General features: G+C 37.5%; 53 protein-coding genes (1 of these 53 cut by a window edge). 6 read left to right on the forward strand and 47 right to left on the reverse strand.

Features of this window, described 5'->3' with window-relative positions; all coding sequences use genetic code 11:
- Positions 1-665 precede the first annotated feature (665 nt).
- The gene (locus tag ACLRYO_RS02990) at positions 666-1,268 is read left to right on the forward strand and encodes an HD-GYP domain-containing protein (protein ID WP_004693025.1); all 603 of its coding nucleotides are present in this window, start codon (positions 666-668) and stop codon (positions 1,266-1,268) included.
- Positions 1,269-1,421: 153 nt separating this feature from the next.
- On the opposite strand, the gene ACLRYO_RS02995 is transcribed toward ACLRYO_RS02990, so the two are convergent.
- The 16 genes from ACLRYO_RS02995 to polA all read right to left on the reverse strand — a co-directional run bounded on the left by ACLRYO_RS02995 (position 1,422) and on the right by polA (position 17,787).
- Positions 1,422-2,117, reverse strand: a complete 696-nt coding sequence (locus ACLRYO_RS02995; RefSeq protein ID WP_012864266.1) for a ComF family protein — start codon at positions 2,115-2,117, stop codon at positions 1,422-1,424.
- Positions 2,117-4,270: an ATP-dependent RecD-like DNA helicase gene (locus ACLRYO_RS03000; protein WP_278618061.1), complete on the reverse strand. Its 2,154-nt coding sequence runs from the start codon at positions 4,268-4,270 to the stop codon at positions 2,117-2,119. Before ACLRYO_RS03000 ends, ACLRYO_RS02995 begins: the two co-directional genes overlap by 1 nt.
- Positions 4,270-5,034 (reverse strand): shikimate kinase, encoded by a 765-nt coding sequence (locus ACLRYO_RS03005; RefSeq protein WP_278618059.1) that lies wholly within the window; start codon positions 5,032-5,034, stop codon positions 4,270-4,272. Before ACLRYO_RS03005 ends, ACLRYO_RS03000 begins: the two co-directional genes overlap by 1 nt.
- Before the next feature lie 12 nt (positions 5,035-5,046).
- Positions 5,047-5,979 carry a bifunctional riboflavin kinase/FAD synthetase gene (locus ACLRYO_RS03010; protein ID WP_278618057.1) on the reverse strand — a complete coding sequence of 311 codons (933 nt, stop codon included), beginning with the start codon at positions 5,977-5,979 and terminating at the stop codon, positions 5,047-5,049.
- 2 nt (positions 5,980-5,981) lie between these two features.
- Positions 5,982-6,923 carry a tRNA pseudouridine(55) synthase TruB gene (gene truB / locus ACLRYO_RS03015; RefSeq protein WP_278618055.1) on the reverse strand — a complete coding sequence of 314 codons (942 nt, stop codon included), beginning with the start codon at positions 6,921-6,923 and terminating at the stop codon, positions 5,982-5,984.
- A 2-nt stretch (positions 6,924-6,925) separates the two neighbouring features.
- Positions 6,926-7,867 carry a DHH family phosphoesterase gene (locus ACLRYO_RS03020; protein ID WP_278457495.1) on the reverse strand — a complete coding sequence of 314 codons (942 nt, stop codon included), beginning with the start codon at positions 7,865-7,867 and terminating at the stop codon, positions 6,926-6,928.
- 17 nt (positions 7,868-7,884) lie between these two features.
- Entirely contained in the window at positions 7,885-8,241 is a 357-nt protein-coding gene (gene rbfA / locus ACLRYO_RS03025; RefSeq protein ID WP_012864260.1) for a 30S ribosome-binding factor RbfA, read from the reverse strand.
- Positions 8,242-8,250: 9 nt separating this feature from the next.
- Positions 8,251-10,719: a translation initiation factor IF-2 gene (gene infB / locus ACLRYO_RS03030; protein ID WP_077708369.1), complete on the reverse strand. Its 2,469-nt coding sequence runs from the start codon at positions 10,717-10,719 to the stop codon at positions 8,251-8,253.
- Between the two features lie 15 nt (positions 10,720-10,734).
- Entirely contained in the window at positions 10,735-11,040 is a 306-nt protein-coding gene (locus ACLRYO_RS03035) for a L7Ae/L30e/S12e/Gadd45 family ribosomal protein (protein ID WP_278457494.1), read from the reverse strand.
- Between the two features lie 12 nt (positions 11,041-11,052).
- On the reverse strand, positions 11,053-11,322 hold the full coding sequence (gene rnpM, locus ACLRYO_RS03040; RefSeq protein WP_021148062.1) for an RNase P modulator RnpM: 270 nt from the start codon (positions 11,320-11,322) through the stop codon (positions 11,053-11,055).
- A gap of 2 nt (positions 11,323-11,324) precedes the next feature.
- Positions 11,325-12,401, reverse strand: coding sequence for a transcription termination factor NusA (nusA, locus tag ACLRYO_RS03045; RefSeq protein ID WP_012864256.1), 1,077 nt, complete (start codon positions 12,399-12,401; stop codon positions 11,325-11,327).
- Positions 12,402-12,418: 17 nt separating this feature from the next.
- Positions 12,419-12,877 carry a ribosome maturation factor RimP gene (gene rimP, locus ACLRYO_RS03050; protein ID WP_012864255.1) on the reverse strand — a complete coding sequence of 153 codons (459 nt, stop codon included), beginning with the start codon at positions 12,875-12,877 and terminating at the stop codon, positions 12,419-12,421.
- Between the two features lie 262 nt (positions 12,878-13,139).
- The gene (locus tag ACLRYO_RS03055; RefSeq protein ID WP_278457493.1) at positions 13,140-13,835 is read right to left on the reverse strand and encodes a hypothetical protein; all 696 of its coding nucleotides are present in this window, start codon (positions 13,833-13,835) and stop codon (positions 13,140-13,142) included.
- A complete protein-coding gene (locus ACLRYO_RS03060) occupies positions 13,819-14,373 on the reverse strand; it encodes a lytic transglycosylase domain-containing protein (protein WP_012864253.1) in 555 nt (184 codons plus the stop codon). The genes ACLRYO_RS03055 and ACLRYO_RS03060 overlap by 17 nt, the downstream gene beginning before the upstream one ends.
- Before the next feature lie 160 nt (positions 14,374-14,533).
- A complete protein-coding gene (gene coaE, locus ACLRYO_RS03065) occupies positions 14,534-15,136 on the reverse strand; it encodes a dephospho-CoA kinase (RefSeq protein ID WP_021148058.1) in 603 nt (200 codons plus the stop codon).
- A gap of 29 nt (positions 15,137-15,165) precedes the next feature.
- A complete protein-coding gene (gene polA / locus ACLRYO_RS03070) occupies positions 15,166-17,787 on the reverse strand; it encodes a DNA polymerase I (RefSeq protein ID WP_278457492.1) in 2,622 nt (873 codons plus the stop codon).
- A gap of 267 nt (positions 17,788-18,054) precedes the next feature.
- Here polA and rpsT point away from each other — a divergent pair, with 267 nt between their 5' ends.
- From rpsT to ACLRYO_RS03085, 3 genes are all read left to right on the forward strand, one after another.
- Positions 18,055-18,315, forward strand: coding sequence for a 30S ribosomal protein S20 (rpsT, locus tag ACLRYO_RS03075; RefSeq protein ID WP_004692998.1), 261 nt, complete (start codon positions 18,055-18,057; stop codon positions 18,313-18,315).
- A 143-nt stretch (positions 18,316-18,458) separates the two neighbouring features.
- Positions 18,459-20,387, forward strand: a complete 1,929-nt coding sequence (locus tag ACLRYO_RS03080; protein ID WP_413084661.1) for an RNA ligase — start codon at positions 18,459-18,461, stop codon at positions 20,385-20,387.
- A complete protein-coding gene (locus tag ACLRYO_RS03085) occupies positions 20,362-20,664 on the forward strand; it encodes a hypothetical protein (RefSeq protein ID WP_278457490.1) in 303 nt (100 codons plus the stop codon). Before ACLRYO_RS03080 ends, ACLRYO_RS03085 begins: the two co-directional genes overlap by 26 nt.
- Positions 20,665-20,779: 115 nt before the next feature.
- On the opposite strand, the gene ade is transcribed toward ACLRYO_RS03085, so the two are convergent.
- From ade to ACLRYO_RS03230, 29 genes are all read right to left on the reverse strand, one after another.
- Complete coding sequence (gene ade / locus ACLRYO_RS03090) at positions 20,780-22,453, reverse strand: adenine deaminase (RefSeq protein WP_278457489.1); 1,674 nt, start codon at positions 22,451-22,453, stop codon at positions 20,780-20,782.
- A 13-nt stretch (positions 22,454-22,466) separates the two neighbouring features.
- The gene (locus ACLRYO_RS03095; RefSeq protein WP_278457488.1) at positions 22,467-23,780 is read right to left on the reverse strand and encodes an NCS2 family permease; all 1,314 of its coding nucleotides are present in this window, start codon (positions 23,778-23,780) and stop codon (positions 22,467-22,469) included.
- A 233-nt stretch (positions 23,781-24,013) separates the two neighbouring features.
- Positions 24,014-25,186 (reverse strand): phosphopentomutase, encoded by a 1,173-nt coding sequence (locus tag ACLRYO_RS03100; RefSeq protein WP_278457487.1) that lies wholly within the window; start codon positions 25,184-25,186, stop codon positions 24,014-24,016.
- Between the two features lie 130 nt (positions 25,187-25,316).
- On the reverse strand, positions 25,317-25,850 hold the full coding sequence (locus ACLRYO_RS03105) for an NUDIX hydrolase (protein WP_278457486.1): 534 nt from the start codon (positions 25,848-25,850) through the stop codon (positions 25,317-25,319).
- 8 nt (positions 25,851-25,858) lie between these two features.
- On the reverse strand, positions 25,859-27,484 hold the full coding sequence (locus ACLRYO_RS03110; protein ID WP_278457485.1) for a class I SAM-dependent methyltransferase: 1,626 nt from the start codon (positions 27,482-27,484) through the stop codon (positions 25,859-25,861).
- Between the two features lie 145 nt (positions 27,485-27,629).
- On the reverse strand, positions 27,630-28,079 hold the full coding sequence (dut, locus tag ACLRYO_RS03115) for a dUTP diphosphatase (RefSeq protein ID WP_012864244.1): 450 nt from the start codon (positions 28,077-28,079) through the stop codon (positions 27,630-27,632).
- Positions 28,080-28,089: 10 nt separating this feature from the next.
- Positions 28,090-30,159 (reverse strand): polyribonucleotide nucleotidyltransferase, encoded by a 2,070-nt coding sequence (locus ACLRYO_RS03120; protein ID WP_278457480.1) that lies wholly within the window; start codon positions 30,157-30,159, stop codon positions 28,090-28,092.
- Positions 30,160-30,270: 111 nt separating this feature from the next.
- Complete coding sequence (gene rpsO / locus ACLRYO_RS03125) at positions 30,271-30,537, reverse strand: 30S ribosomal protein S15 (protein WP_004692991.1); 267 nt, start codon at positions 30,535-30,537, stop codon at positions 30,271-30,273.
- Positions 30,538-30,708: 171 nt separating this feature from the next.
- Complete coding sequence (locus ACLRYO_RS03130; protein WP_004692990.1) at positions 30,709-31,506, reverse strand: ABC transporter ATP-binding protein; 798 nt, start codon at positions 31,504-31,506, stop codon at positions 30,709-30,711.
- A 10-nt stretch (positions 31,507-31,516) separates the two neighbouring features.
- Positions 31,517-32,389 carry an ABC transporter permease gene (locus ACLRYO_RS03135; protein WP_004692989.1) on the reverse strand — a complete coding sequence of 291 codons (873 nt, stop codon included), beginning with the start codon at positions 32,387-32,389 and terminating at the stop codon, positions 31,517-31,519.
- A gap of 11 nt (positions 32,390-32,400) precedes the next feature.
- Positions 32,401-33,381 (reverse strand): ABC transporter substrate-binding protein, encoded by a 981-nt coding sequence (locus tag ACLRYO_RS03140; RefSeq protein WP_004692988.1) that lies wholly within the window; start codon positions 33,379-33,381, stop codon positions 32,401-32,403.
- A 24-nt stretch (positions 33,382-33,405) separates the two neighbouring features.
- A complete protein-coding gene (locus ACLRYO_RS03145; RefSeq protein WP_413084663.1) occupies positions 33,406-34,383 on the reverse strand; it encodes an ABC transporter substrate-binding protein in 978 nt (325 codons plus the stop codon).
- A gap of 131 nt (positions 34,384-34,514) precedes the next feature.
- The gene (locus tag ACLRYO_RS03150; RefSeq protein WP_004692986.1) at positions 34,515-34,892 is read right to left on the reverse strand and encodes a hypothetical protein; all 378 of its coding nucleotides are present in this window, start codon (positions 34,890-34,892) and stop codon (positions 34,515-34,517) included.
- 50 nt (positions 34,893-34,942) lie between these two features.
- Complete coding sequence (locus tag ACLRYO_RS03155; protein WP_024061485.1) at positions 34,943-36,334, reverse strand: aminopeptidase; 1,392 nt, start codon at positions 36,332-36,334, stop codon at positions 34,943-34,945.
- 71 nt (positions 36,335-36,405) lie between these two features.
- On the reverse strand, positions 36,406-37,389 hold the full coding sequence (locus tag ACLRYO_RS03160; RefSeq protein WP_008600743.1) for a 3'-5' exonuclease: 984 nt from the start codon (positions 37,387-37,389) through the stop codon (positions 36,406-36,408).
- Positions 37,390-37,393: 4 nt separating this feature from the next.
- Complete coding sequence (locus tag ACLRYO_RS03165) at positions 37,394-38,434, reverse strand: glycosyltransferase family 9 protein (protein ID WP_008600741.1); 1,041 nt, start codon at positions 38,432-38,434, stop codon at positions 37,394-37,396.
- Complete coding sequence (locus ACLRYO_RS03170) at positions 38,434-39,453, reverse strand: glycosyltransferase family 9 protein (RefSeq protein WP_004697170.1); 1,020 nt, start codon at positions 39,451-39,453, stop codon at positions 38,434-38,436. The genes ACLRYO_RS03165 and ACLRYO_RS03170 overlap by 1 nt, the downstream gene beginning before the upstream one ends.
- Before the next feature lie 69 nt (positions 39,454-39,522).
- On the reverse strand, positions 39,523-40,017 hold the full coding sequence (locus ACLRYO_RS03175) for a D-glycero-alpha-D-manno-heptose-1,7-bisphosphate 7-phosphatase (RefSeq protein WP_287502074.1): 495 nt from the start codon (positions 40,015-40,017) through the stop codon (positions 39,523-39,525).
- Positions 40,017-40,982 carry an ADP-glyceromanno-heptose 6-epimerase gene (gene rfaD / locus ACLRYO_RS03180; protein ID WP_004697321.1) on the reverse strand — a complete coding sequence of 322 codons (966 nt, stop codon included), beginning with the start codon at positions 40,980-40,982 and terminating at the stop codon, positions 40,017-40,019. The genes ACLRYO_RS03175 and rfaD overlap by 1 nt, the downstream gene beginning before the upstream one ends.
- The gene (gene rfaE1, locus ACLRYO_RS03185) at positions 40,979-42,457 is read right to left on the reverse strand and encodes a D-glycero-beta-D-manno-heptose-7-phosphate kinase (RefSeq protein WP_004697349.1); all 1,479 of its coding nucleotides are present in this window, start codon (positions 42,455-42,457) and stop codon (positions 40,979-40,981) included. Before rfaE1 ends, rfaD begins: the two co-directional genes overlap by 4 nt.
- Positions 42,458-42,550: 93 nt before the next feature.
- Entirely contained in the window at positions 42,551-43,120 is a 570-nt protein-coding gene (gene gmhA, locus ACLRYO_RS03190) for a D-sedoheptulose 7-phosphate isomerase (protein ID WP_008600733.1), read from the reverse strand.
- A complete protein-coding gene (locus ACLRYO_RS03195) occupies positions 43,120-44,046 on the reverse strand; it encodes a dipeptidase (RefSeq protein WP_105086549.1) in 927 nt (308 codons plus the stop codon). Before ACLRYO_RS03195 ends, gmhA begins: the two co-directional genes overlap by 1 nt.
- Positions 44,047-44,106: 60 nt before the next feature.
- The gene (gene nrdR, locus ACLRYO_RS03200; RefSeq protein ID WP_004692976.1) at positions 44,107-44,598 is read right to left on the reverse strand and encodes a transcriptional regulator NrdR; all 492 of its coding nucleotides are present in this window, start codon (positions 44,596-44,598) and stop codon (positions 44,107-44,109) included.
- 198 nt (positions 44,599-44,796) lie between these two features.
- Complete coding sequence (locus tag ACLRYO_RS03205; protein ID WP_174892323.1) at positions 44,797-48,243, reverse strand: pyruvate carboxylase; 3,447 nt, start codon at positions 48,241-48,243, stop codon at positions 44,797-44,799.
- 281 nt (positions 48,244-48,524) lie between these two features.
- The gene (locus ACLRYO_RS03210) at positions 48,525-49,874 is read right to left on the reverse strand and encodes a M18 family aminopeptidase (RefSeq protein WP_174892324.1); all 1,350 of its coding nucleotides are present in this window, start codon (positions 49,872-49,874) and stop codon (positions 48,525-48,527) included.
- 232 nt (positions 49,875-50,106) lie between these two features.
- Complete coding sequence (locus tag ACLRYO_RS03215) at positions 50,107-51,507, reverse strand: anion permease (protein WP_413084665.1); 1,401 nt, start codon at positions 51,505-51,507, stop codon at positions 50,107-50,109.
- Positions 51,508-51,743: 236 nt separating this feature from the next.
- Positions 51,744-52,577 (reverse strand): Mrp/NBP35 family ATP-binding protein, encoded by an 834-nt coding sequence (locus tag ACLRYO_RS03220; RefSeq protein WP_004692972.1) that lies wholly within the window; start codon positions 52,575-52,577, stop codon positions 51,744-51,746.
- 120 nt (positions 52,578-52,697) lie between these two features.
- Complete coding sequence (locus ACLRYO_RS03225; RefSeq protein WP_101928188.1) at positions 52,698-53,891, reverse strand: PLP-dependent aminotransferase family protein; 1,194 nt, start codon at positions 53,889-53,891, stop codon at positions 52,698-52,700.
- 56 nt (positions 53,892-53,947) lie between these two features.
- The gene (locus ACLRYO_RS03230) at positions 53,948-54,685 is read right to left on the reverse strand and encodes a TVP38/TMEM64 family protein (protein WP_060918806.1); all 738 of its coding nucleotides are present in this window, start codon (positions 54,683-54,685) and stop codon (positions 53,948-53,950) included.
- A gap of 246 nt (positions 54,686-54,931) precedes the next feature.
- Here ACLRYO_RS03230 and ACLRYO_RS03235 point away from each other — a divergent pair, with 246 nt between their 5' ends.
- The gene (locus ACLRYO_RS03235) at positions 54,932-55,324 is read left to right on the forward strand and encodes a thioesterase family protein (RefSeq protein ID WP_004692969.1); all 393 of its coding nucleotides are present in this window, start codon (positions 54,932-54,934) and stop codon (positions 55,322-55,324) included.
- 144 nt (positions 55,325-55,468) lie between these two features.
- Here ACLRYO_RS03235 and ACLRYO_RS03240 read toward each other — a convergent pair whose 3' ends face one another.
- Entirely contained in the window at positions 55,469-56,491 is a 1,023-nt protein-coding gene (locus tag ACLRYO_RS03240; protein WP_119562877.1) for a branched-chain amino acid aminotransferase, read from the reverse strand.
- A gap of 287 nt (positions 56,492-56,778) precedes the next feature.
- Here ACLRYO_RS03240 and ACLRYO_RS03245 point away from each other — a divergent pair, with 287 nt between their 5' ends.
- A complete protein-coding gene (locus ACLRYO_RS03245; protein ID WP_278457460.1) occupies positions 56,779-57,441 on the forward strand; it encodes a fumarylacetoacetate hydrolase family protein in 663 nt (220 codons plus the stop codon).
- 172 nt (positions 57,442-57,613) lie between these two features.
- Here ACLRYO_RS03245 and ACLRYO_RS03250 read toward each other — a convergent pair whose 3' ends face one another.
- Positions 57,614-57,671, reverse strand: the 3' end of a protein-coding gene (locus ACLRYO_RS03250; RefSeq protein WP_058948464.1) for a methylated-DNA--[protein]-cysteine S-methyltransferase. 440 nt of this gene lie beyond the right edge of the window; the window shows 58 of its 498 coding nt (coding positions 441-498); its start codon lies beyond the right edge, outside the window; the stop codon is at positions 57,614-57,616.

The following is a 57,671-nucleotide window of genomic DNA, read 5'->3' on the forward strand; positions in this document are numbered from 1 at the left end:
AGCCTCATGTGCCCCTATACGGCTGACCTGGTCTTTGCCCCCACACTCGCCTGCTGGAAGGTTCGCTCATAAGTCCAAGACTCCCCACTACTACCTCTCTCGATTTTATCGGCAGGACTTACACCTAAGCCGCACCATGCTCACAACCCTTTGGGCTGCTTATGTGGATCGTTTTGCCTGCGACTAGCCTCGACTTTCAACCACAGACCCGTATAGACGTATTATAAAGAATAACAGTATTCATGTCTAGTTTTACTATTATTTTAAAAAATTTTGATTATATAGTTAAGTAGCCAAACATATTTTTTTACCAAACATACTGTCGCATAATTCTTAGAACAATGAGAATAAATTTTGCAACCCCTATTTGTTGATGTATAGAAAATTGGAATAGAAAACCTAAAATATTCTTCATAATATTTTAATATTTCTAAAATCACATTTTTTAAGTACCATATCTAGTGGATTCTTAAATTGTCAATTAGTTTTTGTATGCCAAATATGAATACAACATATTTGTAAGAACATACGTATCATACACAAAAAATTATTTATGGTGTATAATTTGTATACTGTTAAATTAGAACGGCCTAAAGTTGTACGATATGAACATAAGTACGAGGGGTTGTACCATATGTTCAGTTTGTTAGTTAGAGGGGTTTATTATGTTTATGTTATCATTGATGCAACCATCAGGTTTGTATGAACTGGAGAAAGACAGTTTAGAAGCCATAAGCGCACAACTTTTACAGATGATACAAATGAAAAGCTATCATCTCTATACACATTCTATTCAGGTTTCAAACTATGCTGTTAGCATCGCAGCTAAAATGGGTTTACCATTAAATGAAATTGAACAGATTCGTCACGCAGCTTTACTTCATGACGTGGGTCTATTAATGGTTCCTAATGCATTAATCCAAAAATCTCCATATCTTAATAAGCAAGAAATGTCTAAGTATAAACAACATGCTGCAAGTGGTGCCAATATGATTGAAAACTATCCTTGCTGCCAACAAATTTTACCTTATATTCGTTATCATCATGAAAAATGGGATGGTTCTGGTTATCCCAAACATTTACGTGGTGCCAATATTCCGTTAGGAGCTCGAATTATTGCTGTAGCAGATTACTATGATACAACAGTTAATCCTTCTACTGAATTTTGGGCTAAAACAAAAGCTAAAGCAAAAGAAGAACTTTTTAGTGCGTCCGGTTCTCTCTTTGATCCAGATGTTGTTAAAGCATTTATTGATGTACTTGGCTAATATGTTAATTAAGCGTTCACCTTCAGGTGAACGCTTTTTATATACTAAGTTAACTATTTCTTTTAGAAACATTATCGCCATAATTTGATATGAATACATTTTATAATGCTACTATAAAATCAAATATTATATTCCTACATTTAATAGTAAAGATTAGAAACTACCACTAGCTAGCGTAAGGGCATCAACGCGTAAAGCGTTATGCTTTTGCAAGACTTTTGCTACGGCTTCAATTGTAGCACCTGTAGTATATATATCATCTACGATTAAAATATTCTTATTTGTCAAATCAATATCCTTGTAATCGGCGCGTATAACAAAAGCATCATCAATATTTTGATGTCTTTCTTTATTTGTTAATCCCCACATATCTCGAGAAGTATCAAACTTGTATATACAATCTAACCATTTAAAGTTTTTTCTATCTATCTCCCATAAAGAATGAGCCCATTCAAGAAAAAATAAATCTACTTGATTATATCCTCTCTTAGCTTTTTTCTTTTCGCTAGATGGTACGGGAACAATATAATCATACATAATTTTACAATTACTGTTCACAATGTTAGACTCATTATATTTCATGTAAAAGTTGTACGATACTAAAAAAGGAGCGGCCCCTTTGGACTGCTCCTTTTTTTCATTAAATTTTACATCGTAAATCATAGACTTTAGACCACCACGATATTCGGCCAACACACATACATCATCTACATAGTGTAAAAATTTATGTGGTATATGACGAATATGTAATAAATCTGTAAAACAAGCTTTACACCAATCCCCTTGTGTTGCCACAGGTGCACCACAGTGAGGGCATACAGGTGGAAATAGGAAATCCCAAAGACTCATTACGAATCACATCTCCCTTGTAGTCGTTCTTTAAACAATGTGTAACGTTCATCGGCATTAACAGTACGCACAGCACGTTCAACTGCGCTCGTAGTACCAACGATGATTACTTTACGCTTTGCCCGTGTAACAGCAGTATACAACAAATTACGTTGTAACATGCCACCATAACGTGGAACAAATGGAATAATAACTACACCATACTCACTACCTTGACTCTTATGAACTGTAATAGCATAAGCAGGCATAATCATATGTGCTTCATCGATAGGTAGACGGACCTCTTTATGGATAAATCGGATACAAATATCGGTCCGCGTAATAGCATAGATAACGCCAATTTCGCCATTAAACACTTCTAACTCATAATCATTGAGAATTTGAATAACCTTATCCCCAACGCGATACGTAATACCATTGACACGAACTTCTCCCTTATAGCTGTCTGGAGGGTTTACGGCTTGTTGTACATATTGTGAAATCAATATACTACCTGCTTCACCACGGCGCATAGGAGAAATAATTTGAATATCTAATTCATCCTCTATCGTCTCTTGTTCACGTTTATATACATCAATGATGGCTTTCATCATCATATCATAAGATTTAACAGGAATAAAAGAAAACTCTTCACTCACACCTTCCAGGTTAGGCATTTCACCACGGTTAATTGCGTAAGCACTTTCAACGATAGTATTACCAGAGCTTTGACGATAAATCTGATTAAGTCGTGTATAGGGCACACAATCACTATCTAATAAATCTTTTAATACGAACCCAGCACCTATAGGTGGTAATTGATCTACGTCACCCACAATAATGACATGGGCTTCCTTTGGAATAGCAGCCATCAAAGAATAGAATAAACGCACATTAAGCATAGATGCTTCATCGATGATAATAACATCTATATCTAGAGGATCATCTTCATTCTTTGTAAAGTCATAGGAGTCACTACCTTGAACAGGTACCAATAGACGATGAATTGTAGTAGCTTCAAACTCAGTGGCCTCGGTCAGACGCTTTGCAGCACGTCCCGTAGGAGCACAAAGTATAATGCGCCCCAATCCACCGAGTTGGAAACCTTTTACTAGTGCTTTGATGATAGTTGTTTTACCTGTACCAGGACCACCAGTTATAAGAGAAAACTTTTCAAAAAATGAGAGCTGTATAGCTTCTTTTTGAGCATCACCAAAGGTAATGTAGTTGTCTCGTTCAAACTTTTCAATAAAACTAGAAATATCTAATGCTATTGGATCAGCTTCTAATAGAAACTCACGAGTATAGTGGACACCTTCCACTTCAGAAACATACATCTCTGGCGGATAGATATATAAGATATCTTCATAATACGTACTATACAGTGCACCTTGTTCCAGCAGGCTTTCAATAAAGTTCGCAATATCATCTACATCAGTTTGTAATAAATCGTCAAGTCGACCGATAAGTTGATCTACTGGTAAACATGTATGACCTTGATTATCTAAACTACGTAGAATCCATTCTAAACCAGCCTCTAAACGACGTGTATCACTACCATTAATACCAAGATGCTCTGCTAGTGTATCGGCCGTACCAAAGAGCATATCCGGTGCTACATGTAATAATGTATAAGGATTATCCTCTATAACTGCGACGGACTGCACACCATAATAGGTATATACAATACGACTCCATTTCGATGAAATGTGATGGCATTCAAAAAAATGATTTAAATCGGATAAAATACCTTCACCAAGTAAGGTATTGAATAGCTCATCCTTAACACTCTTTCGGAGACCTGGAACATCTTTAATCTCTTCTGGACGTTCTTCCCGTAAAATTTCTAAAATACGAATACCGAAATATTCTAGTACCTTCTCTACGGATTTTTCACCAAAACCTTTTATTCCTAGATTCAACAAATAAGTCTTGGCAGCACCCATATTATCAGGTTTTAACTTTTCAATACTGCACGCATCAAATTGGCGGCCGTACTTTTCATGTTCTACATAGCGGCCCCGTACTTCGATGTCTTCCCCTTCTTTAGGAGACTCAAATTTGCCAGTACAAGTAATGTATTCCTCATTATAATCTTTTAGGATAAACACGCAATATGTACGTTGTGTATTCTCATATATAGTTCGGTATACAAATCCTCGTATGGCGTCCATTATTTCTCCGTATTCGGCAAAGCTTCAATAATTTCTTGCACTGCATCGGTAATACTGCCTTCGTTACCAATTTTAATATGTGCTACTTCTTCATATAAAGGATATCGTTCTTCATATACATTAAAAATATATTCGATACTTTCTTTTACAAGCGGACGAATCTCTAGATCCAAATCATCTAAAATATGATTTACATCGCGGTTTACGAATACAACAAGACCATTATTTCTCATCAATTTAACAGTTTTATCATAGGTAACAGTGCCGCCACCTGTAGCAATGACAGATGGTTTATTATGAATTAATTCTTTGATTGTACTATATTCATATTCACTGAAAGCATCTTTACCATCGTAAATATAGATATTTTGAACGGATTTACCTACTTTGTCTTGAATCGTTTGGTCTAAGTCAAAAAAATCTCGCCCCAACTCTTTAGCTAGAACTTTACCAACAGTAGTCTTACCTGCGCCAGGCATACCAATAAGGAAAATATGCTTATGCATGTGTTCTTTCAAGAATTCATTACTCATAGAAACGACAGTTTTTATATAATTTTCAACATAAGGTGCTAAAACTTGATCTTTACAATTTTGAGTATGTAAAGTAACGATGCTATCATCCCGTTCTTCATCAATAAGCGGCAAATGATGTTCATCCTTATATTTACCAATTTCTTTAATTAATGTGAGTCGTTTTTCAAACTCCGTAACTAATACAGAGTCAATACTATCTATTTGTTTTCGAGCTTCTTTAATATCCATGAGAACCCCCTTTTATGCATTAGCTAAAATAGCTAGCGCCTGTTCTTCATCTATCTTCATCTGATCGATAAGATCTTGTAAGTTATTAAATTTAACTTCCCCTCTAATATAAGAAATAAATTGTACAATTACTTCTTTTCCATATATGTCCTGGTCAAAGTTAAAAACGTGCACTTCACATCTATGATACTGATTTTTAAAGGTTGGATTATCTCCAATATTACCTACCCCATCATACCAAATACCATCAATACACACGCGATTAGCATAGACTCCATCTGGAGGTGTAGCCATTTCATTAGGAAGTAAAAGATTTAATGTAGGGAATCCTAATGTGCGTCCTCGTTGATCGCCTTTAATCACAGTGCCTTTAAATTGGAATGGTCTACCTAACCAATGATTAGCATCTTCTAAACGTCCATCATGAATAGCCTTTCTTATTTCTGTACTAGAAATAGGCGTACTAAGACCATCACATGGTAATAAGGGCTGCACAAGAACTCGTATATTCTTATTTGCTACCACCTGTTTCATATATTCTGGATTACCTAGACCTTTTGCACCAAAAGTAAAGTTTTCACCAATTACAATGGCTTCCACATTCATATCAGTGCAAAGATCATGTAAAAATTCATCTGCACTCATGTTAAGTAGTGCTTCAGTCATAGGCAATCGCAAAATATAGTCTACGCTGAGTTCTTCTAACACAGTATCCATAATCTCTTCTTGAATCACCCGTTTAGGCACCCTATCTGGATGTAATATAGTCAACGGATGATGCTCGAAGGTGATGATGATACTTACGCCATTGACTGATGTAGCCTCTTCAACAGTCTTACGTATAACTCGTTGATGACCTCGATGAATGCCATCAAAGGTACCAAGGGCATATACTTTTGTATCTTTGATTTGACGTAGTTCATCAAACGAATGTATTTGCTTCATACTTATCCTTCAATAAAAATATTTTTTTCCACTTTTAATGTGTGGTTTGTTCGTTTCATAATACCAATAAAACCATTCGGTCCATAGGCTCTATAAAAATTATCTGGTTCGGTAAAAGAAAATTCCCTTTCAATAGGTAATTCCTTCCCTTGCACCATCATCCTTAATTGTACACTATTTACAGTCACTTTTGAAAGATGAGAAACCGCCGTATCCGTTGGTAATAAAAGGCTTTCACCATGTAACATTAATTCTTCAGCTATCTTAGCAGAACTGATCTCAAAAGGTCCTACTTGAGTACGTGCCAAAGAAGTCATCGTGCCAGGTATACCTAAAGCAATACAAATATCGCGTAATAATGAGCGAATATAAGTCCCGCCTGAGCAAGTCACGCGAATCGTAAAAAAAGGAAATCCATAAGCAATGAGCTCAATATTTTTAATATGAATTTGACGTAATGGCAGTTCTACAGGAATACCTTTACGAGCATATTCATAAGCTCGAATGCCATTTACTTTAATAGCTGAATACTTAGACGGTCTTTGGTCCTGAATACCTGCAAATTTTTTCAAGATACTAACCAGTTCTTCAAAGGTTGGTTTAACCATAGTTGCTGAGATTTCTGTAGATTGAATAACTTGATTCAATACAACACCATCACGCAATACCATATCATTATCTGGCAATACAGTTTGTCCAGAACTATCTTCAGTATCTGTAAAAGTTCCAAATTTACATTCAGCTACATAGGTTTTATCAAAACCCTCCGTGTATTCTATAAGGCGTGTTGCCTTTCCAAGAAATACAGGTAACACACCATAAGCCATAGGATCTAATGTACCACTATGACCAATGCGCTTTTCCTTTAAAATACGACGACAAATAGCAACGGCATCATGACTCGTAATACCAGGAGGTTTTAAAAATGGTAAAATGCCATCCATTATTAAATCACCTCAATGAGAGCCTGTTTTGCTTCTTGTAACGGCAAATTAATAGTACACCCAGCAGCACGAATGTGACCACCTCCACCAAAATGGCTTGCTACAGCGTTCACATCAATACCTTTAGAACGTAAACTTACACGTGTTCTATTATCAGCTTCTGCTTTTAATAAAATTGCCACATCTACAGTATCAACATTTCTAATAATGTCTACAAAACCATCTGTATCATCGCCAAGAATATTCATGGCCTCACGATTTAGTTCGATAGTAGCAACTGTATTATTCTTATGAAACTCGATAGTTTGCATAACTTGTTTTGTTAACTCTAAACGACTGGCAGATACGGCTTCTATGGTTTCAGAAATAACATTTGGTCTAGCCCCTGCAGCTACACATTTAGCAGCCATCTCAAGGGTATTCGCCGTAGTATTACTAAACTTAAAGAAACCGCAGTCCGTAGCTATCGCCATATATAACGCGATACCCATAGACTCAGTGATAGGCCAATTCCATTTTGTACATAAGTCGGTGACAATTTCACCAGTAGCAGCAAAATCAGGCTTTAAATATAGATAATCCGCAAATTCCGTATTAGAAATATGGTGGTCTATATTAAAAATAGGTGCACTCCAAAGTGCACCTACTTTGCCAATTCGCTCATACGTGCTAGCATCCAAAACCATTAGCATATCAATATCAACTGGATTAGTTTCAAAATAGGCGACATCATGGATGTGGTCCGTATACCGTAAGAATGAGTACTTCTCAGGAACTACATCATCTACTACCATATATACAGTTTTACCTTGACCCACAAGGGCTTCGTAAAAGGCTACCATGGATCCGATAGCATCGCCATCAGGTCTAACATGGACGGTTAGCATAATAGAATTAGCTTCACACAGAGCCATATGTAATTGATTAATAGTAATCTTACTCATGTTCTGTATCCTTTGTTTTAATTTGTTTCTTCGTCCTTTTTAATTTCGTTCAAAAGGGATTCAATATGCATGCTATAGTCCAAGGACGTATCCTTATCAAAAGTGATGGAAGGAATATGTCGCAATTTAAGTACCTTTCCAAGCTCGGTACGAATATGTCCAGCCGCATGCTTTAATGCGATAAGGGTATCTTGTTTTTCCTTATCGGAACCAAACAAGGAAACATAAATCGTAGCTTCACGCAAATCACCTGTTACATGAACATCAGTAATTGTGGTAAAACCGATGCGAGGATCTTTCAACCCACGCATCAACATTTGACTTACCTCTTGTTTGATAAATTCTTGTAATTTTCTGACACGAACATCACTCATATAAACCTCCTATAATTGAGGTGCAATTTCTTCCATCAAGTATGCTTCAATAACGTCGCCTTCCTTGATGTCGCGATATCCTTCTAAGGAGATACCACATTCAAAGGATGTTTTAACTTCCTTAACTTCGTCTTTGAATCGACGTAAAGAATCAACCTTACCTTCAAATACAACGATGCCGTCACGAATTAAACGAACTTCAGAGTCGTTAGTAATACGACCTTCTGTTACATAGGAGCCAGCTACAATAGCCTTTGGTGTGGAAATAACCTGACGCACTTCTGCACGACCTACGACAACCTCTTTAAATTGAGGCGCCAACATACCGCGCATAGCAGATTCAACGTCATTGATAGCATCATAAATTACACGATATGTACGCAAGTCAACCTTTTCTTGTTCCGCTGCACGTCGAACATTAGCATCAGGGCGTACGTTGAAGCCCATTACAATCGCATTAGATGCAGATGCCAACATGATATCCGATTCATTAATGGCACCTACTGCAGCATGAACAATAACAATACGAACCTCAGGGTTTTTGATGCCTTCTAAAGATTGACGCAATGCTTCTACAGAACCTTGAACATCGGCTTTGATGATAATATTAAGATCCTTCAACTCGCCTTGTTGAATTTGGTTGAAAATATCATCTAATGTAACTTTATGTGTAGCTTGCAATTCTTGAACCCGTTGCTTAGCAATACGTTTTTCAGCAATTGCACGTGCTTCGTTGTCATCCATACCATTTATAATTTCACCGGCTTGTGGAACTTCGGAGAAGCCCAAAATTTCTACCGGCATAGATGGACGAGCAACTTTTACTTTTTCACCGCGCTCATTTGTCATGGCACGTACTTTACCGTATGCAGTACCAGCAAGTACTGTATCACCTACACGAAGAGAACCTTTTTGTACCAAGACAGTACATACAGCACCACGACCTTTATCAAGTTGAGCCTCGATAACTACGCCATATGCCTTACGGTTAGGGTTCGCTTTCAATTCCATAACTTCTGCTACGAGCAAGATATTTTCAAGTAAGTCATCAATACCTTGTTTTTGTTTAGCAGATACTGGAACCATGATTACATCGCCACCCCATTCTTCTGGTAAAAGGCCATGTTCAGACAATTGTTGTTTAACATGGTCTGGGTTAGCACCTGGTTTATCCATTTTGTTGATGGCTACAATAATAGGTACATCTGCAGACTTCGCATGATTAATAGCCTCGATAGTTTGCGGCATTACACCGTCGTCGGCAGCGACTACAAGAACTGCAATATCCGTAGATTTCGCACCGCGTAGACGCATAGCAGTAAATGCTTCATGACCTGGTGTATCAAGGAATGTGATTTTATTATCCTTGTAGCGAACTTGGTACGCACCAATATGTTGAGTGATACCACCAGCTTCGCCAGCTGTTACATTAGTTTGACGAATTACGTCCAACAAGGATGTTTTACCATGGTCAACGTGACCCATGATAGTTACTACAGGAGGTCGTGGTTTTAATGTTTCTGGTGCATCTTCAATTTCAATAACATCTGTAGGGTCTTCTTCAGGTTCTACTTCAGTTACAGTTACACCGAACTCTTCAGCCACGATAGTAGCTGTATCTACATCAACCTCTTGGTTAATGCTGGCCATAACACCTAAAAGCATCAATTTTTTGATGATTTCAGATACTTCGCGACCCATTTTTTCAGCTAAGTCTTTAACAGTTAGAGGCCCGCTCAATTCAATTTCTGTAGCAATTGCTGCTTCAGCTTTACGTTCAGCTTCTGCTTTTTGTTGTAGGTACTGCTCGTTACGATGTTTTACGCGATTTTTCTTTTTTTGCATAGATGTAGATAACAAGGATTGGGGGCGGTTATTACCACCTTTTTTATTTTTCTTGTTACGGCGATCATTATTAGAATTGCGGTTATCGTTATTGCGGTTGTCGCTATTACGATTATCGTTGTTTCGACTGTCATTGTTACGCACATCATTAGAACGACCGTTATTACGGTTATCATTATTGCGGGTATTATTAGGGCGATTGTTAGCACGGTCTCCACCATGTTGCTTACCATCGGATTTGCGTGTAGGCTCAGAGATTTGTACATGACGGACATTGCCTTTTTTATGGTCCTTTTGTTTAGATTGATCGTCTTGTTTTTGACCAGCTTGTTTGTGTTTATCTTTTTTCTGTTCGTTAGAACGATTTGAATGCTGTTGTTTATGTGATGCAGCTTCCTGTTTATGGGCTGCAGTTGGAGCAGATTTCGATTCTACCTTTTTTTCTTTTTTTTGTGCTACTTTAGGAGCTTCAGATTTTTTACCTAATTGTTTTTTTACAATTTCATAACCTGAATCATCTACAGAATTAACTGCTTTAGTAACATTAATATTATGTTGTTGCAAGATAGAAATGACCTGCTTGCTTTCAACGCCGAACTCTTTGGCGATTTCATGAACGCGTTTTTTGGACATCTACATACCCCCTTATTATCGATCAATCTCTTTAAGTAATGCCTTTGCAAATCCATCATCTAGTAGGGCGACTACTACCCGAACTTCCTTACCAATGGCCGTTCCTAAAGCCTCTTTATCGGCAATACTGTGAAGTGGAATGTGATGGGTTTCTGCTAATTGAGTATATTTCTTTTCATTATTGGCTGCACAATCACTAGCAAGAAGCACTAATTTCGGTTCCTTTCTCTTTATAGCTTTTTCTACGATAAAATCACCAGAAATAACTTTTCCTGCTCGTTGCGCTAAGCCTAAGAGATTTAAAATTTTATCTTCATTCATGTATATCAGTGATTACTCATTCTCTTGTAAATCACGTTGTAACGCTTCATATATCTCTTTAGATACGCTATGCTTTAAGGACCGTTCTAATCGTTTAGCCTTATAGGCCTGCTCAAAACATGACATGGATTCACATAAATAAGCTCCACGTCCTGGTGCTTTACCGCTGCGATCAATAGTGATATTGCCGTCAGGACTCAAGGCTAAGCGAATCAATTCTCGTTTTGCCTTAGGTTCACCACATCCTACGCAAGTACGCATAGGTTGGGATTTTGGTTTCATGACTATTCACCATCCTCAGCATTGCCGAAACCTGTAAAAGGTTCTTCAGCAGCTTGAGTTTCACTTTTAATATCGATTTTCCAGTTAGTCAACTTAGCCGCCAAACGAGCATTTTGACCAGCCTTACCAATAGCTAAAGATAATTGGTAATCAGGTACTACTACATATGAAGATTTTTCTTCTTCGCTTACATCTACCGATACAACCTTCGCAGGGCTTAAGGAGTTAGCAATGTAAATTGCTGGATCTTCATCCCATTTTACAATGTCTATTTTTTCATCGTGTAATTCATCAACAATATGTTGTACACGTTGCCCTTTAGGACCTACGCAAGCACCTACAGGATCAATATTTTCATCACGACTATATACAGCGATTTTAGAACGCATCCCCGGCTCACGAGCTACAGACTTAAGCTCTACTACGCCTTCAAAGATTTCTGGAACCTCTAGCTCAAATAGACGTTTCAATAAACCTGGATGTGTGCGAGAAATCATAATTTGAGGGCCTTTCGTAGTTTTCTTAACCTCTACGATATAGCATTTAATACGATCTCCTTCACGGTATGTTTCTGTAACAATTTGCTCAGTTGGAGGCAAAATCGCTTCCGTTTTACCAAGATTGATAAATACATTTTTACCTTCAACGCGAGTAATAACGCCAGTGATGATATCTCCTTCACGGCTGTAATACTCTTCGTATACTACACTCCGCTCAGCCTCTTTTAAACGTTGAATGAGCATTTGTTTAGCAGTATGGGCAGCACTACGGCCAAAGTTGGCAGGAGTTACATCTACTTCTACTACATCACCAATCTCAAAACGTTTATCTTTTTTGCGAGCGTCCAATAAGCTGATTTCTGTTTCAGGTAATTCAACAGTTTCCACAACTTGTTTTTTAGCCATTACTTTATAAACGCCTGTTTCGCGGTCAATCACAACGTACGCATCTGGGTTAGATGTTGGTTCTTTGCGATATGCTTGCAACAATGCAGCCTCTAAGGATTCAAAAATAACCTCAGGAGCAAAACCTTTTTGCTTTGTAAGCACCATTACCGCTTGAATTAATTCTTGACTCACTCGTATGCCTCCATATATTAAAAATCAAGATGTAATCGAATTTGTGCAATGGTAGAACGTTCAAATGTCATGCTTTCACCATTGATAGTAAATTCGATAGTTGTGTCTGTAAAACCTTGTAATGCACCAGTAAATTGTTTACTACCATTAATAGCCTTAAACAACTGAATATCTACATCACGGCCATTATAGCGAACTAAGTCCTTGTCTTTCTTAAGAACTCGATCAAGACCGGGAGAAGATACCTCCAATAAATAGTTTTCCGTAATTGGATCCTTTTCGTCGAGGACAGCACTTAATTTTTCGCTCACCAACTGACAGTCATCCAAATCTACACCACCTGGTTTATCAAGGTAGACACGTAAATACCAATCCCGTTCACGTACATAGTCTACATCGACGAGTTCCATATCGGTGCCGGCTATAATACCTTCAACCACAGAGGATACAAACTCCTCCACTGCTTCTCTTTTCATAGCCATCGCCTCCTTACTTACTACATCTTGTATATATCTCTTGATAAAAACACTATAAAATTGAGCTAATCATAAATGAAAGAGTGGACATACGCCCACTCTTTTAAAAGATTTATATAAAAGTCATATATAGTATATCACATTTACTGCGTATATACAAATTCTACGTTTTCTAATGGGCATTAAAGAAACCAATCCCACATAAGTCATTTTATAAAAACAAAAAATGACAAAAAATAGCATAGTTAAATCTATCCAAACTTTAATCAATGCGCTCATTCAAACCTTTTAATATAGCACCTAAATGCTCGCGCAATAACAATGCTAAATCATCTAGATTTTTTGCATCTAAATGATGGTCAATTTCTGGATAGCTTTTATACCGAAGTTCCGCAAAGTATTCATCACGTAATTCATTATAATACAATAGTAAGCCTGTACACTCGTCCATCTTACGGTATTCGCCGATGATAAAAGACCCATTAATCATGCGAATCGCATGGGCTGGATCAATATCGCGTACAAAACCTTCTAACTCCTCAGGCATAACTTGTGAGAAGTCCCATTCAGGAATTCCTCGGCGACGATAAGTAAAAGTAAAGTTATTAGCAGGTTCTATTAACATATTGGTTAACCCTTTTACACATCGTTCTTGTAGCCCTGTCCAAAAAGACTCTAAATCGGCTCGCACAAAAGAAATGTCCACAAAGGAAAATAGTGGCATTTCTATATGTACTGTATAGTCCTCTACCTCTTTATCATACAAGGCAGACCAACGCCATCCCAAATCGTTTTGATAGTGGAAAATAGGTACCTTCAATACGTCTTCACCAGCACTAATACGATTAGCTAACTTTGTATAGTCACTTTCAGTAGAGGTAACTAGTGTAAAACCTTCAATGGATTGAGGCAACCAGGAATAGTCTAAGGCTTTACAAGCTTCAATAATCGTTTCCATATAATGCCTCATATCTTTCTTGATACTGTAAGACTGCTTTTACATAGCTACGAGTCTCAGGAAATGGAATCGTATCAACCATTCCATTCCAATTATTTTCGTGAATCCACGATTCCACATGACCACGACCAGCATTGTAGGCAGCTAGTGCAAGCACCTGATCCCCATTAAACTCTTTCAGCAAATGACCTAAATACCAAGTACCTAGCTCAATATTTATAGTAGGTTCTTTTAATTGACGATCTGTATAATTGCCATGTCCTACTTGTTGTGCCACCCAACGAGCTGTATCTGGCATGAGTTGCATCAATCCAAGAGCCCCAGTTTCAGACTCCGCTGTGTTTTTATACTTGCTTTCAGCTAAGATAACACTAGCCACCAAAGACGGAGGTACCTGCTCTTTCTCAGCTGCGGCTATAACTTCCTCTTTATAGTTAAAGGGATACGCGATTTGACGCGCGAAATGGTCATCTAGATATGTAAAATAAAACCATCCTAGTACGACACAGGATAGTGCCGTTGCCGTTGCACGTTTCATATATCCCCCTTTCTACATACAAACTGAAAATAGTCATCAAAATCTAACATATAACAAATGCTAAACTAATATTATGCTAAGTTTTATGGGCTTATTATACCATTTATTACTATTATTTATATACCAAATTTGACACATAAAATGGCAATTATCAATTTTCTTATAGAGCTGATTCAATACGCTCATTCCAGATGGTATCTAATTGTTCCTTTAAATCCAGAGGTGTACCATTATTATCAATGATTACATCCGCATAAGTCCGTTTGTCATCAAGACGCATTTGACTCTTAATACGAGCCAATGCATCCTCTTTGGTAAATCCATTGCGGTTCATTAAGCGCTCAATTTGAGTCGACTCATTCACATATACGAGCCACACCTCGTCCATCATGGTATACCATTCCCCTTCGATGAGTAAGGGAATATCATATAGTAAAACGGGTGTATGTAGTGCCTCATAATGAGCTGTGAGCTCCATGATTCGATTTTGAATATGCTCTTTTAAACAACCATTCAGTTGTTGGCGTTTTTTTTCATTGTGAAAGATAATAGCCCCTAATGCTTCTCGGTTTAATGTCCTATCATCGTGCAATACATCGGTTCCAAATGCAGCTACAATTGCTTCTAGCCCTTTTGTACCAGGCTCTACAACTTCACGAGCCACAATATCAGCATCGATATACGGTATACCTTTATCCTTAAAATATGTAAGAACTGTACTTTTGCCAGATGCAATGCCACCAGTTAAGCCAATTTTAAACATATATACCTTCTATTAATTATAAATATATATTACTTTACTAATGCCCAGTTTTCTGCATGATGTACGTCTACAATAAGAGGTACTTGTAGCTCTACAACAGATTGCATTGTATTACGTAATAATTCCTCTATAGCTTCTAATTCAGAGTTCACCACTTCAAGTACTAGTTCGTCATGTACTTGTAATAAAAGTCGAGACTTAAAGTTTTGTTCTTCTAATTTTTGCTCCACTTGGTTCATGGCTAACTTAATAATATCTGCGGCAGTACCTTGAATTGGCGTATTCATTGCAGTTCGTTCAGCAAAGGAACGACGGTTAAAGTTACGACTATTAATATCAGGTAACTCGCGTTGACGACCAAACATAGTGCGAACCTTGCCTGTTTCATGAGCCTCTTGAACCATTCGATCCATATACTCTTTAACCTTAGGATAACGGCTAAAATAAAGATCAATATAGTTTTTAGCTTCACCCCGTGTAATACCAAGGTCACGAGATAAACCAAAGTCAGAAATACCGTAAATAATACCGAAATTAATCGCTTTCGCATGAGAACGTTCTTCGCTAGTTACATCATCTTGAGCTTTACCAAGCACCTCTGCAGCAGTAAAACGGTGAATATCCTTGCCTTCTACAAAGGCTTTAATCAATGCTTCATCGCCAGATAAATGGGCTAAAATGCGCAACTCAATTTGGGAGTAATCGGCACTCACCAATGTATCATATCCAGCACCCGGATAGAATAAGGCACGAATTTCACGGCCTTTTTCGGTACGAACAGGAATATTTTGCAAGTTCGGATCAGATGAGCTAAGTCGACCTGTAGCCGTAACCATTTGATTGAAAGTCGTATGAATACGACGAGTCTTATCATTGATAAGAACTGCCAAACCTTCACAATAGGTAGATACTAATTTAGCAACAGAACGGTATGCCAAGATTTTTTCAACAATCGGACTTTCGTGACGAAGCATATCCAGTACTTCCGCATCTGTAGAATAGCCGGTCTTAGTTTTCTTGATGATTGGCAAGTTCATCTTTTCAAACAAGATTACACCCAATTGTTTAGGTGAATTGATATTGAAATTTTCTCCAGCTAATTCATAAATCTCTTGTTGTACTTGGGCTAGTTCCTCTTTAAAACGAGTTGTTGTTTCCGCTAACTTCTCTGTATCGATATAGATACCATTCTTTTCCATCACTACTAAAGTATGAATCAAAGGCAACTCAATCGTTTCATATAAAGACCATAACTCTTCACGACGAGCAGATTCACAAGCTGCTTCGTTCATGGCGAGTAATGCTTTCACCATGGATACGCATTCTACATCTACACTACCGCTAGCAATGCTAGGTACAGAGAAGCGCTCAGTTAGATATAGATATCCATAATTAGTACGCGTAGGATCTAATAAATACGCAATGAGAGACATATCGTGAACACGAGCAGTTTTATCAGCATTAAATAAAGAAATCTCAGCTGGCACATCTGCACCAAAGGCTTCGATAATCTCCTTGGTCTGAGTTGTAACGATGGCTTTAGCACCTTGTAAAACAGCTAAAACAGCTTTAGTATCGTCTGTTTTTACAATAGTATCACCATTAGATAGATACGTATTCGTTACCGTTCTAAATGGTGTTTTTCCATCTAATATAACATGTACTGCTACCGTTTTATCTTTATAGAAGTCGACTGTTAATACTTTAGCATCTGCTAAATCATCTAAGGAAATCTCCTCTTGTGGTGCAAATAATGAGCCTGGATCTCCAAAAGCTGCTTCCTCGCCCCCCATTACTTGAACAATGCGAGGTGTTAATTTAGTGAAGCCTAAAGTTTCAAATAAAGGCTGTACTTCAGAGGTATGGAAGTTTTGTACAAAATCTTCTACTTTATAAGATAACTCCATATCTGTTTTTATTGTTGCTAATTCACGAGATAAAAAGGCTAACTCTTTATTCTCTACGAGACGCTCTTTTAATTTCTTACCAGAAATGTCTTCAATATGTTCGTATACAGATTCAAGATTGCCATATTCGGTAATTAATTTAAGCGCTGTTTTCTCACCTACGCCTGGTACACCTGGAATATTATCGGAAGAGTCACCCATAAGCGCCTTCATTTCGATAACCTTATCAGGACCATAACCATAAAGCTCCTCCATATTATCTAGAGTAACTTCTAACATATCAGAAATACCTTTTTTAGTTAAGAACACATGACTATGTTCTGTTACAAGCTGTAAATTATCGCGGTCACCTGTAATAATTTGGACAGCCATTTCAGGGGCTCCAAACTTTTTACTTAAAGATCCAAGAATATCATCCCCTTCAAAGCCTTCTTCTTCGATGACACAAATACCCAATGCTTTTAATACATCTTGAATTAAAGTAAATTGTGGACGCAAATCCTCAGGTGCATCTGGACGATTTCCTTTATATTCACTATACATTTCAGTACGGAATGTTTGACGACCTTTATCAAAAGCTACGGCAATATAGTCAGGATTAATTTCTTCATACAATTTAATGAGCATCGTTAAGAAGCCATATACTGCATTCGTTGGTGTTCCTAAAGCGGATTTCAACGGTGGTAATGCAAAAAATGCGCGAAATAACAAACTGCTGCCATCTATAATCATTAATTTTTTCATAAGACACCTCACTTAATTCTATTCTTCATTATAACATAAGGACCCTTTTAACTTTCATAAATAAAAATTAATATATTGTTACACTATAAAATGAATGATTAATTTAATTTTAAAAACCACATATATGCTTTCATAAATAAATAGTAGAATATGTTTTATAAATCATGTCATTAAGGAAAATATTGGGCTGAAAAGTCCTTGCGTATCAATATTTGGTATGATATAATCATTCAGGTATAAGAAACGATTTTTAAGGAGGTGACTCAATTGCCAAACATTAAATCCAGTATTAGAAGCGTAAAAACGGATGCTGAACGTCGTGCGAAAAATGCCGCTGTAAAATCTCAAATTCGTACAGCAGCTCGTAAAACCGTTGAAGCTGTTCAAGCAGGCGCAGTAGAAGAAGCAAAACAAGCACTTGTTCATGCTACTAGCGTAATTGATAAAGCAGCCTCCAAAGGTGTACTTCATAAAAACACTGCAGCTCGCAAAAAATCTAACCTTGCAGCTAAAGTAAACGCTTTATAATTTTAAAAGCAAGCAAGACAGTCTCTCGGGGATCCGTTGAGACTGTTTTTTTTTATGGCCTTTTCTATTTAATCATAAAATATTTTTCGTTTGTTATACAGATATATTATTACGCCCTATGGGCAGATTAGAGGACTATTACTATGAGAACACTATTATTAATGCGTGGTGCTCCTGCTAGTGGTAAGTCTCAGTGGATTCGTGATAACAATCTTGAGGCTTACACCCTTGAAGCCGATCATTTCCGTATGCTTTTACGTAGCCCTTCCCTTGGTGAGAATGGCTGGTATATTTCACAAGAGGATAATGGTCCAGCATGGAAGCTCCTACTAGATTGTTTAGAAAAACGAATGATCAATGGCGACTTTGTCGTCTTAGATGCTACCCACACTACATCTAAAGCTGTTAATGCTTACAAAGAATTGCTTAACAAATATAAATATACTGTATATTACTATGAACCAGATACATCCTTAGAGGATTGCTTGGCCCGTAATGCGGCTCGCGTCGATTACAAACGAGTGCCAGAGCAAGTCATTCATCGTATGTACAAAATGATTAAAACAAGTACATTACCAAAGTTTTGTAAAAAAATTAACTCTATTGATGAAATCAACAATTACTTTACGGTTAATCTAACAAATAGATATGATCGAGTGCGTGTTATCGGTGATATTCACGGTTGCTACACCGCATTACAACAAGCTATTACACCGTGGGATGAAAAAACATTATACATCTTCTGCGGTGACTATTTAGAACGCGGTATTGAAAACAAAGAAATGATGTACGAAATGATGCGTCTCAGCGCATTCCCTAATACAATTATGTTAGAAGGCAATCACGAGCGACATATTGCAAACTTTGCATTTCATACAAATTTAGATCGTTCTAAACGCTTTATGAAAGATGTGGTAGCACCTATCGTAAAGGATATGACGAAAAAAGAAGTGGAATCACTTCAACGAGAACTGCGACTCTTTTATAAATCACTTCGTCAATGTTATCCTTTTAGCTTTCATAGCAAAAAATATTTAGTTTCCCATGGTGGTATCTCCTATGTGCCTAATATGACCTTCATAGCTACCTCAACCTTTATTAATGGGTTTGGCGCTTACGAAACAAATATCGCTAATATCTATGATACTAATTACGAGCAAAACATGTGTCAGGACTTCATTCAAATTCACGGTCATCGTGGTGTTCCAGATGGAAAGTACTCCTTCTGTTTGGAAGGAGAAGTTGAGTTTGGTGGAGAACTAAAATACATTGATATTACAGCTAATACTTTCACCAAAAATGGAATTAAAAACGATGTATATGATAAAGATTATATGCGCCATGAATTCCAAAATATGACACAACATGTCATCTTCACACAAAATGAAGATATTAATATTATTGGCAATTCAAAATTAGTAAAAGTAAAACAATGTTTCCCTAACCTATATTCCTTGAACTTTACCTCTCGTGTATTTCATAAACGATTATGGAATGAAAGTACAGTACAAGCTCGTGGATTATTTGTGGATCGAATTACAGGAGATGTGAAATTACGTAGTTATAATAAATTCTTTAATCTTGGTGAGCGCCCAGAAACAGAGTTAGATAATCTAGCTAATACTCTCTCCTTTCCAGTTGAAATTAGAACGAAAGAAAATGGTTACCTTGCCATTCTTGGCGTTATCAACGAAGAATTAGTATTTGCCTCTAAATCTACAACAGAGGGTATACATGTGGATTTATTTAAAAACCTCTTCCATAGATTGCCTGAAGGCTTACAAGCAGAAATCAAAGATTTATTAGCACGTAATAATTGTTCTATGATATTTGAAGTCATTAGCCAAGAGGATACTCATATCATTAAATACGACCAAGACCATCTCTATGTACTCGATATGATTCAAAATACTCTAGACGTAAATGGTAAGCATATAGATGTCCCATTCTCTAGAGAAAAATTAGCTGAACTTTATACGATTTTACAAAAATATGACACTGACTTGATTTCCATTGTTAAAACAGTTCAACAAGTTTCTACCATGGATGGAACTCCAAGGCATTATAAATAAGGAACTAAATTCATTCCATGAATCTGAAGGCTTTGTATTAGTCGATAGCAATGGTTTTATGACTAAATTCAAAGGTCCTTATTATAATACGTGGAAGCACAGACGAAATCGCATTCTAGAGCCATATCAAAAATTTGGTAAAATTCCATATGGAAACTGTAAAAATGAAGATGACACTAAATTTGCAGACTTCCTTGGTTCATTAGATTATGATGTGGTATGTAAGTCTACCATACTTGATATTAAAGATATGATGGAAAATCAAGGCTTGCTATAATTAAATAAACTCATCCTGTTTTAAGGATAAAAGCAAAAGGGACTGCAACTAGAATGTGGTAAAACCACATTCTGTTACAGCCCCTTTTTATATTAGCTTTTCATTAAACTTAACACTAGAACTCCATCACACCTGTAGTAGTAATTCTAATTTCTGGAATTACAGTTAATGCAAGGAAACTCAAATTAATAAAAGGATCTAGGCCTTTCGGCACGCCCATACCGTAAGCAATATCTTTCATCTTAGCCACTTTTGCATCTACTTCTTCGTGAGGTCGATTTGTGATTAAGCCCATTACTTCAAGAGCTAGTTCCTCTACTACTTTGCCTTCACTAGCAATGACATATCCGCCGCCAATTTCGCGAATACGCTCAATAGCAACCATCATATCTGCATCGTTGTCGCCAACAACAATCAGATTATGTGAATCATGTGCAAAGGATGACGCAATAGCACCATTTTTTAAATTGAAGCCTTTCAAAATACCGACACCATTTCTACCAGATGCTTTATACCGCTCGATACAAGTAATTTTATTGTACTCAGCATTAGGCTTGAACAGTCCATTTTCAACAGGAACCTCTTCAACAGTTTTTTGTGTAACTATTTGCCCAGGTACGATATTAATAATCGCTTGTGGACCTTCAATAGAAACATCTAATTTTTCCTTTGTGAAAGTACCTATATTAATCGTATGGAGTAATTCAGATGGTACAACCTTCTCTTCTCTCATAAGAACGCGTTCAATCAGCTTTCCTTTATAAAACACTTCGTGAATATCTACGCGTTGCTCATCATTGAGGATTACAAGATTAGCACTATAGCCGGGAGCAATAGCACCTAAATCTTTTAATCCGTAACATGCTGCCGGATGAGTGGAGGCCATTTTATAAGCTTGGATTGGTGTCAGTCCCAATTCAATCGAACGACGAATATTATAGCTAATATGGCCTTCTGAACGAATATCCTCAATATGCTTATCATCTGTACAGAAACCATAACGCTCCGTATTTCCTTGCTCTTCTACAAGCCCTTTCACAATGGAGTCTAGATTATGAGCCGCACTGCCCTCACGAATCCATACATAAATCCCATTTTTAACTTGCTCTTTTGCTTCTTCGTAGGAAATACATTCGTGATTTGTAGTAATGCCTGCCAAACGATAGCTTGCTAGTTGCTCTGGTGAAAGTCCAATAATATGTCCATCCATAATTGTATCTTTAAAGTAATCTAACTTTTTCATCATGTAAGGATCACTATTGATAACACTATAACAGTCCATGACTTCACCTAATCCTAAGATACGTAGATTAGCTTGTAGCTTATGTAACATATCGCCATCTAAAATAGCGCCATTATCTTCACCTGGTACAGCAGGCACACAGGATGGAGCCATAACATATACATCACCTTGAGCCGACGCAGTTTCATTGATCATGTACTCAACACCGGCAATACCCGCTACATTACCGGCTTCATGAGGGTCTACAATAAATCCTAACGTTCCCACTTGAGAGGCCTCAAATACGAGTTCTTTCGGATTCACCAAGGTGGATTCCAGATGGAGATGGCTGTCTATAAATCCGGGCACAATATATTTACCGCTGTAATCATATTCTATTTCACCTGTATATGTTCCTACACCTATAATCGTGTCATCATGAATCGCAATATCCGCTTTTACCCATTCATCGGTGAATACATTTAAAACAGATGCCCCCTTCAATACGACAGGAGCCTTATCCAACCCCTGTGCTTGTCGAGAAATTTTTGCATTAAATTGTATCATATAAGGATCCTCCTTACATATAGGTTTCTTTCAAAATGAAAATGAGCGCCAAGAAATACATGACACCGGAAACATCTCGATATTTCCTAGTCAAAACCTTAATCAATACATAACTGATGAGACCCCATTCGATCCCCACACCTATGGAGTAAGCAAATGGCATCATGATAATGGTTAAAAATGCCGGTAGTCCTTCCGAAATATCACCGAAATCGATGTCCTTAACGGATGCCATCATAAATAGACCTACCACGATGAGTACCGGCGCTGTAGCCGCCACAGGAATAACCATGAGTAACGGTGCCAGGAATAAAGATGCTATAAAGAGTCCCGCAATGGTTAAAGCAGTCAAGCCCGTGCGGCCGCCCTCTGCGATACCCGCTGCCGATTCAACAGCTACGATATGAGGAGATGTACCTAGTGCGCTACCAATGATAGTACCTAATGCAGATACTTTCATACAAGAGCTTTGTACGCCCAACTGTTTATCTTGAGGCACCTCAGCTTGATTTGTAAGACCAATCAATACGCCCACTACATTAAATAAATTAACGAACAAGAACGTAAAGGCCACAAATACCATATCTACAGATAAAAGTTCGCTCATATCATAATGAAACCAAATCGGTGCCAACGATGGTGGCATAGAAAATATCGTCGACGGCAACTTTGTAATCCCACAGAAGAACCCAACAACCGCAGCAATGATAACGGCTAGAAATATTCCTCCTTTTACATTGCGTCCCGTAAAAACGGCGATTAATATGATTCCCAAAATGGATATCAAGCTAGATGGTGCCTGTAAGTCCCCAATGCTCACAATAGTAGCAGGATTGCTGACGATAAGCCCAGCACTACTAAGACCAATGAGAGCGATAAACAAGCCGATACCCGCTGTTACAGCCAATTTAATTGTATGAGGTATGGCATTAAACAGATATTCTTTTAACGGTGTAACTGCGATTAGTAAAAATGCTAAACCTGCGATTAATTGAGTCGTTAACGCAAAGGCAAAGCTATGTCCCATTTGGACCACAATAGTGTAAGCAAAAAATGCATTGATACCCATACCGGATAAGCCGGCGAATGGCATATTGCTATACAAAGCTAGCAATAATGTCATAATGATAGCACTAACAGCCGTTGCCGTGAATACGGCGCCTACATCCATACCGGCAGCGCCAAGAATAGCAGGATTTACAGCTAATACATAAGAAACGCAAAGAAATGTAGTGGCTCCCGCAAATAACTCTCTCGATACGGATGAGCCTCGTTCTGATATTTTGAATACTTTGTCCCATACACTACCTTGAACTTGTTCTCTCATAATAATTCCTCCTCTCGTACTTACAATCATGGGCGTATTCTCCTATACTTATATATTTCCACATATAAGTAAGAATTTCCTGTTCTTTATTAAAATCTACTCTATAAAAAAATACCGCAGTATGTATTTAACTCAATTAAAGTAAATATATACTGCGGTATTTCGCATATGTAATCATTTATAAAATCAATAATGTAAATCTATTCAACTCTAAATAAATATAAATTCTAGATTTATCCCTTCAGGGAATCTAAAAATGAAGTCCCAATCCCCCATTGTTTCAATCCAAAGTTTTGCAATATGGTTTCCCCTATATCTGCAAAACTATGTCTATCTCCTAAAACTACTGAACAATTCATACTTGGACTATAAGCTAGCAAAGGCACCATTTCTCTCGTATGATCTGTACCTTTCCAAGTCGGATCATTCCCATGATCTGCGGTGATAAGAAGTAAATCATCATCCTTAAGCAAGTCCAACAAACCACCTAATTGGTAATCAAAGTCTTCAATAGCACGCTTATACCCTTCTACATTACGCCGATGACCGTACAGACTATCAAATTCAACAAGGTTGACCATCATGAACCCCCGTGCAAAGCTTTGGCCCAATAGATAAGGAACTACGTTCATACCATGCGCGTTAGACTTTGTCGGATATGATGCATCCCAGCCAACATGAGCATAAATATCGCCGATTTTGCCAACTGCCACTGTTGGAATATTTGCGTCTTGTAACTCTTGTTGCACCATTTTCTTTTCAGGCATGCGACTGTAATCATGACGATTTGAGGTACGTACAAAATGACCTGGTGTACCAATAAAAGGCCGAGCTATAATACGCCCCACATAATAATCACCGACACATACCTTATCGCGTGTAATTTGACACATGCGATACAAATCTTCTAAGGGAATGATATCCTCATGCGCAGCAATTTGAAAAACCGAATCCGCCGATGTATAAACGATTGGCTTACCAGTTCTTATATGTTCTTCTCCGAGGCGTTCAATAATTTCTGTTCCAGATGCTACCTCATTACCAAGAAATCCATAACCCGTTTCTTTTGTGAAAGCATCCATCAGTTCCTTCGGAAATCCATCATAAAATGTCGGAAATGGTACCGTTACAGGATTCCCCATCATCTCCCAATGTCCGCTTGTCGTATCTTTACCGGTACTCATTTCCGCCATACGACCATAAGCGCCAATTACAGGCTCATCAAACGCTGAAATATCGGCAATATTAGCTAAACCTAGAGATTTTAAATTTGGGCAGCGAATAGGTCCTGCTACAGCTTCGATATGTCCCAATGTATTCGAACCTTCATCGCCAAATTTAATCGCATCAGCTGCATATCCTACGCCGACACTGTCCATTACTAGTAGAATAATTCGATTATACATATGTACTCCTAAATCTATATGAGATTAGTTACTCATATAATGTAAAAATACTTTGTAACATATTACAGTTAAAATCATCAATATGAATTAATAAAATACATAATATATTGAGAGATAAAATTTCTAAAACTTACTTAAGATATGGCATAGCAAGCATAAGGGCCGCCAAAGATTTGCTATCCTTAATAGTCTCATTCTTGATAGCCTCCAATAGTTCTGACAATGTGTAGTATTCTAGCTCCACATATTCATCAGGATCCCAATTGGTTTCCCCCATGGTAAGATCCTTTGCAAGATATAAATGTAATACTTCATTGCAGAAACCAGGACTCGTAGCAATTGTCCCTAACGAAATCCATTGAGCTGCACGATAGCCGGTTTCCTCAGCAAGCTCCCGTTTAGCACAAACAATCGGTTCTTCATTTGGATCTAATTTTCCTGCTGGTACCTCCAATAGCGTCTGTTGCAAAGCATATCTAAATTGACGTTCCATAACAATCTTATTATCCCCTGTGACTGCCACAATCGCTGTAGCACCTGGATGATGCACAACCTCACGCCATGCATCCTTTCCGTTCACATCGGCTATATCATAGGTAACTTGAATCAACTTACCATTAAATTTCATTTCGCTGGATTTCTGAATTTCCTTACTAATTGCCATATATACCTCTAATCTTCTATTCTATGTAAAAACCCGAGCATTCTTATACGTTGTAAAATTTCCTCTAAATACACTTTATTAGGAACAATAAAATCAATATTATCCCGCGTATGACGCTGAACTGTAATATTGTCATCCATAATAGCAAGAATCTTTTCTCTTGTTGTAGGCTCCACCATTTGCTTTATTACAAAGAGAAATCCATTATCTATATCTTGTTGTACTTTATTGTACATGTCTCCTATACCAATATAGGAGCTGCCTTCTTTTTCTACTATAGTAGAAATAAAATCTATAAAACGTTGAGGTATATACACCTTATTATCTTCGAAAGCAACTCTTTCATATGGTTCGGCGTACATATCGAGATTATCTACAATAATCAAATATAGTAAACGAGAATAAACTCTGTCCATTTCGATAGTATAACCAGGCAACTTTCTATGTATATGATCTACTATATCCTGAATAGTAAATATATCACCCCGATCCATAACCTCTTTAATAGCAATATGAATACTATCCGTCATATTGGAAGGAATACCTGTATTAACAACGCTGCAATAATATAATTTTGATAATACATCTATACTAACTCGTTCATTACGAACAATTTTTTTAGTATGTTTATTTTTCGTTAACAGGGACATTCTAAACTGCGTATCATAAATGTAATCATAATATTGCTCTTTTGCAATATAATCATCATTTGCCAATTGAGCTATATTATCGTAAATATCCTCCGGTAACCAACTTATGAAAGATCGTGAAAGAAATACATCCCCTATATATGCACAACCTTGGTCATTGGCACGTTTTATAAATTCATGTACATATACAGGATCATTAAAAGGCTCTAAATATTCATGGGCCACATAATAATCGTTAGAGCTTAACACATTTTGGATATTATCAATTTTATAGCTCGCTTTTTGACTTATCCGATTATCCATCCCCATCGTATCAGCTACAAGTTTCAATATATTCTTCGTATATAAAGTCCGTTCCATCAACGGTAGCTCTAACTCTTTTTGCTCTGCATATTGCATGATTTCTCGATACTGCTCTAATCGTTTCCATCCAGGATAGGTATTATACGATACATAAGCTACACCGTTATCAGATAAATTCTTATTACAGATAGATAGAATTTTATCTTTTACCACATCTGGAACCCAGGACCAAATACCATGTACAATAATATAGTCAAAAATACCGAACGATTCATCAATATCCAGAATATCCTTCTCAATCAAATGTATATTGGTAAGTCCCATCGACGCAATCAGTTCATTTCCCATCTTAATCTGGGAAGACGATAAATCGATGCCCGTAAAAGATGCTTCAGGATAATATAAAGCTTGGGAAATAATATTTCCACCAAACGAACATCCGAGCTCAAGGACACGAGCCTTTTTTAAAGATACAGGATTTAATCCAAATAACAAAGCTCGCGCTGCTAATGTGTTCAATGAGGTCGCCCCAAAAGGTTGAGAAATATATACTACATCTTCATAACTCTTTTTAAGAACCTTATTCTCATCCAATACGTGCATGGTATTTTGTGTAGTCTCAATGTCATTCCCCGTAACTGATGTACCTACGTTCTTATTTTGTTTAGACTCCTGTTTCATAAAGCCTCCCGAATTTTCTACTAACTATAATAATTATTATATAGTATTATGTAAAAGAATTACAGCTAAAGTGATTATTTGACACACAAAAACCGCCCAACAAAGTTGAGCGGTTTTTACTATTTTATACAAAACCATATATTATTTACATAGTCCCGGTGCTTCCAATGCCACCAGTTCTTACACCTGTAGCATCATCATCGTTTGTAATAAGGTATTTAGAGAATATACCTTGAGCAACGCGTTCCCCTTTATCAAGGGTAACTATTTCTTTGCCAAAGTTTAGAAGGGCAATCATAATATGACCTTCATTGTCCTCATTATTGTAGTAATCACTATCGATAATACCTGTGCTATTCACAAGTGCCAGATGACGTTTAATAGCCATACTAGAACGAATATGAATGGCAAGGTATTCATCGTATGCCATGAAAGCTTTAATACCTGTCGGAACGAGCACTACTTGGCCTGGTTCTAATGTAACAGCTTCAGCACATTCAATATCATAACCTGCGCTTTCAGTTGTTTTACGTGTTGGTAAGTTGATATCTTGTTCTTCAAAAGCAGAAACTACTTCAAAGCCACGAATATCCATGTAACACCTCTTATTTTAAACAATCTTTACGGGACAAGTTTACACGGCCTTGTTTATCGATTTCGATAACTTTTACCATGATTTCATCCCCTACATTTACTACATCTTCTACATTTTCAATGCGTTCTTTCGCAAGTTTGGAAATATGTACAAGACCTTCCTTACCTGGTAATACTTCTACAAATGCGCCAAAAGCCATTAGACGAGTTACTTTACCAAGATATACTTCACCTACTTCAACCTCTTTAGTAAGGTTTGTAATAATTTCTTGAGCTTTCGCAGCCCCTTCTTGTTCTACAGAAGCGATAAATACTGTACCATCATCTTCAATGTCAATTTTAGCGCCTGTTTCTTCGATGATACTGCGGATTACTTTACCGCCAGAACCGATTACGTCACGGATCTTATCAGGATCAATTTTCATTGTAATAATACGTGGAGCGTATTGAGACATTTCTTGACGTGGTTCAGCAATTGTATCAAGCATGATACCCATGATATGCATGCGGCCTTTGTGAGCTTGTTCTAATGCTTCTTGAAGGATTTCACGGGATAATCCGGAAATCTTGATATCCATTTGAATTGCTGTTACGCCTTTAGCTGTACCAGCAACTTTAAAGTCCATATCTCCAAGAGCATCTTCCATGCCTTGAATGTCAGTTAAAATTGTATAATGTTCCCCTTGAGTTACAAGACCCATAGCAATACCTGCTACAGGAGCTTTAATAGGTACACCAGCATCCATCAAAGACAATGTAGAACCACATACGGAAGCCATGGAGCTAGAACCATTTGATTCCAATACTTCAGATACTAAACGCAACGCATATGGGAAGTCTGCCTCGCTCGGAATCACAGGCACCAACGCGCGTTCAGCCAATGCACCATGACCGATTTCACGACGCCCAGGGCCACGGGAAGAACGAGTCTCCCCTACGGAGAAAGATGGGAAATTATAATGATGAATATAACGTTTTTCAGTTTCAACACCAAGGCCATCGATGGTTTGTTTTTCGGATAAAGGCGCTACTGTTGTGACATTCAACACTTGAGTTTGACCACGTGTAAACAAGCCAGAGCCATGTGTACGTGGTAATACGCCTGTACGGCAAGAGATTGGACGAACTTCATCAAGTTGACGGCCATCTGGACGGATTTTTTCAACAGTAATCATATGACGCACGATTTCTTTTGTCATTGCATCAAATGCTTTATTTACATCAGCCAAGTTATCTGGGTAGATCTCTTCAAAGTGAGCTAATACATCTGCACGTACTTCATTTTCTTGTGCATCACGTTGTTGTTTATCTGCACAACGAACTGCAGCATCAAGTTTATCATGACCATAGGCACGAACTGCATCACTAATTTCAGCAGGAACATCTTTACATTCAAATACGCGTTTTTCCTTACCTACTTTTGCAGTCATATCTTCTTGGAATGCTACGATTTTTTTGATTTCTTCGTGAGCTGCCATGATAACTTCAAGAATGATATCTTCCGGTACTTCTTCAGCGCCACCTTCAACCATGAGGATAGCATCTTTAGTACCAGCTACAACGATATTAAGATCTGTTTCTTCTAATTGTGCTTTCGTTGGATTTACAACAAATTCACCATTGATACGTCCCATACGAACGCCTGCAATAGGACCATTCCAAGGAACATCAGAAATAGACAATGCCGCAGAAGCACCAATCATACCACAAATGGCTGGATCACAATCTTGGTCCACAGACATAACTGTTGCTACTACGTGTACTTCGTTACGTACACCTTTATTAAATAATGGACGAATAGGACGGTCAATCAAACGGCTATTCAAAATCGCAGACTCAGGTGGACGTGCTTCACGTTTAATGAACCCCCCTGGTAAACGACCAACAGCATACATTTTTTCTTCATAGTCTACTGTAAGTGGGAAGAAGTCAATATCCTTCGCCTCTTTAGAGCCTGTAGCAGTAACGAGTACACGAGTATCGCCATAACCAACCATTACGGCACCGCCAGCTTGTTTTGCAAGTTCCCCAGTCTCAATCGTAAGCGTACGACCAGCTAGGTCCATTTGGAATTGTTCCATTCCTATTCCTCCTAAAAATCTTCTTATATGTATACCTTCTAATTATATATCAATTAAAGCTAAATAGCCAATTCAAAATAAAAAAGCCGTCCTTTAGGACGGCTTTTTTTATTATTTACGAAGACCAAGGCGTTCGATAAGAGAACGATAACGTTCGATATCTTTACGACGAAGGTAGTCAAGCATGTTACGGCGTTGACCAACCAATTTCAACAAACCACGACGGGAATGATGGTCTTTTTTGTGCTCTTTCAAGTGCTCAGTTAAGTATTGAATGCGACTTGTTAAAATCGCAACTTGTACTTCTGGAGAACCAGTGTCACCTTCATGAGTAGCGTATTCTTTAATTACTGCTAATTTAGCTTCTGTAGTTAACATTAATGTTACCTCCTAAAATATAATAATCCCGATAAGCTTAAGTAACCGTTGGAGAATCGAATACTTCGCTTACGATATGTCTTACGACCTAATTTAGTATACAGTATCTGCCCTATCTTGTAAAGCAAAAATACAGTAATTGAACAAAAGATAGATTAGAACTTCCTTCTATTATTTAGCACCTAGCACCATGCGGTCGCTCAGTGCATTTTCACCAGCTACCTCAAACTTTTGAAGTAAGTCCGCAACAGTTAATTGTTTCTTTTCTTCTCCTTTTACATCATAGATAATTCGACCAGCGTCCATCATGATGAGGCGATTACCAAAGCGCAATGCATCACGCATATTATGAGTAATCATAAGAGTTGTTAGATTATGCTCTGCAACGAGTTTATCTGTTAGTTGCAATACATTTTCTGCAGTCTTAGGGTCAAGTGCCGCAGTATGCTCATCCAATAGCAAAAGCTCTGGACGAAGCATGGTAGCCATTAATAATGTAATAGATTGGCGTTGACCACCAGATAGTAGGCCCATACGAGCAGATAAACGTTCTTCAAGTCCTAAACCTAATAATGCAAGGCGTTCCTTAAAGAATGCTTGTTCGCTATCTTTGAAAGCCCATTTAAGACCTAAGCTTTTACCACGGCGCATAGCAAGAATCAAGTTTTCTTCAATTTGCATATTACCAGCAGTACCTACCATAGGATCTTGGAATACACGGCCAATGTATTTAGCACGCTTGTATTCTGGCATTTTTGTTACATCAATATCATTAATTGTAATGGAGCCTTCATCTACTGGGAATACACCGGCGATGGAGTTTAGTAAAGTACTTTTACCAGCACCATTGCCACCGATTACAGTACAGAAATCTCCTTCTTCTAGGCGAAGATTGATGCCTTGTAATGCAGTCTTTTCATTAATTGTGCCCTTAAAGAAGGTTTTTACCATATTTTTTACTTCTAACATAGTGTCCTCCTTAACGAGCCAACCATTTTGCTTTCAATGTAGGTAGGGAAAGCGCTATGGCAACAAGAATTGCAGTGAATAATTTCAAATCATTTGGTGGCATACCCATGTAGAGAACGGCAGCAATAACGATACGATATACTATAGAACCAAGTACTACAGCGATGAGACTGCGTACGAAGGATTTCGTACCAAATACTACTTCACCGATAATTACAGAAGCCAAACCAATAACGATGGTACCAATCCCCATGCCTACGTCAGCAAAGCCTTGGAATTGACCAATCAGAGCGCCAGACATACCAACAAATCCATTGGAAATCAAAAGTCCAAGAACAATCATATTATCAGTATTTACGCCTTGAGCGCGAATCATTTGAGGGTTAACACCTGTAGCACGTAAAGCAGTACCGATTTCAGTACCGAAGAACCAGAATAAGAGCAAGCATACTACTACAGCTACTAGAACGCCTACGATAGCAGCAGACCACATGTTAGGAGTATGGAAAAACCCACCAAGGATTGAATAAACTGTATCCATTCGAAGCAAAGATACATTAGCCTTGCCCATGATGTGAAGGTTCACAGAGTACAATGCAATCATTGTTAAAATACCAGCCAATAATGCAGGAATTTTTAATTTTGTATGAATCCAGCCTGTTACGGCACCGGCTATCATACCACCTACACCAGCAAGTAAAATAGAAAGGATTGGATTCATACCACTTGTAATTAAAATAGCGGAAATAGCCGCCCCCATTGGGAACGTACCTTCCACAGTTAAGTCAGCTACATCTAATACACGGAAGGTGATGAATACACCGACCGCTAACAAAGACCATAAAAGGCCTGTGGTTATGGTGCCTACCACTAAATCTAACATTAAATTCTCCTCTATTGTTTCATATCTTTACGAAGAGCTTCAGGTATCGTAATACCTAATTTTTTAGCACGTTCTTCGTTAACAGTTAACTTAATCTCTTTTTGTGTCTCAATAGCTAAGTCTGAAATTTTTGCTTCTCCTGCAAGAACTTTAGCAGCCATTAAACCTGTTTGATAACCCAATTGATAGTAATCAACAGAATAAGTTGCTACACCACCAGTCATTGTCATACCTTCATCGGCAGCAAATACTGGAATTTTAGCAGCATCTGTAATTTGTGCTAAGTTAGCCATAGCAGATGCCAAAACATTATCTGTTGGCGTATAGATAGCTTGTACATCTTGGTTCACAAGATTTGTAGCGGCTTGTTGGATATCATTTACATTGGAAACAGTTGCCTCTACAACAGTAATACCTTTTGTAGCAGCATAGGCTTTCATTTTTTCAACTTGTAATTGGGAGTTGATTTCAGAGGATGTATAAATGGCACCAATACGCTTTACATTCGGTACTAATGCTATGATAAGATCAACCTCTTTTTCAACAGGTGTCATATCAGATGTACCAGATACATTACCACCAGGGTGTTCGTTAGATTGAACGAGTTTAGCTGTCACGTAATCTGTAATAGCTGTACCCATGATTGGCATGTCATGAGAAGCATTTGCCATCGTCTGAGCCGCAGGCGTTGCAATAGCTAATACTAAATCTTTTTTATCAGATACGAAACGTTGTGCAATACTATTTAGATTAGATTGATCGGCCTGTGCATTTTGTTGGTCAATTTTAATGTTTTGACCATCCTTATATCCTTTAGCTGCTAAACCATCTACGAAACCTTTATTAGCAGCATCAAGAGATGGATGTTCTACTAATTGAATAACACCAATTTTCTTTTGGTCATTAGTTGCGGTATTGGAACCACAACCTGCTACCATTGCCATAACAGCAATGGCACTAAGTGCCACTGCAATACTTTTTTTCCAGTTCATGTATAACTCCTTACCAGATATGTATTAAATCATAGTCGCCTTGTTCATCAAATCCTCTGGTAAGGTGATGCCCAATTTTTCTAATTTATCTTTTCCCACAACTAATTTAAATTCTTTCTGCATTTCGATAGGCATATCTTCAACTTTAGCTTCACCAGTTAAAATTTTAGCTGCCATTAAGCCGGTTTGGTACCCGAGTTTGTAGTAATCTACAGACAAGGACATAACTGCCCCACCTTTTACGTGGTTATCTTCACCGCCAAACACAGGAATTTTTGCTGGATCGGTAATAGCTACAAGATTGCTCATCGCTGAAGCTACCACATTATCTGTTGGCACATAAACTGCATCCACACGTTGAGATACTAGATTTTGTGCCGCTTGTTGAATATCGTTTACATTGGAAACTGTAACTTCTTCAACTTTAATGCCTTTTGTAGCTGCATAAGCTTTCATCTTCTCCACTTGAATTTGAGAGTTTACCTCGCTAGAGCTATAAATAGTGCCAATTGTTTTCGCATTCGGCATTACTTGTAAAATCAAATCTACTTGTTGCTCTACTGGATTCATGTCGGATGTACCAGACACATTACCACCAGGCTTTTGATTAGATTTAACAAGTTTAGCTGCCTCGTAATCAGTAATAGCTGTACCTAAGATTGGAATATCATGAGTTGCATTCGCCATGGATTGAGCCACTGGCGTAGCAATTGCTAAAATCAAGTTTTTCCGATCGGATACGAAACGTTGTGCAATACTATTCAAATTAGATTGATCTGCTTGTGCATTTTGTTGATCAAAAGTAATCTTTTCTGCTAGACCTTTTTCTTTTAGCGCATCAACAAAACCTTTATTTGCCGCATCTAATGCAGGATGTTCTACCAGTTGTACAACACCAACTTTGTATTCACCATTCGATGTAGTTCCATTTGAGCCACAGCCTGTAAACGCCAACAATGCTGTCGCTGTGAGCGCCAAAGCAATACCTTTTTTCAAGTTCATGGGGATTTCCTTCCTATCTGCAAAGATTATAATACTTTTATTATAAACAAATTTATCTACTACATCAATGTAGCAGGTTAAAGTATTTTACATTTGTCCATTTATAGAACACATTAAGATACGAAATCCTTTTACTTTTCAAGAGACGCTAACATGTCTTCTGTTAAATCATTAGCTGCTAAAATATAGTCCTTAAGAGTCCCTTTATCGAGAGCTACCTTCATAACAGGCACTTCAAATGGGTCCAAGATGACGCACATTAGAATTTCACCCGTTACATAGTAACCAACCACTGCTTCCCCTTCTTCAGGATCTAAGGTTTCACGTTTTACAGTAACACAGTATGGTCTCATAACCTGCGCTGCTGCTTTTGCTACCTCTTCACGATTAGCAATATATTCTTCAACCTTCGTTTCAGGGATGTCAAAGATATCTACCTTTACAGTCTTGACCTCTGTAGCCTCTCCTTTGGCAGACTCTATAGCTGCGCCTAATTCTGTTTGCTTCATATATACCTCACATAGAATGGACTTTCACCATTAATGAAAGCCCCATTATCTTAGATTGATTCATCAGCTGCATTTAAGAACGCCACATAACATTGTTTAGCCTCGTAAATATCAGCCTTAGATGTAACCTCCCAAGGAGCATGCATGCTAAGTACGGCTACACCACAGTCGATGACATTCATACCATAAAGAGCCATGATGTACGCGATGGTGCCACCACCACCTAAATCAACCTTACCGAGCTCTGCTGTTTGGTATGTTACATTGTTAGATTCCATGACACGACGAATAAAGCCCATATACTCAGCATTAGCATCGTTAGAACCAGCTTTACCACGAGAGCCTGTAAATTTATTAAATACTACACCCATACCAAGGTAAGAAGCATTTTTCTTTTCATACGCCGATGCATAAAGTGGATCGTAGCCTGCACTTACATCGGAGGACAACATACGAGATTTCTCCAACGTACGACGTACACTTACAGAGTTAGGTTTACCCATAAGTGTTAAAATTTCAGCCACTGCATTTTCAAAGAAACGTGATTGCATACCTGTAGCACCTACAGAACCAATTTCCTCTTTATCTACAAGTAAACAACAAGTAGTACGCTTTACATTATCCACTTCAAGCATTGCTACCAAGGATGTGTAAGCGCACACACGGTCATCTTGGCCATACGCCATTACCATAGAACGATCAAAACCCATATCACGTGCTTTACCAGCTGGTACAATTTCTAGTTCTGCAGACAATAAGTCACGTTCAATAAATCCATACTCTTTTTCAAGAAGGCTATTAATAAATTTAGTAACCCCTTCTTTTTCTTCGTCTTTAACTGGACGGCTACCGATGAGTAAATCAAGAGCTTCCCCTTCAATTACTTTAGCTGCATTCTTTTGCATTTGTTCTTGTCCCAAATGAGGTAACAAGTCAGTTATGCAAAACACGGGATCTGTTTCTTTATCACCAATGTTGATATTAATGCGAGTGCCATCTGTTTTTACCACAACACCATGAATAGCAAGAGGCATAGCTACCCAATGATATTTTTTAATACCTCCATAGTAATGAGTATCCCAAAATACTAAATTACTATCTTCATATTGTGGATTTTGCTTTACATCGATGCGTGGAGAATCAATATGAGCACCTAAAATATTCATACCCAATTCAATATCATCAGTACCAATATTAAATAAAGCAATAGATTTATCCATATGTGTGTAATAAATCTTATCACCAGCTTTAATTGACGAATTGCTTTTAATAATGTCATTTAGATTTACATAGCCCTTTGCTTCTGCAAATTCTACAGCTTGCACAACGCATTCACGTTCTGTTTTACCATTATCTAAAAATTGACGATAGGTATCACTTAAAGCATATACCTTTTCTATAGTGGCATCATCATAATTATGCCATGCATATTTACGTTCCATAATCTATCCTTTCTAAAAGTTCATATCCTAATATATAGTACAATTCAGAAAATGAATTTGAATTTACATAACTATTTTTGGCGGACTTTTTCATGTTCTGCCTTACGATACTCTAAATATTTTCGCTCTTTTTCGCGATTGATTTCAGACTTCTGAGTATATAGAGAACGAATTTCGTCCGTACAATGAGTTAATACCTTAGTAACATAAAATTTACTACTGCCGGACTTAATCGTATACTTTCCAACTTTAAGTTGCACCGCAAAATCGCCATGTTTAGGACATACTCCAATGGCTAGGTGCTTATCCCCTTGTAATCGTTCAGGTCTTGTCATTTCTAAACGTGTTTGACAGTACGGACAGAAGGACATACGTACTCTTCTATCATGAACAATACGTTTTTTCTCAGAAAAATTTTCATACATAAAAAATGTGAGAATAGGAGGATATAGGAAAGGATTACTACTTTCCTTGCGAATTAGATCATAATGCAAAATTCCTTGTGCGATATCTAAAGACTGACAAATGTGAGCTGTAAAGACTGCATCATGCAAGGCATTATGAGCAGATAGATGCTCCGTTGATATATTAAGATTCTCCATAGCATGTGCCACAGAGTACTGCTGATTTGTTCCATAGCGTTGATAAGAATAAATCATTTGCGCATCTACCCATTGATCATAAGATAATGCTTTCATCTTATGAAGCATAAGATTTTCGCGTAGGATAAGAATATCGTCTGATCCCCAAGAAAGCAGCATATATTCATCACCACACCATTTTTGAAAGTACTGCATAGCCGTCTTGAATGGCACACCATGATTGAGCTCATGGGTGGTTATCCCTGTCAACTCACGCACATGTTTATGCATCCGTGTCAGATATTGAGGCTTGATGAACATCGTAAAATGATCTATAATGTCCATCTTTTCATTCAGTTTTACCGCCCCGATTTGAATGATTTCCCCTGTCAACGGCATTTTTGTGCGCTTCATAAAGCTAATATCATTGCTATAGGGTTGATTCCATTCTAAATCAAATACAATATAGTTCATATGTTTATTTCGATTCTAAAAGCAATGTTTCCGCTGCTTTAATAACCTGTTCTTCAGAAATTACAGATAATCCTTTATAATTTCCTTCTTTAATAATTTTCTTCATGCTTTTACCAATCTCATAAGAATCCATCGTTTCTAAAACGATAGCATGAGCTTGATAAGGTCCATAAAAGAATGGATTTGATGGACCATACAGTGCCACAATTGGCACACCTTGACTGATTCCTACATGCATTGGTCCAGAGTCATTAGTAATTAGTAGATTACAACGGCTCATAGCCGCTGCCAAAGGGCCTAACTGGAATTTTCCGGTAGCCACAATAGGCTTTGTTTCCATTTGTTCTACTACGGGCTGCACCATTTCAAGGTCCATAGGTCCGCCAAAGAAAACCGTCTTATAACCTAATCGACCAAAGTAATCTGCTACATGAGCAAATCGTTCAGCTGGCCAACGTTTCTCAGGAACGGCGCTACCGATATTAAAACCAATGAGTATATCAGTATCAGTTAATCCATGACCAGAATAAAACTCTCGAGCCTGACGACGCCATTCTTCACAGGTCTCAATATGTAAACCAGAGTTAGAAGTATCTGTTACACCTAATTGCTCTAGTACATTAATGTACATATCCGCAGCATGACGAGTTTTACGATCTAAGCGCGTATACTTTGTCATGAATGGTCTAAAGAGGAAATGACTCATACCAGTTGTAATAGTTGCATGAATTTTCCAGGCTAAATATGAAGTACGCTCATTAGGATGTAAATTAATGACAATGTCAGGTTTTCCCTTAGCATTGATTTCACGAGCCACTTCATTGAGACCTGAGATGCTATTATGGCGCCCTTTTTTATCTACAACAATAAGTTCATCAATATTTGGATTATATTCCATTACTTGTTGTAATTTTTCATCTATTACATACGTAATATGACTATGAGGAGCCGCTTTGCGAAGCACTTCTAAAAACGGAGTCGTTAATATAACATCGCCTAAATGCATTAAAAAGGTTACCACAATGCGCTTATAATCTAGTTCCATTATAGTTCCTTTCCAAGTACTTGTTCATACACTGACCATACCGCGTCTACAGGAATTTGTGCCATACAATCTGGATCATCTACTAGTGGTTGCTCAGGTGTAGCCTTAGAAGTAGGTGAAATAATGAGATGTACATGACTACCACCATAAGGACCTGTGCGCTTAGGTGATGTTGTACCAAACATGGCAATCAAAGGACGCTTCAAAGCATTTGCAATATGCAATGGTCCCGTATCGGCACTAATAAAAATCTGACAATGACGAATCAACTCAATGAGTTCAGGCATGGTTGTAGATCCAACTAAATTGATCAGATTCTTATGTTTTACATAATTTTCTATGAAAGCACCTTTATCTACATCATCAGGAGCACCGGCAATAACAACCTTCTTACCAGATTCACATAAACGAATACAAAGTTCTCCAAAATTTAGAAGTGGCCACTCCTTAACAATCCATCGTGCCCCTGGTACAACTACAATATATTCATCATCTACACCATGGCATTTCAACTTTTGTTTTATGGATTTCTCAGCCTCAACGTAAGCTGGCATCGGAAATTCAATCTCCTCCACCTCACCACCAAGTGCACGTACAGTATCAAGATACCGTTCGATAACATGGTCGTATTTATGCTCACCTACTAAGGCTTTATTAACAAGATTACTGCCCTCACGAAGCTCCCAGTAGCCATACTTTTCAGGGGCACCAGATAATAAGGAAACAATAGCACTTTTTGCGATGCATTGAAGGTCTAAGGTCATATCAAAATGACGACTATGTAGCTCCTTGCGCAATTGATATAAATACGTAGGCTTCTTTAGTTGTTTTTTGTCAATGATAATCACGTCATCAACCCATGGTGTACCAGGTAAGAGGCTAGCGAATTGCTCATGAATAGCCCATGTAATACGCGCATTAGGCCAATTCTTGCGCACAGCGTACAAGGTAGGCAATGCGTGAATTACATCACCTAAGGAACTCATCTTGATGATGAGTATATTCTTGTAATCTTTCATATAGCCTCCCCAATACAAAACAACAACCCTAAATATATTCTTCAAAAATAGACTAAATGGAATAAATGATTAAATTATTGTTTTAATGAAATCCAATAGATTAGAACCTTTAAATAGGTACCCCTTAATGCCAGCAGCCTCAGCTGCATCAACATCACGATGACTGTCACCGATAAGAAAACTATCTGATATATTTACATCATAATCCTTAATAGCTTGCTTAATCATGCCAGGTTTAGGCTTTCTACATTCACATTCTACTGCATAGAGAGGAACAATACCTTCTTTATGATGTGGACAGTAATAGAAATGTAAAATCGGTGCTCCACTGCGATCTAGTTCATGAGCCATATAGTCATGTAAAATCTGAACATCAGATTCTTTATAATAACCACGAGCTACACCACTCTGATTTGTCACTACAATGAGATCATAGCCCTTACTATGAGCATAAGCAAGGGCCTCTTTTGCACCATCTACCCACTCTAAATCGCTGATTTTATATAGATAACTAACATCCTTGTTAATAACACCATCGCGATCTAAAAATAATACCTTGCGCATTAGCGTAAATATCCTTCGTTATTATCTAATAGTTCACAATATTCTTTAACGGCATCTTCCATTTTATGGAACCCTTTATCATAGCCAGCAGCTAACAATTTAGTAGTATCAGCCTCTGTAAAGCTTTGGTATTTACCCTTTAACACCTCTGGGAATGGCACATATTCAATTTTGCCTTGACCATTGTAGTCGATAACAGCTTGCATGAATTGGTTAAAGCTATGAGCATTACCTGTACCACAGTTAAAAGTACCAGAGATTTCAGGATGCTCCCAGAAATAGAAGTTTACATTAACTACGTCTTTTACATAAATAAAATCACGTGTTTGACCACCATCTTCGTAACCATCTGTACCTTCAAAGAGGTTAATAATACCTGTTTCTTTATTTTTGTAGAACATTTGACGTACTAAAGAAGCCATTTTATCTTTATGAGCTTCATTAGGACCATATACGTTAAAGTAACGCAGCCCCACAACTTGTGCAGTATATTCACCTTCATATTTACGTACATAACGGTCGAATAACAATTTAGAATACGCATATGGGTTAAGTGCTTCTTCAGCTTCCGGTTTTTCTACGAAACCATGTGTACCATTACCATAGGTAGATGCAGAGGAGGCATAGATGAATGGAATACGACGATCTTGGCAATAATGGAATAGATTTTTAGAACCTTCATAGTTGTTCTTCATCATGTATTTGCCATTATATTCCATTGTGTCTGCACAAGCACCTTCATGGAATACGACTTCAATAGGGCCAACGTCGAATGTACCATCAGCAATAGCACAATCAAAATCATCACAATCGATGTAATCTAGAAATTCTAAATTTTGAATATTGCGAATCTTACGACCATCTGTAAGATCATCTACGATGAGAATATCTGTACGACCACGATCATTCAGTGCTTTCACAATATTACTGCCAATAAAACCAGCACCACCTGTTACGATAATCATAATTTGCCCTCCTTAGCCATAGTGGCTATTTTCCCTACAATATCTGATGTAGAGTAACCTTCTTTAAATGAAAGAACCTCTACATTGTCAACGGACTCGCGTCCAATAATATCTTCTATTTTGTAATCTCCGCCCTTAACAAGAGTATTGGGACGTAAGTACGCTAGTAATTCAGCCGGTGTATCCTCTTCAAATAGTACTACACCGTCAATACATTGCAACGCACTCAACAAGGCCGCTCTATCCGCTTCACTTACGATGGGCCGTGTTTCTCCTTTTAAACGTCGAACAGATGCATCAGAATTTAATCCAATGATTAAATGATCACCTAGCTGCGCAGCTTCTTGTAAATACGTGATATGTCCACGGTGAAGAATGTCAAAACAACCATTTGTAAACACTACAGTTTCACCTTTGCTTTGCCATTGTGAAACGAGTTCTTTCATCTCTTCCTTCGTATATAATGGCTTAGATTGAATACTATGTTTATAGGAATGCCATAAGTCTAATAACTCAGAACGATGTATTGGATACGTACCAACCTTAGATACTACGATACCCGCTGCACCATTGGCGATATGTAAGGCTAAACGCATCGATAAACCACTTGCAAGACAGGTCATCATCATGGATACAACGGTATCTCCTGCACCACTCACATCAAACACCTCTTGTTGAGTAGCAGGATTATGCCATGTACGGCCATCCTTTGCAATAACCGTAATACCCTTAGCAGATCGAGTGGCCACAATATAGTCTAAATCTACATCAGCAAGTACAGACTTAGCAGCCTCTACAATAGTAGCATCATCATTTTCTAACGTACGGCCTACACATTCACCAAGTTCTTTCACATTCGGTGTAATACATGTAGCACCATTGTATTTAGACCAGTCTGCCCCCTTAGGATCTACGATAGTTTGCACACCATATTCCTTAGCCAAACCAAAGATTGTCTTCAACAAGGTAGGTGTACAAACGCCTTTACCATAGTCAGATACGACAATACCATCAATCCCCGCTTTACATAGATTTTCCAACCAAACAGACAATTGTTGCTCTTCTTGATTGGTTAAATTTGTAATTGTTTCAAAATCAAGGCGCATCATCTGTTGACGATCACCCAATATGCGCATCTTAGTAATAGTAGAGCGGTCATCACTAGTGATTAAACCAGTCGTATCGATTTTATCAGTATCAAGTAAATTTTTTAATAAATGGCCATGGTCGTCATTACCTGCTAGTGCACCAAGATATACTTTACAGTCTAAATTAGACAGATTAGATGCAACATTACCAGCTCCACCAAGGACCTCTTTCATCTTGGACACGCGGTTTACAGGAACCGGTGCTTCTGGAGAAATACGACTTACATCACCAAAAACATAACGGTCTACCATTACATCGCCTACAACGGCAATCTTCAAGTTTGGCAGTTGCTTTGTTAAAAACTGACTAATGGTAGTATTTATCATAATCCACCTATTCCTTATCAAAATTACATATGTTCCTAATTTAAATAAATTTTTAATTGAAACAATGTGTATCTATGAGTAAAAACCTATCGGTTAATAATCTTCTTCAATAATTTCGCACATAATGTGGCCAGCTAAGATATGCATTTCTTGAATGCGTGCTGTCACATTACTAGGAATAGCCAGCGTAATATCACATAGTTCGGCCAATTTGCCACCGCCTTCCCCAGTGAAAGCAATGGTATGCATACCGATAGAACGGGCCATTTCTGCAGCTTTTACAACATTCTTGGAGTTACCAGATGTAGAAATACCGATGAGAACATCACCTGTACGGCCTAAGCCCTCTACTTGACGTGCAAAAACAGATTCAAAATCATAGTCATTCGCAATAGCTGTTAATGCAGATGTATCAGTAGTTAATGCAATGCCTGCAAGAGAGCGCCGTTCCTTTTTAAAGCGACAAATCAATTCAGCTGCTAAATGTTGAGAGTCCGCCGCAGAGCCACCATTACCACAGAACAAAATTTTATTACCATTTTCTAAAGCCGCTTTACAGCGATATCCGATTTCTTGAATGGTATCCATATGTTCCATCGTTTTACCAAACACTTCAAGATGCTCTGTAAAACGATCAGCAATGATTGGATTTAAATCAGTCATTATAAAATCTCCTTTAATAGTCTATCTGCATTTTTCCAGAATAACTTTTCACATTGTTCCACAGATAAACCTGCCTCTTTAAAAGCATCATAAAGACGACTCATTTGAGACATATCTGCAATCTCTGTGTCGGGTGGAATCCCATCGAAATCAGTTCCTAATGCCACTACATCTTCACCGCCCTTGTCGATGAGATATAGACCATGTTTAACAATATCTTCAATGCGACTAATTAGCGATGTGCCGAGAAAATTCTGTGCAAAATTAAGTCCTATAATACCTCCCTTATTAGCGATAAGTCTAATAAGATTATCTGGCAAATTTCGCGTATGAGCCCGAACTTCACGCGCATTTGAATGAGATGCTATAAAAGGAACCTCTAGAATATCCCCTAATTGCTCTGTACCAGCATCGTTAAGATGAGAGCAATCAACAATTATCCCTAACTCTTGCATAGCTTCTACAAATTCAACACCTTTAGATGTCAATTTTTTATGTTGCTCACCACAATGTGGCTCGCCAAGTCCATTTGGATAGTTCCATGTTAGCGTTATAAGTCTGACTCCATCTTGGTAAGCTTGTTTAAGTTTATTTAAATCGCCACCTAGTACGCCACCTTCCTCAATAGACATAAGTGCCCCAATCTTACCAGTCTTGTATACAGACTCTACATCTTGATAAGAGAGCACATGTTGTATGTGCTCTCCATAGTGATGAATTTGTGATACACACAAATTACGCATCTCTTCATAGCGACCATAAGGGTCATTCGTCTCACCCATATTAATAAAGAGCGCAAAGTCTTGTATCTTGCTGTGAGCCTTTTGTAATTTTTCTATATCAATTTTCCAAGTATTACGAAATAAATCACCACTATCAGGATGATCTAGCAATTGCATCATCGTATCACAATGTAAATCTATCATAAAGCCTCACACATCGTTAATTTCAAAACTATGTATAACCAATCAGTAATACAAAATCAATTATTCTTCTACGACAGGTTTGCGTTTCGGCTTTTTAGCGTCTAACTTCTTCAGAGCCTTTAACTCTTCCATAAAGCTATCAATATTATCAAACTTACGATATACACTGGCAAAACGAACATATGCAACTTGATCTATATCTTTAAGTTGTTGTAACACGAGCTCACCAATTCGATCAGTTGTAACCTCTTGGTTAATTTCATTTCGAATGTCACGCTCTACATCATTAACTACTTGCTCCATCACGGACATAGGAACTGTACGCTTATCACAAGAGCGCAATAACCCATTTAGTAGCTTACCGCGGTCAAATAATTCACGTCGTCCATTTTTCTTCAATACCATTAGTGGTACTTCTTCTATAATTTCATAGGTAGTAAAGCGACGGCCACAATTGATACATTCACGGCGACGGCGAATACTATTACCTTCATCAGTCGTTCTAGAGTCTGTTACCTTCGTGTCTGTGTGTTGGCAATAAGGACATCTCATCTGTTACTACTCCTTTTCTACTAATCATTCTAAAATAACGCATAATACGCCCATTTTCTCTATATTATATAGTACCATGAAACCCTTGAAAATACAAAGAATCCCTAGGATTTCCTAGGGATTCTTCCATTATTCTTCAATTTTTCATTTTATGAAATATTTGAGAAATAATATTTTTAATTTTAAATGATTGTTAGCTTATCGTTTTAAAGCATCTTCAATACGAAGCAAGCAGTCACCAGATTCGATACGGCTACCTTCACGTACGAGGATTTCTTCTACGATACCATCGATAGGAGCTGTGATTGTTGTTTCCATTTTCATCGCTTCTGTAACAATCAATGGTTCACCTTTAGTTACAGATTGACCATTCTTAACGAGGATCTTAACAACGGAACCAGACAATGTAGCACCTATTTCACCAGGGTTAGATTCATCCGCTTTGCGACGAACTACACCAGTTGTCTTAGCATGTTTATCATGAACCTTAATACTACGAGGTTGACCATTAAACTCGAACAATATGATACGATTACCATCTTCATCAGGATCAGAAACACCATTCATTTTAATGATAAGTGTTTTACCTTTCTCGATAGTTACTTGGATTTCTTCGCCCCGTTTCATACCAAAGAAGAATGTCGGCGTATCTAATACAGATACATCGCCAAAGTCTTTAACAAATTTGTTGTAATCTTGGTAAACCTTAGGGTACAAGCAATATGCACTAATATCTTCATCAGTTGTTTGGGCTCCCATTTCGCTTAATTCATGACGAATATGTTCAAAGTCTGTTGGTGGTAACACCGCACCAGGACGAACTGTGATTGGGCGAGCACCTTTCAAGATGATCTTTTGTAATTTTTCAGGGAAGCCTTGATATGGAGTACCAAGACGACCTTCAAAGAATTCAACTACTGACTGAGGGAAATCCAATACATCGCCTTTTTCGTAGATATCTTTTTCAGTCAAATTGTTTTGTACCATGTACAATGTCATATCGCCTACAACTTTAGAAGATGGAGTTACTTTAATGATATCACCAAACATCATATTTACTTGGTGATACATTTTCTTAATGTCAGTCCAACGATCACCAAGTCCTACCATCTTAGCTTGTTGTTGCAAGTTGGAATATTGACCACCCGGCATTTCATGTTGATATACTTCAGTATTAGGATATGCTTCTGCTTTATCTACACCTTTGTAGTATGGTCGAATGCTACCAAAATAATGAGACATTTCTTCCATGTAATCGATGTTCATTTCTGGTTGACGTTCATGACCAGACAATGCATAGTACATGGAGTTCATGCTAGGTTGAGAAGTACCATTAGCAAATGCGGAGTATGCTAAGTCGATTACGTCAACACCAGCGTCTACAGCGCGGCCATATGTATAAATAGAGTTACCAGAGCCTTCATGAGTATGTAAATGAATTGGCACAGAGACAGCATCTTTCAAGGCAGATACCAAATTATAAGAAGCTTGAGGTTTCAAAAGACCAGCCATATCTTTAATGGCAATAATATTGGCACCAGCTTTTTCAAGCTCTTTCGCCATATTTACGTAGTAGTCCAAGTTGTATTTTGTACGAGCCCCATCAAGGATATCGCCAGTGTAGCACAATGCAACTTCAGCTATTTTATTTTGTGCACGCACTTCATCGATAGCAACATGCATATTATCAAGACTATTCAAGCTATCAAATACGCGGAAAACATCAATACCATTAGCAGCAGCCCGTTGAATGAATTGACGAACTACGTTGTCTGGATACGATGTGTAACCTACAGCATTAGCACCGCGAAGAAGCATTTGAAGCAATGTATTTGGAACTTCGCGACGGAACATGCGCAAACGCTCCCATGGATCTTCATGCAAGAATCGATAAGATACGTCGAATGTAGCCCCGCCCCAACATTCTAAGGAGAATAAGTTAGGTACACCTTTTGCAGCATGACCTGCTACGCGAGCCATATCAATGGTACGAAGACGTGTAGCAAACAAAGATTGGTGAGCATCACGCCATGTGGTATCAGTAAAGAATACTTGTTTTTGTTCAGATAACCATTTACTGAATTTATCTGGTCCAAGTTCATCAAATTTTTGTTTTGTACCAGCTGCAGGACTTACATCCAAAGTAGATGGCATTTGAATCGGTTCAAAGTCAGGAACCTCTTGAGCCCCTGCACCAGAATAACCATTAATTGTAACATCAGCAATGTAACGTAACAATTTGGTACCACGGTCACGATCTGGTTTTAATTCGAATAATTCAGGATGTTCTTCAATGAAGTTTACATTATAAGAACCACTTTGGAATTCAGGATGTTCCAATACATTAATCAAGAAGTGAATATTTGTTTTTACACCACGAATACGGAACTCTTTTAAGCAACGAAGCATTTTACGAATAGTTTCTTCGTTATTAGGGCCAAATGCTGTCGCTTTCACAAGCAAAGAGTCATAATAAGGTGTTACAACGGCACCAGTAAATGCATTACCAGAGTCAAGACGGATACCAAAACCACCGGAGCTACGGTATGCCAAGATTTTACCGGTATCAGGCATAAAGTTGTTTTTAGGGTCTTCAGTGGTAATACGACATTGGATAGCAGTACCTTTACAAGGGACTTTATCTTGTTCAGGAATACCTATTTCAGGACTATGTAAGCTAAAGCCTTCAGCGATTCTAATTTGAGCATGAACAATATCAATATCTGTAATCATTTCTGTTACAGTATGCTCTACTTGAATACGTGGATTAACTTCGATGAAGTAGAAGCTACCGTCAGCAGTTACCAAAAATTCTACAGTACCTGCATTCACATAGCCAACATTTTTCATTATTTTAACGGCAGCATCACATACAGCTTTACGAGTTTCTAAGGACAACGCAAAAGCTGGCGCCATTTCTACAACCTTTTGGTGACGACGTTGAACAGAGCAATCACGTTCATGTAAATGAACAACATTACCATGTTCATCACCTAAGATTTGAACTTCAATATGTTTAGGTTCTACGATAAGTTTTTCTACATATACATCATCATCGCCAAATGCAGCTTTCGCTTCAGATTTAGCGCGATCATATGCATCTCGAAGGTCTTCTTTATGATGAACTTCACGCATACCACGACCGCCGCCGCCATTAACGGCTTTAATCATCAATGGGAACCCATGTGTATCAGCAAATTCTTCTAGTTGAGCATAATCTTTTAAAGCCCCATCAGAACCTGGGATCATTGGAATTTTTGCTAATTTAGCTTGCTCACGAGCATTTACTTTATCACCAAACATATTCAAATGCTTGATTTTAGGCCCGATAAAGATAATACCTTCTTCTTCACAACGACGAGCAAAGCCTTCATTTTCAGATAAGAAACCATAACCTGGATGGATAGCATCGATGTCATGTTCTTTTGCAATACGGATGATATCTTCTATATCGAGATATGCATCAACTGGTTTTTTACCTTCGCCTACGAGATAGGCTTCGTCAGCTTGGTTACGATGCAAGGATAATGTATCCTCTTTAGAATAAATGGCTACAGTTTTAATACCCATTTCATTACATGCACGGAACACGCGGATCGCAATTTCTCCACGGTTGGCAACCAATACGGATTTAATTTTTCTCATGTATTGCCTCCTACTAGCTTCCACAAATATGAACTATCAGCTTTCATTTTTATTAATATATGAATATTTCCTATACTTACAGATAAATCAATATTACGGAAGACCTCATCAAAATTTATGATGAGTTTTTATATTCATAATAATATATACTTATTATACAATATTTTCATTATATTTAAAGGATTATACCAATTATGAAAGTATAAAATATATTTTTTACTGTTCATTACAAAAAATCATATGTCTTTTAATAATGCACATCGAATTAATTCTTTTTTATATCATTTATCACCTAAAAAGTGATTCATTAATCGATTTAATTGCTCTTGATCAGCTGCCCCCATCAATTCTCTTGCAGAATGCATGGCTAAAAGTGGCAAGCCTACATCAACAGTACGCATCGGTAACATAGCTGATGAAATCGAACCTACAGTAGATCCACCTGGAGTATCTGAACGATTTACATAAATCTGATACTGTGCATCCGCTTCTTCACAAAGACCTTTAACGATAGCAATGGCCTTAGCATCTCCGGCGTAAGATTGGCTACATGCAATCTTGAGGGATAACCCTTTATTAAGTACAGGAATATTCGTAATATCATTTTTCTCTGGATAGTTTGGATGTAATCCGTGAGCCACATCGGAGGAAATCATAAAACCTTTAGAAATAAAACTGTCCATCTCTTGATTAGAATATCCTAATGCGTCATAGACGCGTTTAATGAGATTTGGTAATATCATACCCGCCCCACCTTGTTTTGTACGACTGCCCACCTCTTCATTATCAAAGAAAATAGCACAGCGAACACCATTGGCATTCATTTTACGTGCCTGAATAATACCAGATAGTACACCAAAGCAAGATGTTAAATTATCTAAACGAGGTGAGCTAATAAAATCACTTTCCGTACCGAGCACACAACCTAGTTCCGTAGGATATAAAGTCATTTCGTAAGATAATATTTCAGAAGGATCACAATCTACTTCATCAGCTAAAAACTTCGTCCACTCATCGTATTGAGTGTCTGATTCTGGAAATAAACTAGGATTATTTCTATTATTTAAAGGCTTTGTAGGATTATCTTCATTACTTCGTTCCATCATCAATATAGGAAGCATTTCTTTTTGACGATTTAGTTTAATCCCATCATTAACAGAGCGATTCATATGAATTGCTAAATTTGGAACAATAGCGATAGGCCGTTTTGTATCGACTAGAACAGAATCTACGTCAAAGGCATTTTTCCCTTTTAACACAACCGTACCTGCTGCACCTAATGGACGGTCAAGCCATGTATTTTCGATAAGACCACCATACATTTCAACATTTAATTTTGTATATCCTTTGACAGAGGTTATAGGGTTTGGTTTAACACGAATAGCAGGAAAATCTGTATGAGCCGACGCAATACGTAATGTGTGCTCTGGTTTCTTACCTATATGAAAGGCAAATAAGGTGGTGCCAAACACATTAACTACATAAGACCCAGAATCTAACTGCCACTCATCTTCTAAACTGAGCTCTGTAAAACCCGAGTCCAATAACATTTGTAAGCTTGTATCTACTGTGTGATACGGAGATGTACAAGCGCCAATATACTTTAATAATTGTTCATTATCAAACTTCATAGATCCCTCCTATGCACAAATTACATAAATTTGTACAATTAGCTTGAATAGTTTATTACGTATATTATTCTACAATATTTACATTAATTATCTATTAACTACTCATATTTTATCATAAAAAGCCGCCCCTAACGGGACGGCTTTCACCATACATTGTAATTTACATTTAACTTTTATCTAAGAAATCCTAAAGTTAAATACATTACACATATAAAATTTATAGTACCTAGTCTTACCACATACCAATCAACTTCATCCATACAGAACCAAGACCCATAAAGATGATTAAGTTGATTACAGATGTAAAGAAACCGAGTTTCCACCATGTGTTTTGAGGAACATAACCAGTATTGAAGATTACTGGAGATGGACCTGCTGCATAGTGAGTCAAGGACATACACAAGTTAGAAGTGAATGCAATCATCAATAATGTCAACATTGGTGGTGCACCTGCAGAGATAGCTATAGCAGAGAACGCTACGAACATTGCAGAAATATGTGCTGTCAAAGATGCAAATACATAGTGAGCATATGTATTAACAAGAACAGCTACAACAAAGGCAATTACCCAAGATCCTTCTGGAATATAACCACCAACTTGAAGTGTAGCCCATTTAATAAAGCCCAATTTGGAAAGGAACCCTGCAAAGCCCATCAATGTCCCCATCCAAACTAAGGTATCCCAAGCGCCCTTTTCACTCTTAACATCGTCCCAAATTAGAACGCCTGTAGCAAGTAAAATAGAAATACCTAAAAATGCAACAGTTGTAGCATCGAGTTTTGTGAATTGAGACGTAGCCCATAAAACTAATGCTAAAATAAATACGCCAAGCATTATCCATTCTTGGAAAGACATCTTTCCAAGACCTTTTAACTCTTCGCGAACCATTTGTTGAGCTTCACGAGCATCTTTAATTTCCGGTGGATACACTTTGTAAATAAAGTACGGCATAATAATCAATGCAATGATACCAGGAACGATAGCTGCCATAGCCCAGTCACCCCAAGTAATACCAATACCAAAGGATTGAAGTGCCAATGCAGCAACCAATGTATTACCAGCCATGGATGTTTGGAACATAGCAGATGTAATCGTATTTACTTGATAAATAGATTGCATCAAGAAAGAACCGATTTTACGAGGTCCATCTTGTGGTTCAGAACCAAAAGCTTTTGCTAAACTAGTTGTAATTGGCATGATTACACCGCCTACACGAGCTGTGTTAGATGGTGTTGCGGGAGCTAAAATCAAATCAGACAAAGCCAATGCATAGGCCAAACGCAAGGAACTACTACCAAAAGCAGAAATCAAATTATAAGCGATACGTTTACCCAAACCAGTTTTAATAAAGCCACGAGAGAATAAAAAAGCACCTACAATTAGCCAGATCGCAGAGTTAGCAAAACCTGAAATACCTTCACTAATCTTTAATGTACCTGTCAATGCAGCAACAGTAATAACAACGATAGATACACCACCAATCGGTAAGGGCTGAGTAATGAAGCCTACGATAGTAGCTACAAAGATTGCAAATAAATGCCATGACTGAGGAGTTAATCCCTCTGGAGTTGGAACAAACCACAGACCTAAACCAACGGCTGCCGGAATGATCCAGTTCAATAGTTTTTTCATACACATACCTCCTACTTAGAAAAACATTAACATTCATCCAATAAAATGCCAGTACCCCCTATGGTATCATTTTAAGAAAAATAAAAATCTATACTAACTATGTTCAGTATTTCTGTAGTATGAGAATTAAAGATATAATTCTAGCTTCTTACCATAAATATAATATACTTCACGATAAAAAGATTTGATAAAAAGCTGTGCATTACTAAGTATGCACAGCTTTCATCATATGAATCCTATTCAGGTAGAGATACGTCCTCTAAATTTGTTTTTTCGATAGACTCAATATCACCTTTATCACAAAGGTCTGCAATAGTCGGATCAATTGGTAAACGGTTCAACAATAATAGACCATATTTTTGAAGGATTTCTTCGATGTGGCTTTCACCGAAAATTTGATAATCCTTACCGTTATCTGGGCAATGGAAGTAAGAGTAGTTTTCCACCACACCAATAATAGGTACTTGCATTAAATCAGCCATTTTAACTGCTTTTTCAACAATCATGGATACCAAGTCTTGAGGAGATGTAACGATAATAATACCGTCCAATTTCAAGGATTGATATACAGTAATAGCAACGTCACCTGTTCCTGGTGGCATATCAACAAATAAATAATCGATATCTTTCCAAATAACATCTGTATAAAATTGTTTTACAACATTGCCTAAAATAGGACCACGCCATAAAACAGGATCTGTATCGTTTTCCAAAAGAAGGTTAACAGACATAACGTCGATACCGCCTTTGGATTTTACAGGATACATACCGATTTCGTCAGCATATGCCTTTTCCTTAATGCCAAACATCTTAGGAATAGAAGGACCTGTAATATCCGCATCGAGGATACCTACTTTGTAGCCTTTACGCGCCATTGTAATGGCCATCAAGCTGGTAACGGAAGATTTACCTACGCCGCCTTTGCCGGATACTACGCCAATTACATGTTTAACAGAACTAAGCTCGTGCAATTGAGCTGTAAGATCTTGAGGTTGTTGAGGCGCGCCACCACCGCACCCAGAAGATTGAGATGGGCATCCGCCACAATCACTGCTGCTACCGCAACCCATAGTAAACACCTACTTTCTTTGAGGCTATACCTCACATCTATATTAAAAACTTTTTTATATGGTAAACACAATGTATCTACGCTTACATTGTATCACGTTATATCAAAAATTATCAATATATTACTCACCACAAAATTCTTTAGTTAACCCGCCGAGAATTTCCATCCCCTTTGTAATTTCCTCTACTGTTGGCACCGTATAACTCAAACGAAATGCATGGCCTTCTCCTGCCCCATCTGCTGCAAAGGCACCACATTTAATAATCCCTACATTGCGATCCATACAAGTTTCAAAGAATACATCACAATCTACATCCTCAGGCATCGTCATCCATGCAAACATACCACCTGTAGGTTGTGTCAAATGAACTTTAGAACTCGCATACTTTTCAAAAGCGTTAAGTAAAGCCTCACATTTCATTTTATATACTTTTCGTACATTATCTAAATGAGCATCGTAATCAATGGTATCAAGAACCTTCGCTACCACCTTTTGAGTGACTAATGGCATTTGTCCTGCCGTATTATTCTTTAATGCTTGAATAGCCTCAATTACCTTGGCCGGACCAAATAAAAAGCCTACACGCAAGCCTGCAGATAATGTTTTAGAATAAGAACCTGCATATAGAACGCGGTCTTCTGTATCAAAGGATTTAAATGTTGGGATATATTCGCCAGCAAAACGAATTTCACCATATGGATCATCTTCATAGATAAATAAATCATATTTAGATGCAATAGCATAAATCTCCTTACGTCGTTCTAAAGGCATAGTAATGCCTGTTGGATTCTGGAAGTTAGGAATTAGATAAATATATTTACCTTTACCAGATTGGACCGCTTTTTCTAATTCGCTTGGAATCATACCGTGCTCGTCAGTTTTAATACCTAATGCTTTACCACCCATGTTACGTACAGAATTGATTGCACTAGTGAAAGTGAATTCATCCATGTATACTTCATCGCCAGGTTCTAATACAGTAATCGGTACAAGACCTAATAATTGACCTGCACCATTGGAAATAATGAGACCTTGTCCTTCTGGATTCATCTTATGAGTTTGTACTAAACGTTCTAACGTAAGTTCTGCTAAATGTGCATCACCTTGCATTGGACCATATTGTAAAAGGCTCATAGGATTGGAATGAACCGCTTCATCAAAAGCCTTTTCGATAATCTCTACAGGAATCGCTTCAGGCGCAGGATTACCAATACCAAAACTAATAAATCCTTCCACGCCTACACCACGTTCAAATACTTCACGAATAAAATTAGGACCTTTTAAAGTTACACGTTCAGGAAGAGAAAAGCTCATACTATCGCCTCTTTCATATATACTAAATTGAATAACATTTAATTAATTAGAAATTGTTAAGCATTAGGATCATGCTCTTGTTCAGCATTTTTCTTATTGATGTAGTTCTTATATACTTTCCAAAGAATAAAGTATACAACCCCTGCAACAACTACGATGATTCCTAAGCGCCCCATATTCTCTTGGAAGTTTACAATATCTGTACCGATAGCTACTTCAAGAGCTGTAGATGGGAATTTACCGATTAAATTCGCTAAGATATAATCTCTCGGTTTGATTTTACTAATGGCACCCAATGCTGTGATAACACCAGATGGAAAATATGGTAAAGATCTGGCAAATAACATGACCACAAAACCATTTTTACCAGAAAAATCATCTACTTTCATCAATACTGTACTCTTAGCAATCAACTTGTCCGCTGTATCACGTAAGAAGTAACGCATAATATAAAAGCTAATGACTACGCCAATCGTCTCAGCAAGCCAAGAGATAATAATCCCAGGCCACATACCAAATACTAGACCATTAGCTGTAGATATAAAAATTGACGGTAAAAAGCCTACGGCATTAACAAAAATATCGAGGACCATACTCACCACCATGGCCATAGGACCAAAGCTTTGAATATACTCCGCTACCTCCTCCATAGAGCCACTCGTTGCCAAGTGCCACATAGTCGGATAAAACGTAGGATCTACTATATTTATGACAATTAATAAAACAATAAAACCTATGCCTGCTATTAACTGTACCCAACCTTCACCAGAAGGTTTTAAATTTCTTTTACTCATATATACCTCGTATAAAAAAGACTAGCTTCATTATATCACGTATTCTATAGAACAGTTATAACTAGTTACATTTCTTTAATTTTAATCTGAATAGCTTTTTTAATATATTTAAAATTGATAACCGATATAGCATTAGAGGTGTATACATATATCTATAAAATATGTATCATTACATTAGCATAAAAATTATCGAAAGATGTATAATACTATTATAACGAGAATTTTCTTAATGAAAGAAGGTATAATATGGTATCAGCAGGTCAAACAGCTACGGCTACTGTAACAGTTACAGAATCTAATATTGCTAAAACAATGAAATCTGGTTCTTTAGATGTCTTTGCCACACCAGCCATGTGCGCTTTAATGGAAGAAGCGGCTCAAGCAGCAGTACAACCATACTTAGAAGAAGGTGAAGGCACTGTAGGTATTGCTTTATCCATCACCCATGAAGCCCCTACTCCACTTGGTGCAACAGTAACAGCAAAAGCTATTGTAAGCGCCGTAGAAGGTCGCAAAATCACATTCGATATCGAAGCTTCTGATGGCATTGGTATTATCGGTCGTGGTACACATGAACGCTTTGTCATTAACAACGAAAAATTTATGGCTAAAGTGCATAGTAGAGCAAACGCTAACTAAATATAGCTAGAATATTTATCAATCAAAATCATTAGTTTACTAATATCTTTAGCAGAATAAAAAACGGCATCTATCATACGGTAGATGCCATTTTTATATACTTTCATGTTTGCATAATTAAATCATATTTGCATAGTTAAATAATTAGCAAATTTTAACTACCCAGCCTTCAGGAGCTTCGATTTCACCATGTTGAATGCCAAGTAATGTGTCATATAATTTTTTAGTGATAGGACCCATATCATCCATGCCAGCAGGAACATTAATAGTGCCTTCTGGAGTATCGATTTGACCTACTGGAGAAATAACAGCCGCTGTACCACAAAGACCAATTTCAGCAAAGTCTTTTAATTCATCTTTATGAACAGGACGATGTTCTACAGTCATACCAAGGTAGTGTTCTGCTACATACATCAAAGAACGACGTGTAATGGATGGCAAGATACTATCAGATTTAGGTGTAACTAATTTACCATCTTTAGTAATGAAGATGAAGTTAGCACCACCAGTTTCTTCTACATGTGTACGAGTAGCCGCATCAAGATACATATTTTCTGCATAGCCTTTGTTATGAGCATCAGTGATAGCATACAAACTCATAGCATAGTTCAAGCCAGCTTTAATATGCCCAGTACCATGAGGAGCTGCACGATCAAAATCAGTGATACGAATTTTGATTGGTTTAGCACCACCTTTGAAGTAAGGGCCTACTGGTGTTGTAAACACACGGAATTGATATTCATCAGCAGGTTTTACACCGATAACGGAGTTTGTACCCATCATGTAAGGGCGAATATAAAGGCTTGCACCATGACCATATGGAGGAACAAAGTCTTTATTTGCTTTTACAACTTCTTTTACAGCTTCGAGGAAACGACCTTCAGGTAATGTAGGCATTACAAGGCGTTCACAGGATTGATTCAAACGTTCTGCATTCAAATCTGGACGGAAGCATACGATATGACCATCTTTTGTGTAGTATGCTTTCAACCCTTCAAAGACAGTTTGAGCGTATTGGAATACTCCAGCACATTCATTAAGGACAACGTTAGCATCAGTAATTAAACCACCTTCGTCCCATTTACCATCTTTATATGTAGTCAAATAACGGTAGTCGGTTTCTACATAACCAAAACCGAGATTATCCCAATCGATATTCTTGCTCATAACAATAACCTCCATTTATATTGATATACTCTTAATCTTATCACTATCATCTTGTATTTTCAATAGATTCTATAGAGATGATAAATTATATATACAGATATAGTATCTATTAAGATATATCATCTATACATAGGTAACATATTAATAGATATGTATATTATCAAATAGGCCACCAGCTATACTATCGTTGAATATAAAAATTGTTTCTTTACAGTATAGCTACCGCCCTATTTATATTATAATAATTTCAGATACACATTATCCTATTTTACTAGGAGGGCCCTATTATGAACGAAAATAAACATTTTTTAATTCCTAATCCTAAAAGTATTATTTGTATTGGCCTTAACTACGCTGATCATATTGCTGAAACTAGTCTAGCTACCCACGAGTTTCCAGAAATTTTTATGAAAACCTTTAATGCTCTAGCGGGCAATCACGATGCAATTAAAATTGAAGACGAATCATTACATTATGACTATGAAGGTGAGCTCGTTATCATTATCGGTAAATCTGGTAAAAACATATCTCCTGAAAAGGCAATGGAACATATCTTAGGCTATACCATTGGTAACGACGTATCTGCCCGTACATTACAGTTTAGAGGTTCTCAATGGATTCTTGGCAAATCGCTTGATCACTTCGCTCCTATTGGCCCTAATATTATATCTCCTGATGATTTTGACTTTGAAAGTGCTACTATTACGACAACAGTAAATGGTGAAATACGTCAACAAGCAAAGCTAGAACAAATGATTTTTAAGCCTTATAACATTATTGCCTTCTTATCAACATATATGACACTCCAAGAAGGTGACATTATCTTTACAGGTACGCCTAGTGGTGTAGTATTAGGTAAAAATGAAAGTAAGTATTCTTGGTTAAAACCAGGAGATATTGTTACAGTTTCCATAAGCGGTATTGGTACCTTAGAAAACAAATTTATTTAAAATAAGTACATTGTTAAAGTATTGTATTTGCTCATATTCTAATTATTACGATATCTATTTACATTACAACTAAATATATCTAAACACAAAAAAAGATTACTTCTATATATGTCTAACTATACATAGAAGTAATCTCTTTTATTATTATCTATGTTTTATATTTACTATTACTTTATTTATGCTCCGACTCTAGGTCTAGCATATATTTCTTGCGTTCAATGCCCCCTGCA

The sequence above is a fragment of the Veillonella parvula genome (assembly GCF_047241225.1).
Lineage (GTDB): Bacteria > Bacillota > Negativicutes > Veillonellales > Veillonellaceae > Veillonella > Veillonella parvula_O.

Excerpts from the sequence above, each read along its gene's own strand:
- ACLRYO_RS02990 (WP_004693025.1), top strand. The coding sequence starts at position 666 with ATGTTTATGTTATCATTGATGCAACCATCAGGTTTGTATGAACTGGAG.
- ACLRYO_RS02995 (WP_012864266.1), bottom strand. The coding sequence starts at position 2,117 with ATGAGTCTTTGGGATTTCCTATTTCCACCTGTATGCCCTCACTGTGGT.
- ACLRYO_RS03000 (WP_278618061.1), bottom strand. The coding sequence starts at position 4,270 with ATGGACGCCATACGAGGATTTGTATACCGAACTATATATGAGAATACA.
- ACLRYO_RS03005 (WP_278618059.1), bottom strand. The coding sequence starts at position 5,034 with ATGGATATTAAAGAAGCTCGAAAACAAATAGATAGTATTGACTCTGTA.
- ACLRYO_RS03010 (WP_278618057.1), bottom strand. The coding sequence starts at position 5,979 with ATGAAGCAAATACATTCGTTTGATGAACTACGTCAAATCAAAGATACA.
- truB (WP_278618055.1), bottom strand. The coding sequence starts at position 6,923 with ATGGATGGCATTTTACCATTTTTAAAACCTCCTGGTATTACGAGTCAT.
- ACLRYO_RS03020 (WP_278457495.1), bottom strand. The coding sequence starts at position 7,867 with ATGAGTAAGATTACTATTAATCAATTACATATGGCTCTGTGTGAAGCT.
- rbfA (WP_012864260.1), bottom strand. The coding sequence starts at position 8,241 with ATGAGTGATGTTCGTGTCAGAAAATTACAAGAATTTATCAAACAAGAG.
- infB (WP_077708369.1), bottom strand. The coding sequence starts at position 10,719 with ATGTCCAAAAAACGCGTTCATGAAATCGCCAAAGAGTTCGGCGTTGAA.
- ACLRYO_RS03035 (WP_278457494.1), bottom strand. The coding sequence starts at position 11,040 with ATGAATGAAGATAAAATTTTAAATCTCTTAGGCTTAGCGCAACGAGCA.
- rnpM (WP_021148062.1), bottom strand. The coding sequence starts at position 11,322 with ATGAAACCAAAATCCCAACCTATGCGTACTTGCGTAGGATGTGGTGAA.
- rimP (WP_012864255.1), bottom strand. The coding sequence starts at position 12,877 with ATGAAAAGAGAAGCAGTGGAGGAGTTTGTATCCTCTGTGGTTGAAGGT.
- ACLRYO_RS03055 (WP_278457493.1), bottom strand. The coding sequence starts at position 13,835 with ATGGAAACGATTATTGAAGCTTGTAAAGCCTTAGACTATTCCTGGTTG.
- ACLRYO_RS03060 (WP_012864253.1), bottom strand. The coding sequence starts at position 14,373 with ATGAAACGTGCAACGGCAACGGCACTATCCTGTGTCGTACTAGGATGG.
- coaE (WP_021148058.1), bottom strand. The coding sequence starts at position 15,136 with ATGTTTAAAATTGGCTTAACTGGTGGCATTGCATCTGGCAAAAGTACA.
- polA (WP_278457492.1), bottom strand. The coding sequence starts at position 17,787 with ATGAAAAAATTAATGATTATAGATGGCAGCAGTTTGTTATTTCGCGCA.
- ACLRYO_RS03080 (WP_413084661.1), top strand. The coding sequence starts at position 18,459 with ATGAGAACACTATTATTAATGCGTGGTGCTCCTGCTAGTGGTAAGTCT.
- ACLRYO_RS03085 (WP_278457490.1), top strand. The coding sequence starts at position 20,362 with ATGGAACTCCAAGGCATTATAAATAAGGAACTAAATTCATTCCATGAA.
- ade (WP_278457489.1), bottom strand. The coding sequence starts at position 22,453 with ATGATACAATTTAATGCAAAAATTTCTCGACAAGCACAGGGGTTGGAT.
- ACLRYO_RS03095 (WP_278457488.1), bottom strand. The coding sequence starts at position 23,780 with ATGAGAGAACAAGTTCAAGGTAGTGTATGGGACAAAGTATTCAAAATA.
- ACLRYO_RS03100 (WP_278457487.1), bottom strand. The coding sequence starts at position 25,186 with ATGTATAATCGAATTATTCTACTAGTAATGGACAGTGTCGGCGTAGGA.
- ACLRYO_RS03105 (WP_278457486.1), bottom strand. The coding sequence starts at position 25,850 with ATGGCAATTAGTAAGGAAATTCAGAAATCCAGCGAAATGAAATTTAAT.
- ACLRYO_RS03110 (WP_278457485.1), bottom strand. The coding sequence starts at position 27,484 with ATGAAACAGGAGTCTAAACAAAATAAGAACGTAGGTACATCAGTTACG.
- dut (WP_012864244.1), bottom strand. The coding sequence starts at position 28,079 with ATGGATATTCGTGGCTTTGAAGTAGTTTCTGCTTTTGAAGAACAAGAT.
- ACLRYO_RS03120 (WP_278457480.1), bottom strand. The coding sequence starts at position 30,159 with ATGGAACAATTCCAAATGGACCTAGCTGGTCGTACGCTTACGATTGAG.
- rpsO (WP_004692991.1), bottom strand. The coding sequence starts at position 30,537 with ATGTTAACTACAGAAGCTAAATTAGCAGTAATTAAAGAATACGCTACT.
- ACLRYO_RS03130 (WP_004692990.1), bottom strand. The coding sequence starts at position 31,506 with ATGTTAGAAGTAAAAAATATGGTAAAAACCTTCTTTAAGGGCACAATT.
- ACLRYO_RS03135 (WP_004692989.1), bottom strand. The coding sequence starts at position 32,389 with ATGTTAGATTTAGTGGTAGGCACCATAACCACAGGCCTTTTATGGTCT.
- ACLRYO_RS03140 (WP_004692988.1), bottom strand. The coding sequence starts at position 33,381 with ATGAACTGGAAAAAAAGTATTGCAGTGGCACTTAGTGCCATTGCTGTT.
- ACLRYO_RS03145 (WP_413084663.1), bottom strand. The coding sequence starts at position 34,383 with ATGAACTTGAAAAAAGGTATTGCTTTGGCGCTCACAGCGACAGCATTG.
- ACLRYO_RS03150 (WP_004692986.1), bottom strand. The coding sequence starts at position 34,892 with ATGAAGCAAACAGAATTAGGCGCAGCTATAGAGTCTGCCAAAGGAGAG.
- ACLRYO_RS03155 (WP_024061485.1), bottom strand. The coding sequence starts at position 36,334 with ATGGAACGTAAATATGCATGGCATAATTATGATGATGCCACTATAGAA.
- ACLRYO_RS03160 (WP_008600743.1), bottom strand. The coding sequence starts at position 37,389 with ATGAACTATATTGTATTTGATTTAGAATGGAATCAACCCTATAGCAAT.
- ACLRYO_RS03165 (WP_008600741.1), bottom strand. The coding sequence starts at position 38,434 with ATGGAACTAGATTATAAGCGCATTGTGGTAACCTTTTTAATGCATTTA.
- ACLRYO_RS03170 (WP_004697170.1), bottom strand. The coding sequence starts at position 39,453 with ATGAAAGATTACAAGAATATACTCATCATCAAGATGAGTTCCTTAGGT.
- ACLRYO_RS03175 (WP_287502074.1), bottom strand. The coding sequence starts at position 40,017 with ATGCGCAAGGTATTATTTTTAGATCGCGATGGTGTTATTAACAAGGAT.
- rfaD (WP_004697321.1), bottom strand. The coding sequence starts at position 40,982 with ATGATTATCGTAACAGGTGGTGCTGGTTTTATTGGCAGTAATATTGTG.
- rfaE1 (WP_004697349.1), bottom strand. The coding sequence starts at position 42,457 with ATGATAAATACTACCATTAGTCAGTTTTTAACAAAGCAACTGCCAAAC.
- gmhA (WP_008600733.1), bottom strand. The coding sequence starts at position 43,120 with ATGACTGATTTAAATCCAATCATTGCTGATCGTTTTACAGAGCATCTT.
- ACLRYO_RS03195 (WP_105086549.1), bottom strand. The coding sequence starts at position 44,046 with ATGATAGATTTACATTGTGATACGATGATGCAATTGCTAGATCATCCT.
- nrdR (WP_004692976.1), bottom strand. The coding sequence starts at position 44,598 with ATGAGATGTCCTTATTGCCAACACACAGACACGAAGGTAACAGACTCT.
- ACLRYO_RS03205 (WP_174892323.1), bottom strand. The coding sequence starts at position 48,243 with ATGAGAAAAATTAAATCCGTATTGGTTGCCAACCGTGGAGAAATTGCG.
- ACLRYO_RS03210 (WP_174892324.1), bottom strand. The coding sequence starts at position 49,874 with ATGAAGTTTGATAATGAACAATTATTAAAGTATATTGGCGCTTGTACA.
- ACLRYO_RS03215 (WP_413084665.1), bottom strand. The coding sequence starts at position 51,507 with ATGAAAAAACTATTGAACTGGATCATTCCGGCAGCCGTTGGTTTAGGT.
- ACLRYO_RS03220 (WP_004692972.1), bottom strand. The coding sequence starts at position 52,577 with ATGGGTTGCGGTAGCAGCAGTGATTGTGGCGGATGCCCATCTCAATCT.
- ACLRYO_RS03225 (WP_101928188.1), bottom strand. The coding sequence starts at position 53,891 with ATGAGCTTTTCTCTTCCTGAACGTGTAACTTTAAAAGGTCCTAATTTT.
- ACLRYO_RS03230 (WP_060918806.1), bottom strand. The coding sequence starts at position 54,685 with ATGAGTAAAAGAAATTTAAAACCTTCTGGTGAAGGTTGGGTACAGTTA.
- ACLRYO_RS03235 (WP_004692969.1), top strand. The coding sequence starts at position 54,932 with ATGGTATCAGCAGGTCAAACAGCTACGGCTACTGTAACAGTTACAGAA.
- ACLRYO_RS03240 (WP_119562877.1), bottom strand. The coding sequence starts at position 56,491 with ATGAGCAAGAATATCGATTGGGATAATCTCGGTTTTGGTTATGTAGAA.
- ACLRYO_RS03245 (WP_278457460.1), top strand. The coding sequence starts at position 56,779 with ATGAACGAAAATAAACATTTTTTAATTCCTAATCCTAAAAGTATTATT.